This window comes from Flavobacterium soli DSM 19725, from assembly GCF_000422705.1.
Taxonomy (GTDB): Bacteria; Bacteroidota; Bacteroidia; order Flavobacteriales; family Flavobacteriaceae; genus Flavobacterium; species Flavobacterium soli.
The window spans coordinates 346,030-403,700 of record NZ_AUGO01000002.1 but is presented as its reverse complement, the minus strand read 5'-3'; the positions used below and the strand labels follow the sequence as shown (position 1 = coordinate 403,700).

The following is a 57,671-nucleotide window of genomic DNA, read 5'->3' as shown; positions in this document are numbered from 1 at the left end:
CATAAGAGCTAAAAACAAAAGGTTCAGTTTCATACTGTAACCTATTCTTTCACATTTCTATATTTTATTATGTCGAACACAGGACAACCTACAAGTATATTTTCTACTATATTATCAGTCATTAAAAAATCCCTCAAGGGAGAAGAAATCGATTATACAATCGGAAGCATCAGGCTTTCCGTTATTTTATTGGCTATTCCAATGATGTTGGAAATGGCAATGGAATCGGTTTTTGCTTTGGTCGATTTGTATTTTGTTGGCCATTTGGAGAACAGCAGTTTTGCCATCCAAACCGTTGGCTTGACCGAATCGGTTTTGACTATTATTTATTCACTTGCTATTGGAATCAGTATGGCTGCTACAGCAGTTGTGGCCCGAAGAATTGGCGAGAAAGATCCTGTTGCTGCTGCAAAAGCAGGAATGCAGGCCATCTTGATTGCGTTTTCCATAACGTCTGTTATCAGTATTCTTGGTGTCATTTTCGGAACCGAAATATTGCTCTTGATGGGTGCTTCGCCCGAAGCCGCTGAACACGGAACACCTTTTATCCAGATTATGATGGGTGGAAGTATCGTGATTATGTTGTTATTCTTAATCAACGGAATTTTCAGAGGTGCTGGAAATGCCGCCATAGCCATGAAAAGCCTTTGGATTGCTAACTTGGCGAACATCATTTTATGTCCGATTTTAATTAATGGTTTCGGACCAATTCCTGCCTTTGGATTGACGGGTGCTGCAATTGCCACCACTGTCGGAAGGAGTATTGGGGTTTCTTATCAGCTGTATCATTTGTTTAATGGTAAAAATATGCTGAAGATTACACTTGCCTATTTGAAACCAAATTATGAACAAATAAAAGCTTTGGTTAGCATTGCATCTCCAGCCGTCTTGCAGTTTGTAATTGCATCGTGCAGTTGGATTTTCTTGGCACAATTGGTAGCGACAACTGGAGGCGACAATGGTTCGGCTGGATACCAAACGGCAATGCGTTTGATGATGTTTTTCCTTTTACCAGCTTGGGGATTGAGTAATGCAGCGGCTACATTAGTTGGACAAAATTTAGGTGCAAACGAAATACAACGTGCCGAAGATGCAGTTCTGAAAACAGCCAAATATAACGTGATTTACATGGCGTGTGTGATGCTGATTTCGCTATTGGGAGCCGAACTTTTAGTTGCTTTTTTCACGAATGATCCCGAAGTCCAAGTATATGCCGTAAAAGCAGTTCGTGTGATTGCAACAGGCTATATTTTCTACGGAATTGGGATGGTGATGATCAATGCATTTAATGGTGCAGGAGATACTTGGACACCAACTTGGGTAAACCTCATTGGGTTTTGGTTGTTCCAGATTCCGCTTGCTTATTTCCTTGCAAAATATTTAAAAATGGGACCGATGGGTGTTTTTATTGCCATTCCGGTTGCGGAAACGGCTATTACCATTGCGAGTTTTGTATTGTTTAAGAGAGGGAAATGGAAGAAGGTACAGGTTTAAATAAATCAATAAAAAATCGGAAAATTTAATTTCATAAAAAAAACCTGTCCCATTAAAAAGGACAGGTTTTCTCTTTGATAGCAGAAGTTAATTACTTCGCGTTATAAACCGCAATCGCTTCTTTCAAGATTTCAACACTGCGAATTAAATCTTCTTTTTTAAGGACATAGGCAATACGAACTTCGTTCAGACCTACACCTGGAGTAGAATAAAATCCTGCTGCTGGAGCTACCATAACCGTTTCGCCATTCAAGTCATACGACTCCAAAAGCCATTGAGCAAAAGCATCAGCATTGTCAATCGGCAATTGTGCAATACAATAGAAAGCTCCTTTTGGATTGGCTACTTTCACGCCTTCAATTTCATTCAATTCTGCAATTAAAGTATCGCGACGATCTTTGTATTCCGTGATCACTTCGTCAAAATAACTTTGTGGTGTTTCCAATGCAGCTTCACTTGCAATTTGTGCAAATGTTGGCGGACTCAATCTTGCTTGTGCAAATTTCATCGCCGTTGCCATAACTTCTTTATTTTTGGAAACAATGCAACCAATTCTTGCTCCACACATGCTGTATCTTTTTGAAACCGAATCAATCATGATCGCGTTTTCTTCGATTCCAGGAATGTTCATTACAGAATAGTGAACATCACCATCGTAAGTAAACTCACGATACACCTCATCAGCAATTAAAAACAAATCGTGTTTTTTTACCAATTCCGCCAGTTGCATCATTTCTTCCTTAGAATATAAATATCCTGTTGGGTTTCCTGGATTGCAAATTAGGATGGCTTTTGTTTTTGAAGTGATTAATTTTTCGAAATCAGCAATTGGAGGTAATGCAAATCCTGTATCAATCGTAGAGATCACAGGCACCACTTTTACTCCAGAAGCCGTTGAAAAACCATTATAATTAGCATAAAAAGGCTCAGGGATAATAATCTCATCATCAGTATCCATTGTACTTCCCATAGCGAAAAGCAATGCTTCAGACCCACCAGTTGTAATGATAATATCGGCAGTATCAATTGGAAGTCCGTGGTTTTTATAATAAGCTGACAACTTGTTTCTGTAGCTTTCAAATCCAGCAGAATGACTGTATTCTAATACTTTTATATCAACATTTTTAATAGCATTCATTGCCACTTCTGGCGTCTTGATATCCGGTTGCCCGATGTTCAAATGATAGACCTTGTGACCTTTTTTCTTTGCAATTTCTGAATACGGAACCAATTTTCTGATTGGTGATTCCGGCATCTGTTTCCCTTTATTTGAAATTTTTGGCATGATTGAATTTTTAGTGGTGCAAAATTGCAATTTTTTTTATTGAGAGCCAATTCTTTAACTTGATAAATTATCAAATTATTGGTGATTATTTTTTATTTTTATTAAAAATTACGGCAAATGAAACTTTTAACTCAACTATTGTGCTTTTTGCTTTGCAGCCCTCTACTATTTGCTCAAGATGGTTTTGAATTTACCACTTCAAAAAAGAAAGCAACAATACCTTTCAAATTGATTAATAATCTCATCATTGTTCCCATAAAAGTGAACGGTGTTGAACTCAATTTCCTTTTGGACACAGGGGTTGAGGAAACGATTTTATTTAGCTTGGATGAAAAAGAAGAAGTAAAACTTTTTAATGTTCAAAAGATTAAACTTAGAGGTTTGGGAGATGAAGGTTCTACTGAAGGCTTGAGATCTTCAAAAAACATTTTAACCCTTCAAGGTTTAAAATCCACGAATCATGAAATTTTGATTATACTTGATGAAGAATTTAATTTTTCATCAAGTCTTGGGATTCCTGTGAATGGCATCATTGGCTCTCATTTCTTTAGAAAAAATCTAATAGAAATTAATTATTTAAAGAAAAGAATAATCATATATAATGAACCGAAAATCAATAAGGAAAAACTCATTTACAATTATAAACCCTTTACGATTTTCATCGAAAATGCCAAGCCTTATCTTCAAACAGCTGTTATAATTGATACTACTTCCATTGATGCAAAATGCCTAATTGATACTGGGAATAGTGACCCTGTGTGGCTTTTCGAAAATAAATCCAAAAACATTCATGTCCCACAAAAAAACTTTGATGATTTCTTAGGTCGGGGTTTTAATGGTGCTATACACGGCAAAAGGGCGAAAATAGCAAAGTTATCCATGAATGAATTTGAATTTAGAAATCCGATAAGTTCTTTTCCCGACCCGGTTTCGCTTCAGAATGTAAAAATGGTAAAAAACAGAACGGGATCAATAGGTGGTGAATTGTTGAAGCGTTTCAATATCATCTTTGATTATCAGGAAGGAAAAATGCATCTCAAAAAAAATAACCATTTCAATGAACCTTTTACCTACAACACTACAGGAATCAGCATTCATCACATAGGACTACAATGGATTGAAGAACTTGTGACTTTTAGAACTGAATTAAATGTTGGTTCATCTGAAGTTGTTTATGATGAAGGAAAAAGAACATCCGAATTCAGATATAATTTTAAACTGAAGCCACTCTACGAAATCTATAGTATTAGAAAAAACTCCTTGGCTGAAAAAGCGGGTTTACAAGAAGGCGACATCATCATTTCCATCAATAATAAATCGGCCTATCGACTTTCTTTGCAGGAAATGAATGGCTTGTTGAAGGCAGATGCTGGAGAATATATTTCGATTAATATACGTCGAAATAATAAAGAGCTCAACTTCCGTTTCCTGTTAGAGGAATTGCTTTAACATATTGAATATTACACTTGGCAGGCTTTTTTTTTATGTTTACATTTGCCGACACAACTACACAACACAATTTATGAGTTCTGATACCAGTAAAAGATATGCACTTCGTGGTGTTTCTGCTTCAAAAGAAGACGTTCACAACGCCATCAAAAACATCGACAAAGGTTTATTTCCAAAGGCTTTTTGCAAAATTGTTCCCGATTATCTAACCAATGATGAAGATTTTTGCATCATCATGCATGCCGATGGGGCAGGAACTAAATCATCATTGGCCTATATGTATTGGAAAGAAACTGGCGATATTTCGGTTTGGAAAGGAATCTCACAAGATGCCTTGATCATGAATATCGATGATTTGTTATGTGTTGGTGCAACTGATAATATCTTACTTTCTTCAACTATTGGAAGAAATAAAAATTTAATTCCATCCGAAGTTATTTCGGCCATCATCAATGGAACTGAGGAATTAATTAGCGAATTGAAAACCTTTGGTGTAACGATTCATTCTACAGGTGGCGAAACGGCCGATGTGGGTGATGTGGTTCGAACCATCATTGTAGATTCGACCGTTACAGCAAGAATGAAACGTAGTGATGTTGTGGATAACGCGAACATTCAAGGGGGAGATGTGATTGTGGGTCTGGCTTCTTTTGGTCAGGCTACTTATGAAAAAAGCTATAATGGTGGTATGGGAAGTAATGGATTGACCTCTGCACGTCATGATGTTTTCGAAAAATATCTAGCCACAAAATATCCTGAGAGTTTTGATGCTGCTGTTCCCGAAGAGTTGATTTATTCTGGGCAAGTGAAATTGACAGATGCGGTTGAAGGTTCTCCGATTGATGCTGGGAAATTGGTGCTTTCGCCAACCAGAACCTATGCTCCAATTATCAAAAAAATACTAGATAAATATACCCCAAAAGACATTCACGGAATGGTGCATTGTAGTGGTGGTGCACAAACCAAAGTGCTTCATTTTGTTGACAATGTTCACGTGATTAAGGATAATTTATTCCCAATTCCGCCGCTTTTCAAATTGATTCAAGAGCAATCTAAAACGGATTGGAAAGAAATGTACCAAGTGTTCAATTGTGGTCACAGAATGGAATTGTATGTTCCAGAAAACATCGCCCAAGACATCATCGAGCTTTCAAAATCATTCAATGTTGATGCTCAGATTGTAGGACGTGTTGAAACTTCGGATACTAAAAAACTAACGATTAAAAGTGAGTTTGGTGTTTTTGAATATTAATTGCTAAACCTAAAGTTTATGTACGAATTACTTTTTTGGAAATACGAAGACGGCGTTTATTTGAACCATCAGGAAGTATATGAAGCTTTGGATGAAGATCAAGTGGTTGAAGGTTTGGAGAAACTTCCAACAGATGTTATCCTAAACCGAATCAATTCGGTGTTTTCAAAATGGGAACGCGTGGATGAAAACAGTTGGAAAAACAACGATGGTCCGGGTGCTTTTTGCGTAAAGACTACTCCAAATAGCGTGAAAATTGAATGCTACGGAACAGTTGGAACCACAATGGACAAGCTCGTGGACATCATGGACGAATATAAATGTCCGTTGTATGATCCGCAAGTTCCGGAACGTTATGATGAAATGAGCGAGAAGTAACTATTCCTTATTTTTTATTATTGCTAGAAAATGGATGCTATTTTATCTGATGATCTTATCCTTGAAGATGATTTTGTTCTACTTCGTCCATTAGTGGAAAGTGATATCGAAAACTTACTTCATTTTTCCATCAACGAACCTGAACTTTGGTTGTATTCCTTGGTTCGAGCAAACGGAAAAGAAAATCTCGAAAATTATATACAGATTGCCTTGAAGGCAAAAGAGCAAAAAACCGAATTTCCGTTTATTGTCTTTGATAAGATTACAGGGAAATATGCGGGAAGCACTCGTTTTTATGACATCAATTTTCCGTTTAAAACGTTGCAATTGGGTTATACTTGGTATGGAAAAGAATTTCAAGGAACCAAACTGAACAAGCATTGCAAGTTGCTGTTGCTTGAATTTGCCTTCGAAAAATTGCAGATGGAACGCGTTGAATTTCGTGCTGATAACAATAACAAACGAAGCATTGCTGCAATGAAAAGTATCGGTTGCAAAGTGGATGGGATTTTGAGAAGCAATATGCCAACCTTTGAAAGTGAAATTCGACGTGACAGTATTGTTTTGAGTATCTTGAGGAATGAATGGTTTGAAAGCGTAAAAGAAAACTTGAAAGCAAAACTTTAGACGTTCTGGAAAATGTTTCCAAAATGCAATTGGTTTCCCACTAGCCCTGACTGTAGGGAAAATCCTTTTTGTTTTTTCCTTTAAAAAACAAAAAGATTTGGAAGGAAAGGCAGGAACATGGATTCCCTTATGACCGAACCTTTCGCTCCAAAAAAAAAGCCTTCGCATTAACTGCAAAGGCCTTCTTCTAAAAAAACTATTAAACACTTATCTTCCTAAAACCAATTTGTGGGTTTCGGTTGTAGCGTCCGAAACGAGTTCTACTACGTAAACACCTGATGAAAGGTTGCTCAAGTTGAGCTCGCTTGATGAATTGTTTAATGTGAAATTCTGGATTACTTTTCCTGAACCAATTTCGATCAATCTACCGCTTACATTTTCGCCAAAGCCTGAAGCGATTTTGATGTTTACGATTCCGTTTACTGAAGGGTTTGGAAACACGATGCTTCTTTTTGAATTGCTAAAAACGACATCGTCTATTCCTAAACTTGACTGTGCTTCGAAAGCTCCGATGTCTCTAATTCCTCCAAAAACCATAGCTCCTGTTTGATCTTCAAACATATCTGTTGGGTCTCCAGCATTAAAGGCCGGACTGTTTTGTAGTAAAGCCAATGTAAAAGTTTCACCACCATTACCGGCCAATGGGCCTAACATTGGATCAATTGGAGTAGCTACTGTTCCTTCTAAATCGGTTGCTGTTGCTGGGAAAACATTTGCTCCATCTTGTCCGATCAAGTTGTATCCGTTTGAAACATAATTTCCTGTTGCATTGGAAAGATCAGCACCTGTTGCCGCCATATTTTGGGCTACGATTGTGTTTTTTAGAGATGGTGAAGTGGCACTGTTATTTGCAATTCCACCGCCATTTGCAGTAGCCATATTATTGGCAATTGTAACTGCATTTAGCATCAGCATATCGTTGTTGTAAAGTCCGCCACCGTTATTTGCAGATGTGTTTCCAGAGAAAGTAGAAAGCATCACGTTTACAGTTCCGGTTTTTACATGCAAACCACCACCGTTTCCTAGAGCTCCGTCTGAAACGTTATCAAAAACGGTTGAATTATTCAAGTTCAGAGTACCACCGTTGTTGAAAATTCCTCCACCACCGTGAACAGCATCTGGACCACTGGCTGTATTATTATTGATGGTTACATTTGTTATTGTCATTGTGCTTCCTGTTTGATTCCAAAGTCCGCCACCTTCGCGTCTTGCATCGTTACCCGAAACAACCCCGCCCGAAATCATGGTTGTGGTTACTCCAGAAATATGTAAAGCTGCACCGTTTCCTGGGTTTGGCATTCCTGAACCTCCATCCACATCGTTATTGGTCATGTCGGAATTGTCGATAGTCAAAGTTCCGTTTACCACCTCGATTGCTCCACCAGCACGGTTTGCTGAATTGCCGTCAAGGGTAGTATCCGTTACTGTAACTGTTCCCGCCATACTGAATATTCCACCACCACTACCGCTTGTTCCGGTAGCTAAATTATTGGTTATCATAGCATCAGTAACGATTAATGTTCCTGATGTATTGAAGATTCCACCACCACCATCATCGGCTGCTGCACCTGAGGCTGTATTGTCATCAATTGTAGTTCCGATAACGGTCATTGTTCCTGAACCATTCCATAAACCACCACCTTCTAGTGAAGCCGTATTGTTATTTACTGTTCCGCCAGTTATGGTAGCACTTCCTGCCCCTGTAATGTGCAAGCCACCACCGTTTCCTGGAGGTCCTGTAACGCTATTATTATCAAGATTGACATTGTTTAAAATAATTGTGCTAGTCAATGAATTATCTTCAATTCCACCACCAGCTCTAATGGCTGTGTTTCCTGTGATAGCAGTATCCGTTATAGAAAGTTGCGAACCCACATCGTTTAGAATTCCACCTCCAGAACCAGCAGTTCCGTTTGCTATATTATTAGAAATTATAGCGTCAGTAATTACTAGGGTTCCCCCGTTTAGGTTGTAGATTCCCCCACCACCTTGATCAGCTCCAGGACCCGAAGCAGTATTTCCGTCGATGGTTGTTCCGTCGATTGTCATAGTTCCTGAACCATTCCATAGACCTCCACCTTCGGCTCCAGCCATATTATCGTTTACAGTTCCGCCGTTGATAGTTATCGTTCCAGGACCTGTCATGTGCAATCCTCCTCCATTTCCTGGAGCATTGAAAACAGTATTTCCGTCAAGGGTAACATTTGTTAGTGTAATAAAGTTGGTTCCTTCAAAGGCATTTCCTTCAATTCCACCACCTGCTCTGTTTGCAGTGTTTCCTGTAATCACCGTGTTCTCGATCATTAAAGTTGATCCTACATCATTCAAGATTCCACCTCCGGAACCAGCAGTTCCGTTTGCAATATTGTTAGAAATAGTAGCATCCATTATCATTAGAGTACCACCATTCAAATTATAAATTCCACCGCCACCTTGATCTGCAGCAACTCCAGATGCAGTATTTCCATCTATTGTTGTTCCGTCGATTGTCATAGTTCCGGTTCCATTCCATAGACCTCCACCTTCGGCTCCAGCCATATTATCATTTACAGTTCCACCATCGATAGTGATCGTTCCAGGACCTGTCATGTGCAAACCACCACCATTTCCTGGAGCATTGAAAACAGTATTTCCGTCAAGCGTAACATTGATCAAAGTGATAAAATTGGTTCCTGCCAATGCATTTCCTTCAATTCCACCACCAGCTCTATTGGCCGTATTTCCTGTAATTACTGTGTTCTCGATCATTAAAGTCGAACCTACATCGTTCAAGATACCACCTCCAGAACCAGCAGTTCCGTTTGCAATATTGTTAGAAATAGTAGCATCCATTATCATCAAAGTACCACCATTCAAATTATAAATTCCACCACCACCTTGATCTGCTAGAACACCCGAAGCGGTATTTCCGTCGATTGTAGTTCCGTCAATGGTCATGGTTCCTGTTCCATTCCATAGACCTCCACCTTCGGCTCCAGCCATATTATCGTTTACAGTTCCGCCATTGATAGTGATTGTTCCGGGACCTGTCATGTGCAAACCACCCCCATTTCCTGGTGAATTGAAAACGGTATTTCCGTCAAGCGTAACATTGGTCAAAGTGATAAAATTGGTTCCTGCAGTAGCATTTCCTTCAATTCCACCACCAGCTCTATTGGCTGTATTACCTGTAATTACTGTATTTTCGATTATTAAAGTTGATCCTACATCGTTCAAGATTCCACCACCAGAACCAGCCGTTCCGTTGGCAACGTTATCTGTTATGGTAGCATTATCGATGTTTACTGTACCACCATTTAGGTTGTAGATTCCCCCACCACCATTATCAGCAGCAACACCCGAAGCAGTATTTCCGTCGATGGTTGTTCCATCAATAGTCATGGTTCCTGTTCCGTTCCAAAGACCTCCACCTTCGGCAGCAGCCATATTCATGTTGACCATACCGCCAGTGATTATGGCAGTTCCATTTCCTGTAATATGCAGTCCACCACCATTTCCTGGAGCTGCCGTTGCTGGTGCAACACCTGCATTGTTCATCATCAAGTTCACGTTTGTAAGTGTCGTTGTCGTTCCTGCCACACTCTCGATTCCGCCTCCAGCACGATTGGCTGTATTGCCGGAAATCGTAGTATTGAGAGCTACCAAAGTTGCTCCAGTACCTACGAAGATAGCTCCACCACTACCACTCAATCCGTTGGCTGTACTGTTAGAAAGTGTCGCATTATTGATAATCAAATCAGCACCTACCACTTGTATCGCACCACCGTTATCAGCCAAACCATTTGTTAGCACCAAGTCATTAATGATAACATCTCCATTAGTGATATCAAAAATCCTACTGGCGTTGTTAGCGTTAATCGTGGTGTTTAGAATTCCGTTTCCGGTAAGGGTTAGCGATTTGTCAATCGTGATTTGTCCTGATACCAAGACAATGTTCATGACCCCTGGGGCAAAAGTAATGACACCACCCGGAAGTGCTGCCGTAATTTGACTTCTGAGCGTGCCTGGAGTTCCGTCGTCGGCACTGCTGGTTACAATTTGTGCATGGGAAACTACTGTTCCTAAGAACAACATCACCACGCCGATAAATCTTTGAAGCGTAATTTTGTTTTTCATAATTTTTATTTTATTGGTTAAATGAATGGTTTAGATATGTTTACGGCAAATACAGAAAGTTGGTTTTAGCAACATGTGTTAAATAAATCATAATAGAAAATAAATCCTTCTAAAAGATAGCTGCTCAAGGGCTGGACAGATAGATCGTATTGGTGATTTTATAAAAGAACTATCGTTTTAGTCATCAAACATAAATTACTAGACATCAAATAGAAACTAGTTAGATATGAAACAGAAGTTATTGGATATGAAATAGAAGTTACTAGACATGAAATAGAAGTTATTGGATATGAAATAGAAGTTACCAGGCATGAAACAGAAGTTACCAGACATAAAACCAACAGTCCGAGTGTTCAGACAGATAAAAGTGTTCTCAAATGAACATTTCATCTATATAGATTAAAAATGCGTTGCAAAGCAGAACTTCTCTAAAAGAAACTTCGGAAAAGTTTAACTTTGCCGAAAAGAAATTCAACCATGAAAATAAACCTCAAAAACGGAATCGATAAATTGCTTTTTGGAATGAAGCAAAAAGATGTTGTGGCCTTATATGGCAATCCCAACAAGGAATACAAAGACGAAGACGACAACACGATCCTTTTGTATGACAACCAGAAACTGCGTCTTACTTTCTATGCCGAAGAAGATTTTAAACTGGGTTATATTGTTGGTTCGGGTGCTGATCTGGAAGTATTTGGTTTCTCTATCATCGGACGAAAAATTGCGGATGTCAAGAAGGATCTGGCCACCAAAGGCTTGACCAAATGGACCGAAGAAGCTTTTGATACTTATGAAAATTTCTTTAATGAGGCCTATTGGATTATCCTGCAATCAGAATTTGGTGAAGTTGTAAAGGTTGAAGTTGGAGCTATTATAAATGATGAAGACGAATTTGATTGGAAGTTTAAGAAGTAAAATTCAATAGAAAATATTGTCTCGGTACATCCACTCTGACACAAATATTTTTAAAAGATTTTAGACACAAATTCCACTAATTTTCACGAATGAATTTGTGAAAATTAGTGGAATTTGTGTCTTTTTTATCGTAATGAAAAATTTACAATGGTTTCCTATGAACTAAAGTTGTGTCAATTTTGTAGGTCTCTCAACAGTTTTTTTCTTTTTATTTAATCGCAAAACTAACACTAAGTTTAAACACAAAATTATCCTTAGTTTCAGCATGTGCATATTCACCATAGCGATAAAAAACGCCTCCTCCAAGACCTAGATATCCAATATCCATATAATTCGTTTTGAGGAGATTGTCGAGTTGCAAACCGGTTTCCATAAACACTTTATTCTTTGTCTTATAGCCAATGAGTTGGTTGCTAGTTTGGTTGTCATTGGAGAGGTTGCCCCATCCAAAATTGTTATGCAAAATCACACTCGGCTGGAATTTTCCAGATTTGAACAACAATCCGCCGAAATTATGCGTCAGGAATAAATTGGCATATCGATCGGATAGAAATTCATAGGGTTGCATAGTTTGGAAATAATTCGGAATCAAATACGGATAATCCTTGTCATAGCTTCCTTCTCCGGTAAACAACAAACCATACGGCAACGGATTGTCGATCATTCCGGCTTCAATCCTGTATTTTGTCGCACCAAAATTCTTCGTGAAAAATGATTGCTCGATTCGGGCTTCTATCTTATTATAATCAAAATCACTGTCCATCACCTCTTTCAATCCTCTTGTATAAGAAACCGAAAGTATCGGATAGGTCGTTCCCGCCGAAATCAGTTGGTTGAACGAACTTACAATCCTTTCCTTGAAGGCAAAACGCAAATCGATTCGGAGGTTAGTGTCCTTATAATTGGTAAAAATTTGTTCGTTTTGATTAAATTCATATACATATTTTGGCGTGGTTTCGCTTTGCGTAAATGTAGCTTTCCATTTCAAATAGCGGAACGATCGGGCTTCGACAGCAAAGCTTCCCTGCTTGACATTATCCATCAAATAAGCCTGAAAATTCCTGAAATTGAGCATGTTTTGAACCGAATAATTCAGCCCGTAATTTCCCGCTTCAACAAGATTGTTTTGATATTTTCCGCCAATCTTAAATTCATGTTTTTTCGACAAGGTATAGATCGCTTCGCCTCCATATTTCCAGTCGTAATCGCGTGTTCCATATCCGAAAAAACCACCTAGTGTGAGGTTTTCAAAAAGTTTTTCATTTGTATAAACACCTAGACCAAGCCGATATCCCTCATATTTATTATAGACAATGGTTTTTGCCAAATCCAGATCGAAAACACCAATTCCTATTTTGAACTGCGTCAATTTCTCCATCGTCGTCAGTATCTTGTCGAATTTATGTTCCTTTCCGATGCTATCCACCACGCGATAGGTAACTTTTTCACTCTCCGAAAGTTTTTCGATGCGGTAGTTTTCCCAAAAAAGGCTGTCTTGTTTGGTCGCCATCTTGTCGATTCGAACGGCTTCGATGGCAAACTCTTTTTTGCGAAGCGGAATATTCAACTGCACTTCGCTAATATAACTTCGTCCATCCACAACCATTCCTAATTCGGTGAAAACCAAAGCATAATTCAACTGTTCTGGAAACCAATATTGATTGTCAACAAATGTATATTGCTGCTGGATTTTAATGTCAATTTTCCCCTTTTCGAACGGTGTTGCAATCACGTTTTGAACTGCATATTTATTGCTGTTGATGTAGAGCGAACCTTTCAATCCTTCAATGTTTTTATTTTTTTGAGGTTCAAACGAAATGATATAAATGGTGTCGTTTTTTTGAAAAAGGGTATCTTCTAAAGTAAACTGATATTTTTTCAGACTACCGTTACTAATCGGATTTAAATACTGAATATCAAATAGTTTTATATTATTCCGATAAAATGAAAAAGGTTGCAAATCGGTTGCCAAGGAGGCAAAAGATGGGTTTTGAAAACCCGAAACTTTGGTTCCAATCACTACTTCTTCGCTATTATCAGGAGCCATAAATTTTCGTTCGGAAACCGATTCCATCATAAAAAGCGGACTGTCTTTGAGCAAGTTGCCTTTCATTTTCTTGTTTATGCTATCGTTTTTTGTCGTACCATCGGTTTTCATATCATATACTACCTTGTTATAGGAAGTATATTTAAAAGTCGGAATGTTCTCCGGATTGTTCTTTTCCTTGTTGGCAATTACTTTCCTGATGATAGCATTTGCAGGATTCTCGCCAGCTTTTACAACAACCTCTGCTAGATTATCGGCGGAAGCTTTCAAATAAACCGTGATATTCTTATCATTTCCGATCTGGAGGTTTTGGGTTTCATAACCTACATAGGTGCAAACCAAATTATTCAATTTTTCATTGGACGAAAAACTAAACTTTCCATCAATATCAGTAGAAACATATAATTTTTGGTTGTTATTGAAAATTATATTGGCGAACGCCAAAGGCTCTTTTGTGGTACTATCGAGCACTTTTCCAGTAATATTTTGTGAATAGCAATTGGAGACAAAAAAAATAGAAAACAGTAGAAATTGCAATAAGTTCTTCATTGTTAGGGTTTTGTTTTTTGGTACACAAATATAAAAGAAAAATTAAACTGAATTTTTGCTACAGTATTTTCAAACGTTAAAATAATCATAACGTAATTCTATAAAATTATTATAAAATCATATAAAGAATTGAGTATGAAGTATGGGTAATTTAGTCAAAGATTAAAAACCCTAAAATCTAACGCTATGAAAACTTTGTCCCTTATATTATCGATCGCTGTATTTTTTATTGCAGGCTACTTTTTTGTTGTTGATTTTACTGCTTCAACCGAGATGAATTACCTCATTTACATGAGCTTGTTAGTGATCTTGATGCTAATTTGCATTGTAGGTGTGATGATTAATTTGCCTTTGATATTGAGACAAAGACGCCAGATGAAGGTGCTGATTTATAACAGCTATTCTAAAAAAAGAATTCAAAACAGAGAGTTCGATCGACAGTTCGGAATTTCGTAAACCAACCCATACTAAACCAACCTTGACTAAAAAAGCGACTCGATTATTTGAGTCGTTTTTTTTATGCTGATTTGTGTAGTTTGCTTACATTTACTGTTATAAAATCAGCCACAATGAACGACACGATTATCATCACTATTATTTTTATCATCGCCTTATCGATGGGCATCTTTCTTGGAAAATTAATTTTTTCGGCACGTTTTCAATCGGAGAAAATTGGTTTGGAAGAGAAATTAATTGGTTTAACCACACAACATAATATCCTTAAGGAACAATTTGTATCGGAAAAGATTTCGGCCGAAAAGCAACTGCTTCAACTCACACAAGAAAAAGAAAACATCCGAACCGAAAAAGATGCACTTGCTATTCAATTATCTAAAAAGGAAGTTGATTTCGAAAATCTTTGGGAACGAAATGCCGAACAAAAACAGGAAGTAGAAAAGCTTCAGGAGAAATTTACGAAGGAATTTGAAAATTTGGCCAACCGAATATTAGAAGAAAAAACCAGCAAGTTTACCGAACAAAACAGGGAGAACTTGAAAAATATCCTTTCGCCTTTACAAGACAAAATCCATCTTTTTGAGAAAAAGGTCGAAGATACTCACAAGGAAAGCATTGATTATCATGCCGCTTTGCGTCAACAAATTCTAGGATTACGCGAAATGAATGAACAAATGAGCAAAGAAACCATCAACTTGACAAAAGCCTTGAAAGGCGACAGCAAGATGCAAGGAAACTGGGGCGAGCTTGTTTTGGAGCGTGTTTTGGAAAAATCAGGACTCGAAAAAGGACGAGAATATGACGTGCAGCAAAGTTTCACCAATGCTGATGGGCAACGTGTTTTACCCGATGTTGTAGTGAATCTTCCTGATGGAAAAAAGATGATTATCGACTCGAAAGTTTCGCTCACAGCTTATGAAAAATACATCAATGAAGAAAGTGATATCTTGAAAATGACTTATTTGAAAGAACACGTCAATTCGATAAAACGCCACGTAGAACAGCTAGGAGAAAAAAATTATCATGACTTGTATCAGATAGAAAGTCCTGACTTTGTGTTGCTTTTCATCCCAATTGAACCTGCTTTTGCAAGTGCCTTAAACGAAGACACAACCTTGTATAATAAAGCTTTTGAGAAAAATGTGGTGATTGTTACCCCATCAACTTTGTTGGCAACTTTGAGAACCATCGACAGCATGTGGGCCAACCAGAAGCAACAGGAAAACGCCTATGAAATTGCCCGACAAGCGGGAGCTTTATATGACAAATTTGAAGGTTTTGTGGTTGATTTGGTTAAAATCGGCAAGAAAATGGATGAGGCAAAATCAGAATACGGGAATGCCATGAACAAGCTTGTGGAAGGAAAAGGAAATTTGGTTACCAGCGTCGAAAAACTCAAGAAAATGGGTGCGAAAGCTAAAAAAGCATTACCCGAAAATATCCTAAAAAGAGCTTCGGACGAAGAAATCGAACTTTAAAATACAACTATGAAAAAATTTATTCTGATTACCGTTTCCCTCTTGATTGCGGGCTTCGTTTCCTACTTTTTGTTTGTCTACTATGCTACTTATAGCGAAGGTGTTCGAGCTGGCGAGTTGATTAAAGTGAGTAAAAAAGGTGTAATGTTCAAAACCTGGGAAGGCGAAATGAGTCAGGGAATTGCAGGAGCTCAAATTTTTTCATTTTCAGTCTTAGACAGTGATAAAAAGGTTATCGAGGATTTGAAACAACTCCAAGGTCAATATGTAAAAGTCACTTACATTGAGCGTTACCGTACCTTTGCATGGTGGGGCGACAGTCATTATTTTGTAACTTCGGTTACAAAAGAAAAAGCACCTTTTAATTTTAGATAAAACCTATGGAATTTAAAACCGTCAAAGATTCAAAAATCACGCTATCGGAACTGATGCTTCCATCACATTCCAACTTCAGTGGAAAAATTCACGGAGGTTATATCCTCTCCTTAATGGATCAGATTGCCTTTGCAAGTGCTTCAAAATATTCGGGTTTTTATTGCGTCACGGCTTCAGTTGATACGGTAGATTTTTTGAACCCGATAGAAATTGGAGAACTGGTTACCCTAAAAGCAAGTGTTAACTATGTAGGTAGAAGCTCGATGATTGTAGGAATACGGGTTGATTCGGAAAATATTCAAACTGGAAAAGTCAAACACTGTAATTCATCTTATTTTACAATGGTTGCAAAAGATAATGAAGGGAAAACCGCAGCTGTTCCTGGACTTATTCTTTCTAACTATGAAGAAGTGAGACGTTTTTATAATTGTATCAAACATATCTCTTTAAAGAAACACAAAAACCATCACGAAGAAATTTTTGATTACAAATCAGAAGCCGCTCTCAAAGCCCTTGAATCCTATAATATCCAGCTTGACATAAAATAAACTCATCGCTTTTAACAACTATTATTTCACAAATAAATAAGTATTTTTTTAATTGACTAAAGATATTCTCATAATTTTGTCAATAGTATTAAATATTTATTATTTTTGAATGTTCTTATATTTTTGTTAAATGAAACATTTTTACCCCTATTTTATTGTTAGTTTACTAGTAATACTGAGTATCATTGCTTGTTCGGACGACAACCAAAAGAAAGACGACGATTACGAACCAATCCCGCCAACCTCTCCGGTTGTATTAGATTTATCACAGGTTCCTTATCAAAAGTTATCCGATTATAAGCTTTTTGAAGGCGACATGAAAAACCAAGATCCTTCATTGGGAGTTTTGCCTTATGAACCAATAAGTCAGCTTTTTACTGATTATGCTCATAAGAAAAGATTTGTTTGGATGCCCGAAAATGCCAAAGCAACCTACAATGGCGATGGCAAAATTCTTAACTTTCCTACAGGAACGGTTTTGGTGAAAACTTTTTACTACGATAATGTTCTACCTTCCAATACAACCCGAGTACTCGAAACCCGATTATTGATCAAAAAAGCCGATGGCTGGATTTTTGGCGAATACGTCTGGAATGATGAACAAACCGAAGCCACTCTTTTAACAACCGGTGAATATATTGACCTTGAATGGATGGAAGGCAACGTTCAAAAAAGCACTACCTATAGAATTCCTTCTAATACTGAATGCTTTACATGCCATAAATCAGGACTTGACATTATTCCTATTGGTACAAAACCACAAAATCTTAACAGCACCTATACTTTTGACGATGGCGCTAAAAATCAATTGGCAAAATGGGTAGAAATGGGCTATCTGGACAGTAATTACCCTACAGATATCACGACAGTAGTCAATTGGAAAGACGAAGGTTTAGATATTGGATTGCGAGTTCGCTCCTATCTGGATATTAATTGTGCACACTGCCATCAAGAAGGAAGCTATTGTGATTATCGACCAATGCGATTTGCCTTTAGTGAATCAGCAGATCCTGCAAATTTAGGTATCTGTATCACTCCAGATCAGGATTTAGGAAACGGACTAACGCAAATTGTTTTTCCGGGAAGACCCTTACGATCGGTTTTAGATTTCAGAATCAACTCAACTGACGAAGCTACAAGAATGCCTCTACTAGGAAGAACACTTGTCCATGAAGAAGCAGCTACAATGATCAACCAATGGATTACAGCACTTGAAGGCTGTGACTAATTTATAAACCCCAAAATATCCTATAATATGAAAGAAAAATTACTCTTATTTTTAGTATTCCTAACCAATTTGGTCGTTTACGGTCAAAATACTTGTGATACGGCTTTACCCGTTCAAGCAGGAATTACAGTTATTGATGCCATCAACGGTAGCCAAGCTCCATCGCCATTTTGTGTTACCGGTGGAACAGTTGCTACAGCCGGAGAATGGTATGTATATTCTCCTATTGGCAATCATACCGTTACCGTAACTACAGATCTTAACATCAATATTGGCGATGATCCTCGTGTTCATATCTACAAAGGAGACTGTACGAATCTGGTTTGTGTAGCAGGAGATGATGATAGTGGAACTCTTGGAAATCCGGATGCCCTATGCGTCGTTACTTTTGATGCATTAGCTGGAAACGACTACTTTATCGCATTCGATAACAAATGGGATGCAAGCGGAATTACATTTAAACTTATCGAAAACGAATATATTCCGCAACCAGTGGCTATCGTTTCATTCACGCAACAGACCGTTGGTTTAACGGGGAGTTACCGTGACTGTGTTGTAGACATGAATGGAGATTATCTGGATGATATCGTTTCAGTTAGTAATGGTCAAGTACAGATGTTGTTGCAAACGGAAACGGGATCGTTCCAATCCGTGACGCGTCCAACTCCTACAACTAATTTCCTTCCTTCATGGAGTATTGCAGCTGGCGACATCAACAAGGATGGTTATAATGATTTAGTCTATGGAAATGGTCAAGGTGTTGCCTTTATGAGACAAAATAGCACTCAAACAGGATTTGAACTAATGACTTCTCCCGAATATGTCTTTTCACAGAGAACCAATTTTATCGATATTGATAATGACGGAAATCTAGATGCTTTTGTGTGCCATGATGTAGCTCCAAATGTACGTTATATCAATGATGGGACAGGAAATCTTATTTTCGCTCAAGGCGGAATGGGAGATTATCCATCAGGAGGTAACTATGGCTCTATTTTCGTTGACTATGACAATGATGGGGATATGGACTTGTTTATTGCAAAATGCGGAAGCGGACCTATTGACGAGTTGCATCAAAACAATGGTGATGGTACTTTTACAGATGTTAGTATTGCTGCTGGAATGGCAGAACCTTCTCAATCCTGGTCTTCAGCTTGGGCAGATTATGATAATGACGGCGACATGGATGCCATGATTGGAGCAAGTTCTAACACTAGTGGTGGTCACAAACTAAGACTAAATAATGGTGACGGTACTTTTACTGATGTTACTGCAGGTTCCGGACTTGACGTTTTTCTCAGTACAAATATTGAAAACGTAGCCCATGATTTTGATAATGACGGTTTTGTAGATCTTTTCATGGGTGGCAATACCATCATGATCAACAATGGCAACATGACCTTTACACCTAACCCGGTTAATACTTCAGTTGGTTCAATTGGAGACCTTAACAATGATGGTTTTCTAGATGTCCAGTACAATAATAACATCTTTCTCAATACAGGAAACGACAACAATTGGCTAAAAGTACATCTGGAAGGAGTTGATAGCAACCGCAACGGTATTGGGGCAAGAATTGAACTTTATGGGACTTGGGGCAAACAAATCCGTGAGGTGAGAAGTGGAGATGGATTTAGACACATGAGTTCACTTAATACTCACTTCGGGATTGGTACAGCCGAAACTATAACAAAACTTGTAGTAAAATGGCCTTCAGGAATTGTAGATGAAATCCTAAACCCAAACATTAACGAAAGTATTCTTGTGGTAGAAAGCAGCACTCTTGGTGTAGCTTCAACTAAAAATAACGCCTTCATTTTATATCCAAATCCTGCAAGCGAAGTGCTGAACATTCAAAACAATTCATTTGAAATTGAAGCTGCAATGATTTATGACATTACTGGAAGAAAAGTTGTATCAACAAAAAACAATGTTCAATCGCTTGATGTTCATGCATTATCAGCTGGAACTTACGTAGTAATACTAAGAGATACTGATGGAAAAACGCATACACAGAAGTTTATCAAAAAATAATTCTATTTGCATTTTATCTGCATAAAAAAAGAGTCCGAATTGGACTCTTTTTTTATGCTTGACAGTAAAACTATTTAGAAAACTCTTGACAAATTAAATCCAAAGAACACATCGCCTTTGCCCCAATCTCCAGTTGTTTGTCCTAAATATCCTGCTTCATGAATACCTTGTGAACTCGTAAAATGCATTTGAAAAACGTGACCACCTGTTTCTAAATCCACCCCAATTGACAACGGATTCTTATAAATAGAACTACTATCTCTATTCAAGTGTGCTGCATAGTCCATATTGATTGACCAACGGTTGGCAATTTTATAACGTCCCCCAAAACCAATTGCATATTGGCTGTTGTCTTGCAAATCATTCTCCACAAAATTTTCATGGAAAAAAGTTGGTGCTAACTGCAACGACAATTTATCAGAGAATTTTCTTGAAACCAATAGCTGTGTTACATAAGTCAGCCTACTTTCAAAAGTCATTTTTGGGTAATTACTTTCCTTCAAGGTGTTGTTAATTGCGACACTATTGAAACCAACAACAGTAAACGGAAAGCCATCTTTTATTTGGTTCTGCAACCTGTACTTAGCCGAGAAATCGTATGCCAATTCGCTTCGGGCTCCACTAATGGTTAACCAATCCTTTAGACCATAAAGAAACTTTATTTGCGTATTGGCATTGTCCAAACCATAAAAACCTTCAAAACCATCCTTTACCGATCCGAAACGGTGGGCTACGATAAAATAAAGATCGCCCTTGGCCGCTAATTTTGTTGACTCCAGGTTCACAATCTTCAATGCCTTGAAAGCTGATTCAACTTTTTCATTCGTTACAGTAGTATCGATGGAAGCCAACAAATCATCTTGAGCAAAGGTCATTAGAGGAAACAGGAAAAAAAAGAGTAATTTGCTTTTCATAAAAAATATAGTTTTAATTGTTTTTTGAAATGTACGTATTTATAAAGTCTTTGGTTTATTTGACTAAAGTTACTTGATCCATTTTAAACTCTTCGAGTAAATCGTCATACCCTACAAACCTTCCTTTGATAGTAACTTCATCTTTCACTTTTATTTGTGGCAAGATCGAATCAGCAAATACAGCCGAAAGTTTTTCATCTACCACAATTGTACTTGAAGATAAATCTATCTGGGTGATTTTACCGTATATATGGATAGTCTTATCGGCATATTTTGCGTTTGCAAGGCTGTCATTTTCACTAAATGCTTGTGACAAATCATTTACAGTTATTTCAAAATCAGCAGCTTCGCTTGCAATGTCGCGATGACCTTTATAAGCGTAAAAGTATCCACCAATCAAAACAGCTACAACGAGCAGGACGAAAATCAATAGTTTCTTTTTCATTTTTTAGTAGTATTTTGGCACAAATGTAATTAAATATTTTTTCTATGCTTAATATCTTAACTTTATTATCTAATTTTGACAAAATTTAATATCGAATATGAATCTTAAAAATACCCTATTTTTAGCAACGTTAACCCTATTTTTTTTAAGTTGCTCCAATGACAGCACAGATGATCTAACAGAAGTAATCCCTGTGGATCAAACCGTAAAATTTAGTGATGTCAAGTCTATCATGGATAATAATTGCAACAATTGTCATGGAAACCCAACCACCAATGGTGCTCCTATATCACTCGTTACCTACGATAATGTCAAGACAGCAATAGAACAACATGGCTTGATTGAAAGAATGTCTATCGAGAATGGTGGCGACGGTTTAATGCCACAAGGTGGACCTCGATTGCCACAAGCCACAATTGATGTAGTCATCAAGTGGCAAACTGATGGATTCCAACAATAATAACACTACAACAATCATGAAAAAAACCCTATTATTTTGTCTGCTCCTTTGCACAACTATTCTAGTTGCACAAGAAAAAATGGTAACCAAAACAGGAAAAGTTACCTTTGAAGCCTCTGTCCCTTCGTTTGAAGAAGTAAAAGCCAAGAATGAAGGCGTAACGTTTGTTCTCAACCCAAAGACAGGTGAGGTTGCAAGCCTAGCACTTATGAAAGGCTTCCGTTTCAAGATTGCCTTGATGGAAGAACATTTCAACGAAAACTATATTGAAAGTGATAAGTATCCAAAAGCTACGTTCAAAGGAAAAATAGAAAACTTTGACGTAAAAACGCTTTCGGCTACAGCCAAAGAATATACCATTAAAGGAAAATTAGAACTGCATGGCAAAGCCAAAGACGTAGTTGCGATTGCAAAAATCAGAAAAACAGACGCCGGTATAGAGATTTTGTCTACCTTTACCGTTAATGCAAGTGATTTTGACATCAAGATTCCTTCCGTCGTAAAAAACAAGGTGTCTAATACCATCAACATTACTTCTGAGTTTACTGTAAAATAATCACGTTTGTGTAACAGTTACCGAATTACCTTTTTTGCCCCATATATACTGCCTTTCATGGATTTTTAAATCTGCGGAAGGCAGTGTTGTTTTTATATCCTTCCTTAATCTGTCATAATTACCCCCTGCTATTGTCGTTTTTGCACTCATAAAAAAACAATTATTTCCCCTAAATTTGTAATGCAACTAACTTCCAATTCAATGCATTAAAGTAAAAACCACCATAGGCATATAACTTTATATTGGAAGTATTATCACAACAGCAACCCATTTAAAAAACTCTGGCATGACATTGATTTCACTATCCCGATTATTGAAAATTTCTGCAGACCAACATATAGCAACAAGCAATACATTAAAAATAAAAGAAAACTTTATGAAAAAGATTACCGTGAATACTATTGTAAAGGCACCCATTGATAAGGTATGGCAATTATGGACTCAACCTGAACATATCATGCAATGGAACAATGCCTCTGATGATTGGCACACGCCATTTGCAGAGAATGATTTACAAACAGGAGGAAAATTCAAATCAACAATGGCTGCCAGAGATGGTAGTATGCAATTTGACTTTGAAGGAATCTATACCAATGTACAACCCCACTCTAAAATCGAATATAAAATGGCTGATGGTCGAGAAGTTATAATTACCTTCGAGGAATTAGACCATCATGTGACAGTAACTGAATCATTTGATCCCGAAAGTATGAATCCGCTGGAAATGCAACAAGCAGGATGGCAGGCGATACTAGACAATTTTAAAAAACATGTTGAAAAGCAACTCACTTAATACATCAATACTATGGAACCAATTATAATCAGTTTTACTTTTGACACTCCGATAGAAACTGTTTGGAAAGCCTTATCGGAAGAAGACCAACTCAAGAAATGGTATTTTCCTGTCGAAAATTATCAATTCGAGATAGGAAAAGAATTTACCTTCTATGAAAGTGCCGAAACCAAAACCTATCTCCACAAGGCACGTTTTCTAAACATTATAGACCACAAGTTGATCGAGTATACATGGGAACATCCGTCACACTCAAAAGGTACTTCTATAGTGAGATGGGAATTGCAAGAAGACGGCGACAAGACAAAAGTGACCCTCACCCATACCGGCACCGAAAGCTTTATTGATGCTGGCCCTGCCTTTACAAAAGCTAATTATGAGATGGGTTGGAATGCCATTGTTGGCACGATGCTTCGCAATCATCTCTATAATATTGCAAGGCTCGAATACACGATCGAAATTGATGCACCTCCAGCAAAAGTATGGGAAAAACTGTGGGGAAAAGAATCCTATAAGGAATGGACAAATCCCTTTTGTGCCGGATCCTATTATGAAGGTGATGTCAAGCAAGGCAATCGCGTGCATTTCCTGACTCCTTCGGGCGAGGGAATGTTTTCTGATATTTTCTATCTAAAGGAACCTGAAATCACTGTCATCAAACACATCGGAATACTGCATGATTTTAAAGAGCTACCCTTGGATGAAAAAAGCAAAAAATGGTCAGGATGTTTTGAAACCTATAAACTGACCGAAAAAGAGGGCAAGACACTCTTCAAGGCCGAAGTTGATTCGCTAGAGCAATATATTAATCACATGAATACTACTTTTCCGCTTGCTCTAAAGGAACTCAAAAGAATATCCGAAAATTAATCAATCAAAATCAAATAAAATGGCACAAGTACATCCTTATCTAACATTTGACGGTAACTGCGAAGCTGCATTTACGTTTTATAAATCAATATTTGGTGGCGAATTCCCCTATATTGGTAAATATGCCGAAATGCCTCCTACCGAGGGGTTTGAAATACCTGAAAGCGAAGCCCAAAAAATCATGCACGTATCATTGAAACTTGGTGCGGGAACAATGCTAATGGGCTGTGATAGTTCTTCTGCCTTTGGACAGCAACCTGTTCAAGGCTCCAACTTCTCGGTCTATATTACTGCTGAAACAAAAGAAGAAGCCGATAGAATATTCAACGGTCTTTCGGCTGGCGGAACAGTAACCATGCCCTTAGCAGATACCTTCTGGGGGTCCTATTTTGGTATGTTTACCGATAAATTTGGCATTCTCTGGATGATTGGCTACGACGAATGCGAACAATAAAACCCAAACCGAAAGCATAAAAGGATATAAAGAAGCAAGGCTATATAAATGCCATTCCACAACTATCCTTCCTGTTTGATTTGGAATAAAAAATTTTAGATTCCGCTTTAAAAGCTATCCGTTTTTAAAGCGGAATTATTTATAAATAGCCTTTCTTAATCCTATTTTTTATACTTTAGAGGTTATTTTAACAACCTTATACCTCGTAATTTATGGAAAAGAAAACCATTATACTTGAACAAGGAGAAGGCCGATCCTATAACATGGGAGCGATGCAAGCTATTTTCTTGGCAGATGAACAAGAAACCGATGCACAATATAGTGTTTCGCAATGGTGGCTAGATCCCAATAGCGAAGGACCGGGAGCTCATTTGCATGAAGACAACGACGAAGTTTTTTATGTCCTTGAAGGCACTATGTCGTTTCTTGCAGGAGAAAAATGGGTTGATGCCAAGAAAGGTACCTTCTTGCGAATTCCGTCCAAAACATTGCACGACTTTGCCAACCGAACATCTGAGCGTGCAGGAGTCCTCAATTTCTATATACCGGGTGGTTTTGAACGCAACATGCCCTCCATTGTAAAATGGTTTGAAGAACAGGAAGGATAATAGCCACCCAATACTTATACAACACCAAAAAAAAGATACAACGTGAAGCAGCTTCAACTCAATACCCCCAGACTGCTCATTCGAAACCTTCGGACAGAAGATCTCAATGATTTTCATTATTATCGGTCGAATCCTGAGGTTATAAAATACCAAGGTTCGGATGTCATGAATCTAGAACAGGCTGCTGGATTCATCGAGCGGATGAAAGACAAATCCTTTGGCACACCTGGCGAATGGGTTCAATATGCAATTATCGATAAGGCAACCAAAAGACTTGTTGGCGATTGTGGGATTCATATACACTTGCAAGATAGGAGGATTGGCGAAATAGGAATGACCATTTCACACGATCATCAGCAAAAGGGATTTGCAAAAGAAGCTTTTACAGCACTACTCACCTATCTTTTTGAAACAGAAAATTTGCACCGTGTGGTAGAAACGGTTGATGCCGAAAATAATGCTTCCATACAATTGCTTAAAAGTATGGGCTTTCGTCAAGAAGGACATTTCATTGAAAATATTTTCTTTAAAGGCAAATGGGGAAGCGAATACCAATATGCCATGCTACATACAGAATGGAATACTAGAAAACCCTAACATCGCAACACCTTGAAATCTATTTTACATCTCACTTTTATGAAACAAATACAAACCTTATACACCTGTTTTTATAAACATTTTAGTATTTTCGTGTCAATAACACATCTATTCTACTTCTATTAAAGCAAAGAACATGAGCAAACTAAAAAAATCAATATCACCAGAAGAATCAACAGCCTTGTTGGAACTATTGCAAACACGCTTTGAAAAACATCCCGAACGTCATGCAGGTATCAAGTGGCAAGATGTTGCTACCAGACTGGCTTCACATCCCGAAAAACTATGGTCCCTAAAGCAAATGGAACAAACGGGTGGCGAACCAGATGTTGTCGGTATCGAAGAACCATCAGGGGCGTTTGTTTTTTATGACTGTGCTCCCGAAAGTCCTGCAGGAAGAAGAAGTTATTGCTATGACCGTGAAGCACTGGATGCTCGAAAAGCCAACAAGCCTGCCAACAATGTTGTGGATGTAGCATTAGAAATGGGAATTGAACTACTAACAGAAGAAGAATACAGAAAATTGCAAGAATTAGGAAGTTTTGATACCAAAACCTCCAGTTGGATCAAAACGCCAGCTGCTATTAGAAAATTAGGAGGCGCTCTTTTTTGTGACCGTCGGTACAACCATGTTTTCCTTTATCATAATGGAGCCGATTCCTATTATGCAGCAAGGGCTTTTCGTGGTGTTCTAAAAATTTAAAACCTTTCATAACCCTCTAAAACTACTATTCATTTTCCTTCGTATATCATACTATAACTAAAGAATGTTTAAATTTTAACACTCTTGTAAGCTATTATCGATGTGACACTTAACTGATAAATTATTTATCTTTAACCCCGATAATTTCAAAAAAAACTTTTTTTCTATTTAATACTTGATTGATTTATGTCGGAAGAAGCGATAATGATAAGCACCATCTCGATGAAGATTGATGCTTTAGAAGTGGTTTTAAGTGCTCATCAATTGGAACAGTACCGAAAAGCATTGCTCATTAAAAGAGAGAACTTTATTACCATCTGGGCAAAATACCTCACACCCGAAAGGCTTGAAGAGGCATTAGTGAGTTTTGAAATATAAAGCACTACTAGTACCGGTGTGCTACTTTACAGAAAATTAGTAGCTACAGGAAATCCCATACTCTATTTTTTCAATTGAAAACAACAAGAATTAGCACATACACCCAACGATCATGCACCAAGACATCCAGTCCTATCACGAACGCCAACTGCCACAAGATGCAGCAATTTGCAACGCATTGCATTCCCTCATTACCGAAAATTTGCAAAACGCCGAAAGCAAAGTATGGCATGCCCACCCGGTGTGGTTTCTGGACGGTAACCCTATTGTGGGGTATAGCAAACTGAAAGACAGCGTTAGATTGCTGTTTTGGAGTGGCGAAAGTTTTGAAGAAGAGGGTTTGCAGAACATCGGGAGTTTTAAAAGTGCCGAAGTTCGTTATACCTCGCTAGATCAAGTGGATCCAGAAAATTTAAAACGCTGGTTGGAAAAAGCAGTTGCTATTCAATGGGATTATAAAAACATCGTGAAACGTAAAGGCGTTTTAATACGATTAAAATAAAACACTCTTATGAATTGTCAGGCTACAATTTATTTTGAAACTTAGGAAGATCAATACAAAATACCGTTCCTTCACCTTCTTTACTTTCCACCCGAATTGCCCCTTTGTTTTGTTCCACCATATCTTTACAAAGCACCAAACCAAGCTGATGCCCTTTTTCTCCAGTGTTATTGGTTGTAGTGGTATGTTCCAATGAAAAAAGCTTCGCTAGATCTTTTTCGTTTATGCCAGGTCCTGTATCACGTATACAAATTACCAACAGATCATCTTTGGCTTCGGCTTTTATTGAAATAAGATCATTTGCATTACAAAACTTTACAGCATTAGAAAGCAAATTACGCAATACTAAATTAATCATATTCGGATCGGCAAAAGCAGTAATGGGTGTGAGTATAGTGTTCTCTACCCTCAAATTTTTAATTCTGATTTGAGAATCCAGTAGCCGAATATTTGCATCAACCAATTCCTTCACGTCAAAAGATTCAGGTTTTACGATGATTCCCTCCAACTGATTTTTAGACCACTCCAAAAGATTATCGAGAAAAACAGCAGTGTTGAAGATGGTGTGTTCTAACCGAGATAAAAGCTCGTTAAGCTCGTGCTCGTTGAGCTGCCCTTGGCGGTACAGGCCAAATAGCATCTTCAAGGTACTCAGCGGACTTCGCAAATCATGGGAAACAATCGAGAAGAACTTGTTTTTGACATTGTTGAGTTGCTCCAGCTCTGCGTTTTTGGCTACAGCTTCTTTGTTTAGAATCTCCAGCTCTTTGTTGATGCTTGCAATCTCATCTTTTTGCTCCTGCAATAAATGATTGATAGCCTTCTTGTCATTGTTTCGCTTGTAATACAATGCCAGGAGGATCACAACAAATAATAACATAATCGAAGTGATGAAGATAGCTTTTACATAACTGGTGTTTTTCTTGGTGATCTTCGTGTTGTTTTCTAAAAGATGATCATTCTCGGAACGAACACGGTCGAAGTCGGTTAAAACCACATTTTTAGTAGTCTTTTCCAAAGCAATGCTGTCGTTAATGGCGATGAAATCGGTTTGATATTCTAATGCTTTTTCAAAATTCCGTTGTGCTTTATTAAGTGCTACTAACACCTCCAATGACTGCGTTTTTATCGCCCCAGATTTAGATATCTTACTGTCATTATAGGCTTCCATTACGCAAGCTTCGGCTTTCTGATATTCTTTCAAACTCAGATAAGCATCTGCCATAGATATCAGGACGGCATCTTTGTGGTATTCGTTTTGAACCTCCCTATTGATCTTTAATGCAATTTCAAATTGAGACAATGCTTTTTTATAATTCTTATCAATTACATCCATTTGTCCTAATCCCCATCTTGCCAAAGCTATTTCTGCAGGAATATTGAATTCATCTGCCATCTTGAGGCTCCTTTGATAATAATCTTTAGCCTTTTCATATTGTTTCAAGGCCTTATATGTGCCACCTAATGTAAAGAGACAATGAGCAATTCCAGTATTATCTTTTGCTTCGGTATATTTTTGAAGGGCGAGTTTAAAGTAGCTTTCTGCAAATTTATATTGTCCAATATCAAAATATAGTGCTCCAAGATTTACATAACATTGGTTGATACCTTTCTTGTGCTTCACTTGCTTGAACATTTCGAGAGCTTGTAATATGTTCTTGATTGCACCTTCCTTGTTGTCAAGTCGGTCATAAGCATAACCAATATTAGAAAGGGCTCGAGCAATACCAGCTTTGTAATTGATTTTTTCCGAAACCGCCAACCCCTTATCAAAATAGAAAAGAGCACTATCCAAATTGTTTCGCATGCCATGAGAAGTTCCCATGTCCATATAGCCATGAGCCACTAGAGTATCGACACCCATTTCTGTGGCAAGTAGCCTATATTTATTAGCATATTGATACTTCTTCTCAGGGTCAACAGAAGTGTAAGCGGTGGAGAGTCGTTTTAGAACTCTCAAACGGGTCGTATCGGGAGCATCTGGTGTAAGTTCTTGAAGCAATGTCGCTATCTTGTTATCTTGTGCGTGTGCAAACATGGTGCAAAACAGCAGAATTACATACAGAATGTGGTGGTTTGTAGCTGTCTTTTGCAACATTTAGGGGATGTTTAGATTAGGGTAATTTCTGAACAATCGGGGAAAATTTATTCTATTGCTAAAATACTAAAAAAATACTTCTAAAAAACCATTAAGCTTCCCTAAATGGCAATTCTACTATAAATAAAGTACCTTTTCCTAACTCGCTTTCTACTACTATTGTTCCTTTATTTAGCTCGATCATATCCTTGCAGAGGACAAGCCCAATTTGATGTCCCTTGTCGCCACCAGCACTTGTGGTGATCGTATGTTCTAAATGGAAGAGTTTTTGCAAGTCATTTTCGCTAATTCCGGGTCCTGTATCTTTTATCTTGAGGATCATTTTATCGCCGGTATTTTGAGCTTCAACTGTGATGTGATCACCTGGACTACAAAATTTTACAGCATTGGAAATCAAGTTCCGAATCACCACATTAATCATGTTAACATCGGCATAAGCCATAACATTTTTCGCTACAAAATGCTGTACTTTCAACTCTTTTAATCGAATAGCAGTTTCCATCAAGTGGATATTTTCATCAACCAAACCTTTCACTTCAAAGACAGACGGATTGACCACTATCCCCTCCAACTGACTTTTAGACCACTCCAACAAGTTATCAAGAAATTCCGAAGTAGAGTAAATAGTATTTTCGAGCTTTGCTAATAATTCATTGAGCTCATCTTCTGTTAGTTGTCCTTCTCTATAAAGCCCGAATAACATTTTTAGCGTGGCGAGCGGACTTCTCAAATCATGCGAAACGATAGAGAAAAATTTATTCTTGACATTATTAAGTTGCTCCAGTTCATTGTTTTGAATTGCAGTAACTTCCATTTGGGTCGTTAGTTCTTCATTGAGCATCTCAAGCTCCATGTTGATGGCTGCAATCTCATCGCGTTGTCTTTCAAGCAAGATATTGGTTGCTTTTTTTTCTCTATTCCGTTTATAATAAAGAAGCAACAGGATGATGACAAAAATCAAAATGATTGAGGTAATCACAATGGTCTTTTCATAACTGATATTTTTGGTAGCTATGATTTTATTGTCCTTTACAAGTCCCTCGTTTTCCGAACTCACCCGACTGAATTCCGTCAAAACAACATGCTTGAGTTTTTCTTCCGACTGAATACTATCTGTCAAGTCAATAAAATTCTTCTGATATTCAAACGCTTCCTTATAATTGCCTTTAGCCTCTTCAATTTGCATATACAACCACACTGCCTTAGATCGCATACTCAGGGATTCCATTTGCAAACTGTTTTGATAGGCCCTTTTTGCATATTCCTTTGCTTTTTTATATTCCTTCAATCCGAGATAGGCTCTTGCAAAGGAAATAAGGACGGCACTTTCGTGAAAAATATTTTTTATTTCGATGTCAATCTTCAGGGCAGTTTCCAGATGAGGTAATGCTTTTGCAAATTGCCCTTCTTTGATATCGATTCTGGCAAGCCCCCAAGTTGAAAGGGCAATACCATTCAAATCGCCAATTCTTTTTCGGATTGCTAGACTTTCATTCATATATTTCCTTGCTTGATCCATTCGTCCAAGTTCAAGACTTCCGCCACCAAGAGAATATAATGCAGCTGCAATTCCGGGTTCATTGCCAATTTTCCTATTGCTTTCAAGCGCCAGAAGTTCATACGTTTGTGAAACTTCATACTCGCCAAGGTCATGATAAATCCCTCCAATGTTGATATAACATTGGTTGATACCTTTTGGATAATCTATTTTTTTATACAGTCGTAAAGCTTCCTTGTACTTATCAATTGCTTCAGTATCGTTATCCATCTTTTCATAAACATACCCCATACTTGCCAGAGCCCGAGCCATACCGCGTTCGTATCGTATCGTTTTGGCAGATTCATATCCTTTCGAAAAATAAAAAAGTGCCGTATCCATCACGGTTTTGATAGCATAGGTTCCTCCCATATCAATGTAGGCTTCTACCACGAGAGTATCTACTTCCAGCTTTTCGGCTATAGCCTTATATTGAACTGCATAATAGTACTTCTTGTCCTGATCTACCGAACCATAAGCAGTGGTGAGCTGTTGATAAATCCTTAAACGGGTCGTATCATGTAGATTAGGCTTGAGTTCTTTTAGAAGTTTTTCTACTTTTGTAGTTTGTGCCATTGCAGTCATACCGCATAGCACTGCAAAAACGAAACTAAATCGTTGAATTAGTTTTTCATACCAGATTAGTGTTGGCATTCTACTGGGGGTTAAGATTAGACTTGGAACAGACGAAACCGGATACCTTCTCTGCTGGTTAAAGATACTAAACTTTTGCAATCTATATTAGTTTGACATGCTAAGAAATAATAAAGAAACATCGGCCGATATTTTTTTATAAAATTCACACAACCTCACTCTACTTATTCAAATTTACTATCTTTATAAAAAAACAGCAAAACTATGGATTTTACAAAAAAAATGCTTCGTGATGACGCCTTGCAGGGGAAAACAATAGTAGTTACAGGCGGTGGAAGCGGTCTTGGAAAAGCAATGACCAAATATTTCTTAGAACTTGGTGCAAATGTAGCCATCACCTCACGTGATTTAGAAAAGCTCAAAAAAACAGCAAGCGAACTAGAAACAGAAACTGGAGGTAAATGTTTGCCGCTACAATGTGATGTACGCCATTATGATCAAGTCGAAAATATGCTGCAGGAAACCTTAAAAGTCTTCGGGAAAGTAGATGCCTTATTAAATAATGCAGCCGGAAACTTTATTTCTCCAACCGAAAGATTATCCGCTAATGCTTTTGATACCATAATCGATATTGTCCTGAAAGGTTCTAAAAACTGCACCTTGGCATTTGGAAAACACTGGATTGACAGCAAGCAACAAACTTCTACTATTCTAAATATCGTTACTACTTATGCATGGACAGGATCTGCCTATGTGGTTCCAAGTGCAACTGCAAAAGCAGGCGTTTTGGCCATGACTAGAAGCTTAGCGGTTGAATGGGCAAAATATGGAATCCGTTCCAATGCAATTGCACCAGGACCTTTCCCAACAAAAGGAGCTTGGGACAGATTACTTCCTGGAGATTTAGCTGAGAAATTTGATATGGCGAAAAAGGTGCCGCTAAAAAGAGTTGGTGATCATCAAGAATTGGCAAATTTAGCAGCTTATTTGGTTTCCGATTTCTCTGCTTATGTGAATGGTGAAGTCATTACAATCGATGGTGGCGAGTGGCTGAAAGGTGCCGGACAATTTAATTTATTGGAAGCCATTCCTGAGGAAATGTGGGACATGCTAGAAGCGATGATCAAGGCAAAAAAACAGTCGTAAACAACACAGAATCCATGTGTTAACAAAACCATCAATCACTTCACAAAACTTAAACAAACTGTTAACAAAATAGATTTTCAAAACCCATAAATAATTGTATTTTTACGGTTCAAAATTTCAGAAATTAAATGGGCAAAATTATTGCTATTGCAAATCAAAAAGGCGGTGTAGGAAAGACTACAACTTCGGTGAATCTGGCTGCATCCCTTGGTGTATTGGAAAAAAAAGTATTACTTATTGATGCTGATCCTCAAGCGAATGCAAGTTCAGGCTTAGGGATTGATATCGAAAGTATCGAAATAGGAACGTATCAAATTGTCGAACACAGTCACAAACCGGAAGAAGCTATTATTTCTTGTTCGGCTCCAAATGTGGATGTAATTCCAGCTCATATTGATCTTGTTGCCATCGAAATCGAATTGGTTGACAAGGAAAATAGGGAATATATGCTGAAACAAGCATTGGAAAGCGTGAAAAATAAATATGATTATATCCTTATAGATTGTGCTCCATCTTTGGGATTATTGACCTTAAATGCCTTGACAGCAGCTGATTCCGTTATTATTCCAATTCAATGTGAATATTTTGCATTGGAAGGTTTAGGAAAATTATTAAATACGATAAAAAGTGTTCAAAAAATCCACAATCCTGAATTAGACATCGAAGGTTTACTCTTAACAATGTTTGATTCAAGACTTCGTCTTTCGAATCAAGTTGTGGAAGAAGTTCAAAAGCATTTCAACGATATGGTTTTCAAAACAATTATCCAACGAAATGTAAAATTGAGTGAAGCACCAAGTTTTGGCGAAAGCATCATCAATTTTGACGCAACAAGCAAAGGAGCATCCAATTATTTGAGCTTGGCTCAGGAAATTATAAAGAAAAACAGCTAGCATACAATATGACAAAGGCGGTAAAAAAACAAGCATTAGGAAGAGGTTTATCTGCATTATTAAAAGATCCTGAAAACGATATCAAATCGGTTGAGGACAAAAATGCTGATAAAGTTGTAGGCAATATTATTGAGCTTGAGATTGATGCTATCGAAATAAATCCATTTCAGCCAAGAAGTAATTTCAACGAGGAATCGCTTCAAGAATTGGCCACTTCTATTCGTGAATTAGGTGTAATCCAGCCTATTACCGTTAGAAAAATGGAGTTCAACAAATTCCAGCTGATTTCGGGAGAAAGAAGGCTTCGTGCTTCTAAAATCGCAGGATTGACGGTTGTTCCAGCTTATATCAGAATTGCAAACGACAACGAATCGCTTGTCATGGCTTTGGTAGAAAATATCCAACGTCATGATTTAGACCCAATTGAAGTTGCCTTATCGTATCAAAGATTAATTGATGAAATTCAATTGACACAAGAACAAATGAGCGAACGTGTTGGGAAAAAACGTTCAACAATTGCCAATTATCTTCGTCTATTAAAATTAGACCCAATTATCCAAACCGGAATTCGTGACGGATTTATCTCAATGGGTCATGGTCGTGCCATTATCAACATTGAAGATCTTGATGCTCAAACGGATATCTATCAGAAAATAGTAAGTCAAAATTTATCGGTTAGAGAAACTGAAACCTTGGTAAAAAACTATCAAGAAAGTTTGAAACCAAAAGCAGCCACAAAAGCAAAAACTTCTTCATTTGATATCAATGAAGAAGAAAAGAAAGCCATTACAGGTTATTTTGGTGCAAAAGTAGATGTGAAAGTTGCTGGAAATGGTAAAGGAAAAATCACGATTCCATTTCATTCTGAAGAGGATTTCAAAAGAATTATCAAACTAATAAAAGGTTAGTGAAAAACTATATTTCTATACTGTTCTTGCTGTTTATGACAGGTAACATTTCGGTTTTTGCTCAGGTAAAAAAAGAAGAGTTGCTCGTTTTGGCAGATACCGTAAAAGGTACTCCAATTAATCCGCTTGCACCTGCAAGAGCTGCTTTTTTATCAGCAATTGTTCCTGGTTTAGGTCAAGCCTACAACAAGAAATATTGGAAAATTCCCATCGTTTATGGAGCGATTGGAACAAGTCTTTACTTTTATATCGACAACAATAACAAATACCACCGTTATCGTGATGCCTACAAGATGCGACTTGCAGGCTTAGATGATGAATTCAAGGGGCAATATACTGACGCTACTTTGATAAATGCACAACGAACTTTTCAAAGAAATAGAGATTTATCACTTTTGATAAGTCTTGGGCTTTATGCTCTAAACATCGTTGACGCCAACGTCGATGCACATTTGATGCAATTTAACGTGAACGACAATTTGACTTTTAGACCGGACATTTACCCTAATGAAATTAACTACAAACAAAATATTGGGGTCACATTAAACTACAGTTTTTAAAAATATATTGGATGAAGATTGCACTTTTAGGTTACGGAAGAATGGGAAAAGTTATCGAAAGGATAGCACTAGAAAGAGGACACGAAATTGTACTGAGAAAAGGCAGTTCTGATACTTTTGAAGACCTTCACAAAGCCGATGTTGCGATTGATTTTAGTATCCCAGATGCTGCCGTTTCTAATATTTCAACATGCCTTGAACAAGGAATTCCTGTTATTTCAGGAACTACTGGTTGGCTTGAAAATTATCATGAAATGGTGAAACTATGTGAACAACAAAATGGTGCTTTTATTTATGGTTCCAATTTTAGCCTTGGTGTAAATATTTTCTTCGAATTGAACGATTATCTGGCCAAGATAATGTCTAAATTCAACCAATATAAAGTGGAAATGGAGGAAATCCATCACACTCAAAAGTTAGACGCTCCAAGCGGAACTGCCATTACCCTAGCCAACAGGATCATCGAGAATTCTGATTATTCGAGTTGGGCTTTGGAAAATGCAAAGAATGACGAGCTCTTGATCAATGTGAAGAGAATTGAAAATATTCCAGGAACACACTCTGTTTTTTATAACTCCGAAGTCGATACAATTGAAATCAAACATACCGCTCATAATCGTGATGGATTTGCTTTAGGATCCGTAATTGCAGCCGAGTGGATTATTGGAAAAAAGGGCGTTTTCACAATGAAAGATGTTTTAGAACTGAATTAACCTTAAACAAATTGTAACTTTTTACGATTATCAACTACTTATTGTTTAGTCCAAAATAAAAATTACCTTTAAAATCATCAAACAAATACAAGATATATGACACTCTATCAATGGTTTATATTTTTTCTGATTATTCAAATCGTTCATTTCATTGGAACGTGGAAATTATACGAAAAAGCAGGAAGAAAATCTTGGGAAGCAGCAATACCAGTTTATAACGCCATCGTTTTGATGAAAATCATCAACCGCCCAAGTTGGTGGACGATTTTGCTTTTTATCCCAATCATCAATCTGATTATGTTTCCTGTTGTTTGGGTAGAAACCATTAGAAGTTTTGGAAAGAACACCACAAAAGATACACTTTTAGTCCTCTTTACACTTGGACTATATATTTATTATATTAATTATTTTGAAAATGTAACCCATATAAAAGACAGAAGTTTAGTTTCGCCAACCAAAACTGGAGATACGATCAGTTCGTTTCTTTTTGCAATTATTGTAGCGACTTTGGTACATACTTATGTGATGCAACCGTTTACAATTCCATCCTCTTCTTTGGAGAAAACCCTTTTAATTGGTGATTTTTTGTTTGTTAGTAAATTTCATTATGGAGCCAGAACACCGATGACAACAGTAGCAGCACCAATGGTTCATGATACAATTCCCTTCGTAAATATAAAATCATATTTGTATGATGACAATGAAGAAACAGCAAAATCTTCTTTGAGAAACAAGTTGCAATTACCTTACTTCAGATTTCCAGGATTTGAAAAAATAGAAAAAAACGACATTGTGGTTTTCAACTGGCCTGCAGATACTTTATACAATATGTATAAACCTGCTGACAGACGATATTCTAAGCCAGTTGACAAACGTACTAATTATGTAAAGAGATGTGTTGGAACTCCGGGCGATAGCTTATCTGTAAGAAATGGGATTGTCTTTATTGATGGACAAGAACTAATTTTATCAGATAGAGCTAAGCCACAATATTCCTATGATGCTAAAACAGATGGGACAGAATTAGACCGAACCTATTTGCTAAAAGAATTAAATATAACTGAGGGATTTGGATATATTAAAGCTGATAGCGTTAGATTCTTTGCCATTTCAGATGAAAATGTGGCAAGATTAAAAAATAATCCATCAATTAAATCGATCAAGAGAAACGTTTCGCAAGAAGATGATCCGAGTATTTTTCCTTTTACAAAAAAATGGAATCTTGATAATTTAGGCCCAATTTATATCCCCCAAGCTGGGAAAACTGTAGCTCTAAACAAAGAAACGCTTCCTTTCTACAAGAAAATCATATCCGAATATGAAGCAAATGATTTGAAAGTTAATGGTGATGAAATTCGAATAAATGGACAAATAGCAAAATCGTATACATTTAAGCAGGATTATTATTATATGATGGGAGACAATCGCCATAATTCTCTAGATTCAAGATTTTGGGGATTTGTCCCTGCCGATCATATCGTTGGAAAACCTGTTTTTATCTGGATGAGTTTGGATCAAAATATTGGTTGGAATAAAGCAATCGATAAAATACGTTGGGATAGAATGTTCACTACTGTTGGTGGAGATGGCGAACCCTATTCCTACTTCAAATTTTTCATTATGGCATTAGCTGCCTATTTAGGAATCAGTTTTTATATGAAAAAGAAAAGAGCAAAAAATTAAAGAATTAAACTATAAAACTTGTAAAAGTCATAATGTCAGTCAGGCTTTATGACTTTTCTCTTTTAAAAAATTTCCGATGAACATCCTTCTACATCCAACATACTTCCCTTCTATCAGTCAATTTGCAGCAATGGCTCAAGCCAAAACGGTTACTTTTGAAATGGAAGATAATTTCCAAAAGCAGACCAATAGAAACAGGATGTATATTTACAGTCCGAATGGTATTCAGCTATTGAATATTCCCGTAAAACATTCGGCCGAGAACAGTCATCAAAAGACAAAAGACATCAAGATTGAAACCGCTTTCGACTGGCAGAAACAACATTTCAAATCGCTGGAAGCCGCTTATAGAAGCTCACCTTTCTTCGAATATTTCGAAGATGATATCATGCCCATTTTCGAAAAAAAGCATACTTTTTTGATGGATTTAAATCTAGAAACCATCGAAATCGTTTCCAAGTGTTTGGGAATAAAATTGTCCTATAACAAAACAGAAGAATATTTTAGAGAAGTCGATTTTTCTGATTTCAGGAATTTGGCAAATGGTAAAAAAGACTCTTATAAATTCGAAGAATATCCTCAAGTTTTTGAAGAAAAGCATGGTTACATAAACAATTTGAGCATCTTGGATTTGCTGTTCAATGAGGGACGATATGCTTTAGATTATTTGAAAAAACAAAAATTATAGCTTTTCTTCAATCATCGAAAGTCTTGCCATTACAGGGAAGTGATCAGAATCTACAATTTCGATGAAATTTTTAAAGCTTTTAACTTGCATTGTCTTGTCGGCAAAAATATAATCAATTCGGGCAGGATAATACTTGAAATCATACGTTTTTCCAAAGCCACTTCCGGCCTCTTCAAAGCTGTCTTGCAAATCACCTCTGATAATTCTGTAGACATACGAAAAAGCACTATTGTTCATATCACCACAAATAATAATCGGATATTTACAATTCTTTTTATGGTCCATTATCATTTCGGCTTGAAGCTGTTGCTCCTTGAAAGCCGTACTCATTCGCTTTAAAATGCGTTGTGATTTTTGCTGGTTCATCCCATTAATATCATCACTGATTTCGTTTACATCCGGAGTGATTTTGATGGATTGCAAATGAATACTATACACTCTAATCGTGTCTTTCCCTTTCTTGATATCGGCAAAAATGACATTGTTGTGCGATTTCGGCAAAACGATCTCTCCTGTTTCAATTATTTTAAATTTAGACAAAATCGCCTGTCCCGTTTTAATTTTATTACCTCTGGAAATAATGTGTCGGTATTTGTAACGTTGATAATCAAAATCCTCCGCATTTGAAAACTCTTGAATACACACTATATCGGGATTATTTTCCTTTAGAAAATCAGAAATTTCTACAGGAACAGTTTCTTTTTCCGACCATTCAAATTTATTAAACAGACGAACATTATAACTGAGAACCGTAAAATCTGAAGTTTCCTCTGGAAGATTTCTTTCTGAAAATTTATAAAATTTATTGATGAAAGTAATTCCTAACAATAATACCAAAGCAGACAAGAGCACTTGACGCTTGAATTGAATTCCCCAATAAATAAAATAAATCACATTCAAGATCAACATCATCGGCAAGAATAAGGTCAAAACAGACAAAAAAGGAAATATTTTTGGAGCTAGAAAAGGCAAAACATAGGCAACGAATGTCAATACAGCGAGAACTATATTAAAAAAAAACATTGTTTTATTAAACCATGAAAGGTTTTTCATTTTGCCAATTAATTTTAGAAGCCGAAAGCTACGAATTATTTTCCAGCCTTGAACAAAAATTCCTTTTCTTCCTTGGTTAGACTGTCATATCCTGATTGACTAATCTTGTCTAGGATTTCATCAATTTGTTGTTGGGTTTTGTCTTTAGTAACCACTCTTGAAACTGTTGGCTTCGTTGGTTCTGGCTTATAATTTTTATGCACTTTCTTGAATGGAGTTGCTTTTTTAGGCTTGAATAAATTCACAAAAAAATCAATTACACTTGAAACTATCTTGCTTAAGTCTGTACCGTTTTGCAAAAGCTTAATATAAAGGAAACCAAAAAAAGCTCCGGCAAGATGGCTGATATGACCTCCTGTATTTTCTATGCCAATATACATTAAATCGAGTAGCAAAATCACTCCCGTAATGTGCCAAAGTTTCACATTCCCAATCAGTGGGATTCTCACATCCATTAAGGGCTGATAGGTTGTTGCTGCAACAAGGATTGCCATTATTGCCGCAGAAGCTCCAACTATAACAGAAGTTGAACCGAGTAAAAAAGAACTTAGGGTATATATAATTCCTGAAAATATTGCTCCTAAAAAATAAAGTCCTATATATTGCTTTTGCGTAAAAAAAATGAGAAAGAGCCGTGAGGAGAAATGCAAAATCATCATGTTGAAAAACAAATGCAGTATTCCAGAATGCAAGAATGCATAGGTAAGTAATGTCCAAGGAAAAATAATCCATTCACTCGGAACTGACGAAAGTGCAAGCCAATGTGGATAACTAAAGATTCCTAGTTTAAACTGATAGAAAAAGATTAATGAAACTAGAAAAACACCTACATTCCAATAGATCAATTTATTGGCTATTCCGCCAATTCTATATTGCATTTTTAAATCTTCTATTATGCTCATATACTTTTAAAAATTTAATTCCAGCGGTTTTTATTGAACTGATTTTTCTTCCAATACCACATCATTAAAAATCCTACCAATGCACCACCAATATGTGCGAAATGGGCAACACCAGTTTCTACTCCGAAAACTGAACTTCCAAATAAACCTAAAACTAAATCCACAACTAAAATTCCTGAAACGAAGTACTTAGCTTTTATAGGGATAGGTATAAACATCAGTCCCAATACAGCATTTGGAAACATGAATGCAAATGCTACTAACAATCCGTAAACTGCTCCAGAAGCCCCCATTGTTCTACCCAAATAAGTAGTCATAAAATTATTAAACTCCGAAGCCGAAAGTAATTCCTCCCATTGTGTATTGTATTTACCTTCTGCTAGAATGCTTAAGATTTCAGCTTTAGAAAAACCGTTTTCTGTCAGAATACTAATTCCTTGATGAAATTGATAAAAATCGATTGCTGTATTAAGCAAAGCAGCTCCTAATCCACAGGAAATATAAAAAAACAAAAACTTCATTCCTCCCCATCTGTTTTCTAGAGCACTTCCAAAAGAAAAAAGTGCAAACATATTGAATAGAATATGTGTAAAATTATGGGACGAATCTGGCAAATATATTGGAGCATGCATAAACATGTGTGTCAAAGGTTGCCAAGCTTGAAATTTATCATTCTCAAAAAAGTATAGGGAAAACAACTCATAAGCTTTATCTCCAACAACTTGTGAGCCAATAAAAAATATTATATTAATGATCAATAATTGCTTGACCATTGGCGTGATGTTCATCATATCGAGAATTTTTTATCTAAATCTTCCACACGCATCGTGATGAAAGTAGGTTTTTGAAAAGGTGAAACGTTTGGATCTTTGCATGCAAAAAGTCCGTTGACCAAGTTTTCTTGTTCTTTTTCGGTTAAATAAGTTCCGGTTTTTACAGCCAAGCTCTTTGCCATCGATTTTGCAATACTGTCGTTCTGGCTAAAGCTATTTTCTGGAATTCCTTCCTGCAAATCGCTCAACAATTGTTCCAACACCAATGAAACCTCGCTTTCGGTAACATTGACAGGAATTCCTGAGATTACAATATGGTCTTCGGCGGTAGCTTCAAAAACAAAACCAGTGTTGACCAATGCAATTTTTAATTCGGAGATTAATTCCAATTCATTTTTAGAAAAAAATAAATTCAAAGGAAACAACAACTGCTGACTTGCAGCTTGGTGAATCGTCATATTGGTCAGGAATTGTTCATATAAAACACGCTGATGGGCACGTTGCTGATCCACAATCACCATTCCTGATTTTATAGGGTTTACAATATACTTTTTATGAATTTGATAGGTTTTATTAACTACTTTTTCGACTTCACTATCGTCAAATAAAGAAGCCGTTACCTCTTCACTTTCAAAATGAATTTCGGTATTTTCGACAAGTGTTTCCGTATCGTTTTTCAAACCTATGTATAAACTTTCCCAACTTGCTGTTTCACTTCTTTTGGTTCGGAAATTATCAGCTGGATAGCTCTGTTTGACTGGTTTCTCTTGCGAAAAAGGATTATAATTCCCATCAACCTGAATAGTGGGAACGGATGCGTCCAAATCTTTATAATGATAAGGCGTATCCAAATTGGCATCCCGATCGAAATCCAAAACTGGTGCGACATTAAATTGTCCCAAACTGTGTTTTATGGACGATCTTAAAATAGCATACAAAGCATGCTCGTCATCAAATTTAATTTCTGTCTTGGTTGGATGAATATTGATATCGATGGTATGAGGTGGAACATCGAGGTATAAAAAATAACTCGGTTGACAACCATCTTTCAACAAACCTTCATAGGCAGCCATAATAGCGTGGTGCAAATAACCACTTTTGATGTAACGGTTGTTGACAAAGAAAAACTGTTCGCCCCTACTCTTCTTAGCAAATTCAGGCTTCGAAACAAAACCTTGAATCGAAACAATCTCCGTCATTTCTTGAACAGGAACCAGTTTTTCATTGGTTTTTCCCGAAAAAATATTGACGATTCGTTGCCTTGAGTTTGATGGCGGAAGATTAAAAAGTTCACTTCCGTTATGATAAAATGTAAAATATATATTTGGATGAGCCAAGGCCACGCGTTGGAATTCATCCACAATATGACGGTGTTCTACAACATCTGATTTGAGGAAATTTCGCCTTGCGGGAATATTAAAAAATAAATTTTTCACTGCAAATGAAGTTCCTTTTGGCAAAACAGCCAATTCCTGCGAAACAAATTTACTTCCTTCAATAATAATGTGATGACCTAATTCTTCCTGATCCTGCTTGGTTTTCATTTCCACATGGGCGATTGCTGCAATTGAGGCTAATGCTTCCCCACGAAAACCTTTTGTATGCAATGAAAATAAATCTTCCGCTTGACGGATTTTTGAAGTCGCGTGTCTTTCAAAGCATAAACGGGCATCGGTGACACTCATTCCAACGCCATTATCAATGACTTGAACAAGCGATTTCCCGGCATCTTTTATAATCAGTTTGATATCGGTTGCTTTTGCATCGACAGCATTTTCAAGAAGTTCTTTTACTACCGAAGCAGGTCGTTGCACGACTTCTCCTGCTGCAATTTGATTGGCTACGTGATCCGGAAGTAATTGAATTATGCTTGACATTAAAAAAAGATTTCAGATTTAGGGTTGGATATGATTTGAAAAATGAGTTACAAATTTAACGAATTTAAATCAGGTTTTCGGGTGTTGAAAATCATAATAAAAACAAAAAACCTGTAATTTTAGCAGATTACAGGTTTCAATATTATTTTGCAAAAATAGCGTGTTATTCTTCTAACCTTTGACGTGTTTCATCAATTAGAATTTGATGTTCGTTCAATAATTTCTGATTGTGAAACTGATAATTAAAACTAGCTTGCTGACGCAAATAAGCCATTTTTATAGCCGCAATTCCGGCTTCGGTTCCTTTATTACCATGAACACCACCACTTCTTTCGATGGATTGCTGTTCTGTATTATCAGTCAAGACACAAAAGATTACGGGAATATCCGAAAGCACATTCAAATCCTTGATTCCTTGCGTCACACCTTCGCATACAAAATCGAAATGTTTAGTTTCGCCTTTGATGACACTGCCAATCGTGATCACCACGTCTGGCTTTTGGGTTTCAATCATTTTTTTTGCTCCATAAACTAATTCGAAGCTTCCGGGAACATTCCATCGGATGATATTCTCCTGCAAAGCTCCACAGTCTAAAAGAGCTGCAATTGCTCCAGAGAAGAGTCCTTCAGTAATGTGATCGTTCCATTCTGAAACAACAATCCCAAACCGAAAATCTTTCGCGCTTGGGATTGTATTTCTATCGTAATTTGATAAATTTTTATTTGCAGTTGCCATTTTAATTTTAGATTTATGATTCTAAATTTACAAAGATAAATCTTAATATAAAACTAAAATTATTGAGACAAACCGATCAAAGCATCAATTCCTTGTGCTTCTTGAGCAGTTTCGAAGTTATCTTTAATATCCGTAAAATATTTCAAAGCTTCTTCTTTATTACCTAAAGCTAATGAAGTTTTACCAGCTTTCAACAAGAAACGTGGCGTTGTAAAATCATTTTTGTTTGATTCAGCTGCTTTTTTGTAAAAATCCAAAGCTTCTTTTTGGTGTCCTTTTTGAGAATGAGCATCTCCAATTCCACCAATTGCCAACGCTTTTAACATCGCATCTTCAGAATTAAATTTCTCTAAATAAGTGATTGCGTTATCATATTTACCAGTATGCAAATATGCCATACCTGCATAATAATTTGCTAAATTTCCTGCATTTGTACCTGAAAATTCATCAGCAATTTTCACAAATCCCCATTTTCCTTCAGAACCATTCAATGCCAAAGTATATAATGAATCACTTGCTGTTCCGTTTGCAGCCAAATCAAAATTCTTTTGCGCAACAAACATTTGATCCGCAGCGTCAACTTCTTTTGGTTCAACAACAAATTTGGTATAAAATAAATATCCGATTGCAGCGATTGCTACAACCCCAACCACACCAAGGATGATTTTTTGGTTTCTAGCGATCCAATCTTCCGTTTTAGAAGCAGTTTCATCAAGCGAATTAAAAACCTCTGCAGTTGTACTGTCGCTTACATCAACATTTACATCTTCAATAAAATCTCCATCAACTTTATCTTCTTTTGCCTTAGGTACTTTATATCCTCTTTTATTATATGTTGCCATCTATTTTAATTTAGTGAGGTGCAAAAATAAAATTTTTATTCATATTTAAAAGATGTTTTTGTGGTTATTTTTCAATAATTTGCACGCGGTAAAAAAACATTTCTCCAGCAACACTTTTTTGAAACAAATTTCTCAACAACAGCAGGCGTTTTCAGATGTATTTAAAAAAAATATCCCTCTTTAATTATAAAAATTTTTCCGAAGCAAATTTCGATTTTGATACCAAAATTAACTGTTTTGTGGGCAAAAATGGCGTTGGAAAAACCAATGTCCTTGATGCCATCTATCATTTGTCGTATGGGAAGAGTTATTTCAATCCGCTTGCAGTTCAGAACATTAAGCACGGAGAGGAGTTTTTTGTAATTGATGGTGAATTTGAAAAAAGTGAACGTGTGGAACAAATTGTTTGCAGTTTGAAAAAAGGACAGAAGAAAATCCTGAAACGCAACAGCAAGCAATATGAGAAATTTTCGGATCATATCGGTTTTATTCCATTAGTCATTATCTCACCTGCCGATCGCGATTTGATTGTGGAAGGAAGCGAAACTCGAAGAAAATTCATGGACAGCGTGATTTCGCAATTGGACTCAAATTATTTGCAACAGCTCATCCAATATCAAAAAATCATTAGCCAACGAAATGCCTTGTTGAAATATTTTGCATTGAATCATGTTTTTGAAACGGACACATTAAACATTTACAACGAGCAATTAAATAGTTTAGGTCAGTCGATTTTTGAAAAAAGAAAAAGTTTTATTGCTGATTTTATTCCGATTTTCAACAAGCACCATCAAACCATAACAGATTCAAAAGAAACAGTTCAGTTGGTTTACGAAAGCAATTTGCACGAAAAGGATTTATTGACTCTTTTACAAGAAAACATCAATAAGGATAGAATCCTACACTACACAAGTGTCGGAATCCATAAAGATGATTTATCTTTTGAAATCGACCATTATTCCATCAAGAAATTTGGTTCTCAAGGTCAACAAAAGTCTTTTTTGATTGCCTTGAAATTGGCCCAATTTGAATTTGTAAAAAAGCAAAGTGGCGAAAATCCAATCCTTCTTTTCGATGATATCTTTGACAAATTGGACGAAAGTCGGGTTGAAAAAATCGTTGAAATGGTCAACAATGAAACGTTTGGACAATTGTTTATTTCGGATACCCATCCAGAACGAACTGAAGCGATTATAAAATCAACACATCAGAGTTACAAAATGTTCAATTTGTAATTTTATTAAGACTTCCGAGAGAGCATCCAATCCGAATATTACTTACTTTAGCTGTTCTAAAAAAACTCAAATGAAATTGCATAAAATAATCCCTTTTTTACTGTGTTTGCTTTTTATTTCCTGCAACGGACAATCAAAAAAAGAAGTCAAAACTGTGAAGCCTGAAGAATTTTCTCAAAAGATAAAATCTACTTCCCAACCACAAATTTTAGATGTGAGAACTCCAAAAGAATTTAGCTACCAACATCTCGAAAATGCGGTAAACATCAATTGGAACGGTAATGATTTTGATAAAAAAGTAGCCGAATTAGACAAATCTAAACCCGTTTTTGTCTATTGCTTGAGTGGTGGAAGAAGCAGTAAGGCATCCGGAAAATTAGTTGAAATGGGGTTTACGGATGTATATGAAATGGACGGCGGAATCGTAAAATGGAATGCTTCCGGACTTGCCCAAAAAAACAACAAAACCATCGGAATGACTATTGCGGAATATGAAAAACTGATCGTTTCCGACAAGAAAATCTTAATCAATTTCTATGCAGATTGGTGTGCTCCTTGTGTAAAAATGAAGCCCTACATCACCAAAATGCAAAAGGATTTGAAAGATGTAACGATCATCCGCTTGGATGCCGATGCAAACAAAACCCTTCTTACGGAATTAAAAATAGAAGAACTCCCTACCTTATTATTATATGAAAACAAGGAGGTAAAATGGAAACATTCAGGTTTTATAAGCGAGGAAGATTTAACTAAAAAATTATAAAAATGCTCTCGAACGAATCATTACAATTTCTGGAAGATTTAAAGGCCAACAACAACCGTGATTGGTTTTTAGACAATAAAAAACGTTATGAAATTTTCAAAAAGGACTATCACCAGCTGGTTTCGGACTTTTTGGATGCTATGAAACCTCTTGATCCTTCATTGGAATTATTGGAAGTCAAAAACTGTACTTTCAGGATTAACCGTGACATACGTTTTTCTAAAGACAAATCACCTTATAAAGCACATCTCGGTATTTGGATGTCGGCTGGAGCGAAAGGTGCAAATCGTTCTGGCTATTATGTTCACATTGAAAACGGCGGAAGCTTTATTGCCGGAGGATTCTATTCGCCAGAAGCAGATGAATTGAAAAAAGTTCGAAAGGAAATTGCTTTCTTTTATGATGATTTGGAAGAAATTCTAAACGAAAAGAACTTCAAAAAAGAGTTCGGAAGTTTAGACCGAAATGAAACCAACAGCTTAAAAAATGCTCCGAAGGATTACGAAAAAGACCATCCTGCAATTGAACACCTGAAACTGAAAAGCTTCACAGCTTCGCAAAAATTTGACATCAAGGAAGTTTCGCAAAAAGATTTCGTTCCTAAAATGGCTAAAAAATTAATCGCCTTGAAACCTTTGAATGATTTTATCAACAGAGCCTTGACTTCTGAATAAAAAATTCATCCCGAAAAGATTAAATTCGCTTACTTTTGAAGCGTTAATTATTGACTTACATCTTATGGAAATCATCGAGAATTTCTCTTTAAAAAAATACAATACTTTTGGAATTGAAGCCAAAGCAAAAGAATTTACAGCCGTTCATTCGGTTGAAGAATTGAAAACTGTTTTAGCCAAAAATCAATCGAAAAAGAAATTTATACTTGGTGGCGGAAGCAATATGCTTCTCACTCAAGACATAGATGCTTTGGTCATCCATATCGATTTAAAAGGAAAAAAGATAATCCGTGAGGATGATGATTTCGTTTGGGTAGAAAGTCAAGCGGGTGAAAACTGGCATGAATTTGTACTTTATACGATCAATCAAAATTTTGGCGGACTCGAAAATATGTCGCTGATTCCTGGAAATGTAGGAACAACACCGGTGCAAAACATTGGCGCTTATGGAACCGAAATTAAGGACACTTTTGTTTCTTGTGATGCTATTAAGATCGACAATCAAGAAACCAGAACTTTCATCAAGGACGAATGTAATTTCGGATACAGGGAAAGCATCTTCAAGAATGAAGTAAAAGACCAATATATCATTACATCTGTGGTTTTTAAACTCACAAAACGCAACCATAAAATCAATACGTCTTATGGAGATATTACCGCTGAATTGGCAAAACAAGGTGTTACAACACCAACTTTAAAAGACGTTAGCAATGCTGTAATTGCCATCCGTCAAAGTAAATTACCCGATCCAAAAGAACTGGGAAACAGCGGAAGTTTTTTTAAAAACCCTATCATTTCAAAAACCGATTTTGAGAAAGTGCAACAGAAATTTCCAGATATTCGTTTCTTCGAAGTTTCAGAAACTGAAGTAAAAGTTCCTGCTGGATGGCTTATTGAGCAAGCCGGTTTCAAGGGAAAACGTTTTGGCGATGCCGGAATCCATAAAAACCAAGCGTTAGTGTTGGTGAATTATGGCAATGCAACGGGGGCGGAAATTTTGCAGGTTTCAAAAAATATTCAAGACACGATTTTTAATACTTTTGGTATTCATATTGAAGCAGAAGTGAATGTGATTTAGCAATTATGAATAACCTTTTGATTAATAAAACGGAGATGGAACAAAAAGGATTTTGTATCTTCAATAGTATTTATTCTTCGGATGAAATCCAATCAATTGTAAATCTTATTGACACACTAAATACTTCAAAACCTACTTTTAGAAAATCTGAAGATCTTTTTGCTATCAGACAATTCATAAAGGAATTACCAGAAATCAAAGAGCTTGTCTTCAATAAAAATTTACAATCAGTTATCAACACCATTGCTGGAAACGATTATTTTATTGTAAAATCCATTTATTTTGACAAGCCCGAAAAGTCAAATTGGTTTGTTGCCTATCATCAAGACCTGACCATTTCTGTCGATAAAAAAGTAGAAACAGAAGGTTTTAATTTCTGGACTTCAAAACACAACCAATTTGCAGTTCAACCACCTCTATCATTATTAGAAAATATTTTTACGATTCGTATCCATTTGGATAATACCGATGAAGAAAACGGGGCATTGAAAATTATTGAAGGTTCACATCTAAAACAAATATACAGACCTGAAACTATTGATTGGAAAACCGAAAAAGAAACCTTTTGCAATGTAGAAAAAGGCGGAATTATGCTGATGAAACCTTTGTTGCTTCACGGTTCGAACAGAACGATCAATCAGAAAAGAAGACGTGTAATTCATATTGAGTTCTCTAACATCATCTTACCAGAAGAAACAAATTGGGCGGAATACGACAACTACACTAAAAACTAATTTATGTACATTCCAGAACACTACAAAAATGAAAACCTTGAAGAAATTAAGGATTTCATCCAAAAAAATAGCTTTGGCATTTTAATCAATCAAACGGAAGGAAAATTATTTGCAACTCACATTCCGCTTGAGCTTGATAAGAACGAAAACGGAAAAGATATTTTAGTAGGACATATTTCTAAAGAAAATCCACAATGGAAAGGCTTTGAATCTTCTGATAAGGTTTTAGCCATTTTCTCTGGACCCCACAGTTATATTTCTTCTTCTTGGTATGATTTTGAAGGTGTTCCTACTTGGAATTACATTGCCGTTCACATTTACGGAACCGTAAAAATCATTGAAGGCGAAGCGCTTTTATCTTCCTTGAAAAAACTCGTAGACAAATATGAAGTGAATTCTGAAAATCCAGTAAGAGTTGAAAATCTTTCCAAGAAAACGATGATGATGACCCGAGGAATTGTTGCCTTTGAAATCGAGATTGATGAAATTCAAGCCAAGCATAAATTATCCCAAAATCGAGACCAGAAAAACTATGAAAACATCATAGTCGAGCTTGAAAAAACAGGAAACCAAGATGCAAAATCAATAGCTGAAGAAATGAAAAAATGTCCGAGATAAAATCCATAAATTTCATCACACAATTTTTCTTTAGAAAGGATTGATTTGATTACTTTTGCACACATTTTAAAAAGAAAACGAAATCATGTTGCTACCCTTACTTTTTTACGTTTTTATTGGCATTGTTTTCATCCAATTCCTTTACTACATCGTAGTTTTTGGGAAATTTGCTTTTGCAAAACCTAAGAAAAACAACCTCAAACGCATCCCTGTTTCGGTAATCGTTTGTGCAAAAAATGAAGAAGAAAACGTAGCAAAGTTCATCCCGATTCTCGCTACTCAAAACTATCCTGATTTCGAAATTATCTTGATTGATGACGCTTCGAGCGATAGCACACTCGATCTTTTTGAAGCTTTTGAAAAAGAATATTCTAATATCCGATTGGTAAAAGTAGCCAATAACGAAGCGTTCTGGGGCAACAAGAAATTTGCCCTAACTCTTGGCATCAAAGCCGCATCAAAAGAATATCTTTTATTTACCGATGCCGATTGTTATCCGACCTCTGAAAATTGGATTGCCGAAATGAGTTCCAACTTCACAATGCAAAAAACCATTATTTTGGGTTATGGAGCCTATGAAAAAATACCGAAATCCTTCCTAAATAAAATCATCCGTTTTGAAACGTTACTGACTGCCGTTCAATATTTTTCTTGGGCAAAAATCGGAATGCCGTATATGGGTGTCGGCCGAAATATGGCCTACAAAAAAGAAGAATTCTTCAACGTAAATGGTTTTATCGACCACATGAAAATCCGTTCTGGCGACGATGACCTATTCGTAAACCAAGCCGCTACGAAGAAAAACATCACGACTTGCTTTACTCCCGATAGTTTTACCTATTCTAAACCAAAAACTTCTTTCAAAGATTGGTTTACCCAAAAACGACGTCATGTAGCAACAGCCAATTTCTACAAGCCGTTTGACAGGGTTCAATTAGGTCTTTTTTATTGTTCCCAATTGCTATTCGTTTTGTTGCCAATCGTATTATTGATATTTCAATTTCAATGGATAATCGTACTTTCCTTAATCGGTTTTAGATATATTTTCGCTTGGACTGTTTTAGGACTTTCGGCAGGAAAATTAAAAGAAAAAGATGCGATTTATTGGTTTCCAATCATCGAAATAATCCTTATATTCACACAATTAAACGTATTCATCACCAATATTTTTTCAAAACCCGTACATTGGAAATAAAAAAGAAAATAGAAAAGGCAAAAAATGGCGACCAAGTTGCCTTCACTTCCCTATTGGATTTTTATTGGAACGAAGTCTACGGTTTTATGCTCAAACGCACAGAAAACGAAACTGATGCCGAAGACATCACCATCGAAACTTTTGCCAAAGCATTCGATAAAATCGCCACTTACAACCCTGAATTTCAATTCAATACTTGGCTGATTGCTATTGCAAAAAATGTTCATATTGATCTTTTACGCAAGAAAAAATCATCCCTCTTCATAGAAATTACAGATGAAGAAGACCAACAGGCTTATAACGTTGCCGACACCACTCCTTCTGCCGAAGACGAACTCATAACCGAGCAAAATTTATCACAACTGCTACAATACATCAAGGAATTAAAACCTCATTATCAAGAAGTTATCCAACTCCGTTATTTCCAGGAACTAAGCTATCAGGAAATCGCCGACAAGATCGAAGAACCACTAAATAACGTGAAAATCAAAATCCTTCGTGCCAAAAAACTACTGGCCGAAATCATCAAAAACAAGCGTTAATATTTTGAGTAGCAATCCTGCAAGGTTTTAAAAACCTTGTAGGTATAAATTGCCTCCCTATTTTTAGGAGCGAAACGCTCGGGCAAAAATAAAACCATTTTCCTGCCTTTCCTTCCAAATCTTTTATTTTTTTAAAGAAAAAAAATAAAAGGATTTTCCCTCTAGTCAGGGCTAAAAAGCCAATCATAATCGGCCAAACCTTGAGTTCAAACTCTAAACTTCCATCTCCTAACCCCACTCTTTCTTTCTTATTCAAAAAAAATTTATAAAATTATTGGCAATATCATACTATTTTTCTTAATACTTGCGTTAATAAAAAAGAAGACACTTCAGAACAAAAAATACCAGAACGAGATTAAAAAAACAATAGCCATAAATAATACTTCGCCTATGCATCAGTAATACTTAACCTTAACAAAAATCATAAATTATGTCTAATGTAAGTATTTTCGAAACCCGATGGATTGACCTTGTTTTTGAAGGCAAAAACAAAGAATATGGCGCATATCAATTGCGTCAAGAGAATCCAAAAACAACCGTAAAGGCTTTGTTAATAGCAAGTACACTCTTCATTTTGCTCTTTACAATTCCGATGATCTTTAACGCTTTTGGCGAAAAACAAATTACTGATTCCGGACCGCTAGTAACGCCGTTAATTATTTCAGATTTAGTTTTTCCGCCCAAAAATGAACCTGAAAAAACAGACGCTTTACCTCCAGCAAAAAAAGAAGAGCCTAAAAAGGAAATCACAAAAGAAAACCTTGACAAACCAGTAGTTACAGAAAAAGAAAATGCCAAAACCGATATCGCCACAAATGAAGAAGCCAAAACAAATCCAAGTGAAGGCTCTCCAGAAGGAACTGGAACAACACCTAGTACTGGAGAAAGTGGTAACGGAATTTCTGGAACATCAACAGGAACTACAGGTGGCGGTGGCGAAGGAGAAGCCCCAAAAGGCCCTTATGTAACCGCTAATCTTGACAAAATGCCAGCCTATCCAGGTGGAATTGAAAACTTCTATAAATATGTTGCCAAGAATTTCAGAACTCCAGAAATGGATAATGAAAGAACAATAAAAGTGTACGTTTCTTTCGTAATCGAAAAAGACGGTACCATGACCGACATCAGAGTTCCTAGAAACCCAGGTTATGGTTTGGATAAAGAAGCCATTCGCGTTTTAAAATCCTTGAAAATAAAATGGGACCCAGGAATGATTGGTGGAAAACCGGTGAGAACTGCCTATAATCTTCCAATAAATGTTCAAATGAGGTAGTAAAAACATTGACCTAAACTGAAAAACCGCTGAAGGAATTATTTCTTTGGCGGTTTTTTTATAATGGAAAATTAATCCCTAAAAACATTAAGAAAACTTTAAACCTCCCACCCCAAAATCTAAAATCAGAAATCAACAATCTAAAATCATTATTCCTTATCTTTGTGCCTTGAAAATTTTGATTATGGAAACTGTTTTAGAATCGAATGTATTGCCAACCGGAAAGCCAAAATGGTTGAAGGTTAAATTACCAATCGGACAAAAATATACCGAGCTTCGTGGTTTGGTAGACAAATATAAGCTCAACACCATCTGTACTTCAGGAAGTTGCCCAAATATGGGTGAATGCTGGGGTGAAGGAACGGCTACGTTTATGATTTTGGGTAATGTTTGTACGCGTTCGTGTGGTTTTTGTGGTGTAAAAACGGGAAGACCTGAAACAGTGGATTGGGATGAGCCAGAAAAAGTAGCACGTTCCATTAAGATCATGAACATCAAGCACGCGGTGGTAACAAGTGTTGATCGTGACGATTTGAAAGACATGGGTTCTATCATTTGGTTAGAAACCGTTCGTGCCATCAGAAGAATGAATCCTAATACAACTTTGGAAACCTTAATCCCCGATTTTCAAGGAAATACAAGAAATTTAGACCGAATTGTAGAAGCTAACCCAGAGGTAGTTTCACACAATATGGAAACTGTTCGTCGTTTGACACGTGAAGTGAGAATCCAAGCGAAATACGACAAGAGTTTGGAAGTTTTACGCTACTTAAAAGAAAAAGGAGTGAACAGAACCAAATCAGGAATTATGCTTGGTTTAGGGGAAACCGAAGAAGAAGTAATTCAGACGTTGCACGATTTGCGTGATGCAAATGTAGATGTGGTAACGATTGGCCAATACTTGCAACCGAGTAAAAAACACCTTCCGGTAAAAGAATATATCACGCCAGATCAGTTTGCTAAATATGAAAAAATTGGTTTGGAATTAGGATTCCGCCACGTTGAAAGTGGTGCTTTGGTAAGATCTTCTTATAAAGCTCAGAAACATATTCTTTAATTAATTTTAGATTGCAGATTTTAGATTTTAGATTTAAAAACTGTTGCCAAATAAATGACTAAAACAAGAATCGCCATTAATGGTTTTGGAAGAATCGGACGAAATTTGTTCCGTCTTTTGCTGAATCATCCTACTATTGAAGTCGTTGCCATCAACGATATTGCCGATAACAGAACGATGTCGCATTTGATAAAATATGACAGTATTCACGGGGTTTTGCCTTATGAATGTTCGTTTGACGAAAATAATATCATTCTTGATGGAAAACCTTATTTATTTTTCCACGAAAAAAATATTTCCAACCTCAACTGGGAAACTGCAAACGTAGATATCGTAGTAGAATCTACCGGAAAATACAAAACCTTTGACGAAATCAATGCCCATATTTTGGCTGGAGCCAAAAAGGTAATCTTATCGGCTCCTGCAGAAGTTGACAGTATTAAAACCATTGTTTTAGGTGTAAACGAACACATCTTGGATGGTTCGGAAAAAATTGTTTCAAACGCAAGTTGCACCACCAACAATGCCGCACCAATGATCAAGGTCATCAGCGAACTTTGCGGAATAGAGCAGGCCTATATCACTACAGTTCATTCTTTTACAACCGATCAAAGTCTGCACGATCAACCTCATAAAGATTTAAGAAGAGCTCGTGGAGCAAGCCAATCTATTGTTCCAACTACAACCGGTGCTGCAAAAGCCTTAACCAAAATTTTCCCTGAATTTGAGGGTAAAATTGGAGGAAGCGGCATCCGTGTTCCCGTTCCAGACGGCTCTTTGACGGATATAACGTGTTATGTAAAAAGAGAAGTGACCATCGAAGAAATCAATGCAAGATTCAAGGAAGCTGCCGAAAATGAACTGAAAGGCATTTTGGCTTACACCGAAGACCCGATTGTTTCGGTAGATATTATTGGGAATAGAAATTCTTGTCTTTTCGATGCTCAATTGACATCCGTTATCGACAAGATGGTGAAAGTAGTAGGCTGGTATGACAATGAAATTGGGTATTCTTCGAGAATAATCGATTTGATTCAGCTTATTAAAAAGTAGGAGCGAATCGCTTGGTTTGTGTTTGGAATCCATATTCCTGCTTTCCACAATATCTTTTGTTCTGAACCCCAGAACAAAAGGATATTTGCTCCAATCAGGGCTATAAGTAAATCTATTTTTCCTCTTTATACTTTTTTCAAACCATTAAGAAATTAAGCAAATTAAGACTTAATGAAATTTAATTTCTTAATGGTTTAAAATCTAATACTGCAAAATCAATTCTTTAATTAAATTCCGAACATGCGGTTCTGCATTTCGAGCAGCTTCTAGAACTTCCGCGTGAGTAATCGTTTCGATACTTTCTTCATTTCCCATATCGGTAATAACCGAAATCCCGAAAGTTTCCAAATCCATGTGTCGTGCCACAATTACTTCTGGAACAGTTGACATTCCGACACAATCAGCACCAAGAATTTTTACCATTTTATATTCTGCCAAGGTTTCAAACGTTGGACCTTGCAAGCCCAGATAAATTCCGTCTTGCACTTGAATATTCAAATCTTTGGCGATTTCTTTTGCCTTGAGTATCATCTTTTTCGAAAACGGTTCGCTCATATTCACAAAACGTGGTCCAAAACGTTCATCATTTTTTCCTCTCAAAGGATGTTCGGGCATCATATTGATGTGGTCTTTCAAAATCACGATTGACCCTACTTTATAATTCGGATTTACACCACCCGAAGCGTTGGAAACAATGAGTTTTTTAACTCCAATATATTTCATGACGCGAACCGGAAATGTAACTTCTTTCATATCATAACCTTCATAAAAATGAAAGCGTCCTTGCATGGCTACCACTTTTTTATCGCCAATTGTTCCAAAAACCAAAGCACCTTTATGCCCTTCAACCGTTGATACTGGAAAATTTGGAATTTCATTATAAGGCAACGTAAATTCTACCTTGATATCATCCGTAAAACTTCCTAATCCTGATCCCAGAATCACACCATATTCGGGTGTAAAATTGGTTTTCTCCTTAATATAATTTACGGTTTTCTGTACTTTTTCCCACATCATTGCTTACTGAATTTATTCTCAAAAGTAACACAAATACCTCTAAAAAGGTTAGAATTGTAAATAAAAAAACTACCAAAAAAATGACAAAGAAGTAAATCAACTTTAATTTTAAATTAATTTTCCAACAGCATAAATTTGTAAATGCTTTGTAGATAAAACTTCAAAAAAACATTTTTTTAACAAAAGTTGAAGTTCAAAAATCACCCTTTTCCTTCAAATTTTCCTATATTTGAATTTCTTGGTTCTTTTTGACAAGAACCTATTCCGAACTGGGAGTTTTTCTTTTTCATAAAAACTCCTGTCAAACCATCAATCAATTTGCAATAAAAATTATTGCTTCGAGCCCTTTTTATAAATTCGATTTAGGGCAAATAAACTTTAAATACTTTAAAACATGCATGTATTAGACCTCCTAATATTCATTGTCTACATGATAGCTATGCTTGGTGTTGGCCTCTATTTTTTTAAGAAAAATAAAAACTCAGAAGATTTTTATGTTAGTGGACGAAACATGAGTAAATGGCACATTGGACTTTCGGTTGTTGCCACAGATGTTGGAGGCGGTTTTTCGATCGGCTTGGGTGGCTTAGGTTTTACAATGGGACTTTCGGGTTCATGGATGCTCTTTACAGGATTATTAGGTGCATGGCTAAGTGCGGTATTCCTGATCCCTAAAATCAGCAAGCTTGGCTTTGAAAAGAAATTCTTTACTTTTCCGCAAATATTTGGGCATTTTTATAGTACAAAAGTAGCCTTGATGGCTGGAATTATTTCGGCAATTGGATATATCGGCTTTACAAGTTCACAGGTTTTAGCAGGAGCCAAACTTGCTTCTGCTACAGTTGAAGGACTCGATTTGCAACTGGCATTGATCATTATGGGATGTATTGCCGTACTTTATACTTCCATTGGCGGATTAAAAGCTGTGATATATACGGATACCATTCAATGGGCAATTTTGCTAATTGGTTTGATTTTTATCGGAATTCCAGTAGCCTATACTGCTATTGGAGGATATGGTGGGATTGTAGCAACACTGCCCGAATCACATCTTTCACTAACCAATATTGACGGCTATCAACTTCTAAATTGGGCTGTTACAATAATACCGATTTGGTTCGTGGGTATGACTTTATACCAACGAATTTATGCCAGTAAGAGCGAAAAAGAAGCCAAGAAAGCTTGGTTTATTGCTGGTTTTTTTGAGTGGCCGATAATGGCTTTTATGGGGGTAATTCTGGGAATGTTTGCAAAAGTTGCCGCAATGCAGGGCCTTTTTGCAGGAATAACAGATGTGAATTCAATGGACAGCGAAATGGGGCTTCCGATATTATTGAGTACCGTTCTACCAGTTGGTCTTATGGGATTAATGCTTGCTTCCTATTTTTCGGCAGTTCTTTCAACCGCCGATAGTTGCCTGATGGCGGCTTCTGGAAATATTGTTACCGATATAATTATTGCCTTCCGCAAAAAAGAAATAAGCGATAAGCACATGCTTTGGCTTTCGCAAGTTATCACTTTACTGGTTGGGGGTTTTGCAATTCTTCTGGCTTCGCAAATGCAAAATGTTCTAGAACTTATGCTGTACTCCTATGCTTTTATGGTTTCAGGATTATTTGTTCCCGTTTTAGGTGCTTTATTTTGGAAAAAAAGTAATGCGACTGCGGCATTTTGGAGTATGATAATTGGTGGAGGAACAACCATCAGCTTGATTATGAGCGAAAAAAAAATGCCTTTTGGTTACAATCTTCCTGAAAAATTAGACGAAAATATTTATGGTTTGACGCTTTCGCTGATCGTATTTGTTATCATTTCGATATTCTCTAAAAACAAGCCTCTAGCAACAACCCAAACAGCTTCTTTATGAAAAATGATATAAAAAAAATACTGCAAGAGGTTCGACGTGACTTGCATCAGC

56 protein-coding genes (1 of these 56 running past the window's edge) are annotated in these 57,671 nt (G+C 36.7%); 42 read left to right on the top strand and 14 right to left on the bottom strand.

The genetic code is table 11. From position 1 onward, the window contains the following. Positions 1–69 precede the first annotated feature (69 nt). Positions 70–1,494, top strand: coding sequence for an MATE family efflux transporter (locus tag G508_RS0104925; protein ID WP_026704275.1), 1,425 nt, complete (start codon positions 70–72; stop codon positions 1,492–1,494). 91 nt (positions 1,495–1,585) lie between these two features. Here the strand turns inward: G508_RS0104925 and G508_RS0104920 are convergent, their stop codons facing one another. After that, positions 1,586–2,779: a pyridoxal phosphate-dependent aminotransferase gene (locus G508_RS0104920; protein WP_026704274.1), complete on the bottom strand. Its 1,194-nt coding sequence runs from the start codon at positions 2,777–2,779 to the stop codon at positions 1,586–1,588. 117 nt (positions 2,780–2,896) lie between these two features. Here G508_RS0104920 and G508_RS0104915 point away from each other — a divergent pair, with 117 nt between their 5' ends. The 4 genes from G508_RS0104915 (at position 2,897) to G508_RS0104900 (ending at position 6,485) form a co-directional block, all read left to right on the top strand. Next, entirely contained in the window at positions 2,897–4,228 is a 1,332-nt protein-coding gene (locus G508_RS0104915; RefSeq protein ID WP_026704273.1) for a PDZ domain-containing protein, read from the top strand. Positions 4,229–4,301: 73 nt separating this feature from the next. Continuing rightward, a complete protein-coding gene (locus G508_RS0104910) occupies positions 4,302–5,480 on the top strand; it encodes an AIR synthase related protein (RefSeq protein WP_026704272.1) in 1,179 nt (392 codons plus the stop codon). Between the two features lie 18 nt (positions 5,481–5,498). Further along, positions 5,499–5,858, top strand: a complete 360-nt coding sequence (locus G508_RS0104905; protein WP_026704271.1) for a hypothetical protein — start codon at positions 5,499–5,501, stop codon at positions 5,856–5,858. 30 nt (positions 5,859–5,888) lie between these two features. Further along, entirely contained in the window at positions 5,889–6,485 is a 597-nt protein-coding gene (locus tag G508_RS0104900; protein WP_026704270.1) for a GNAT family N-acetyltransferase, read from the top strand. Positions 6,486–6,692: 207 nt separating this feature from the next. Here G508_RS0104900 and G508_RS0104895 read toward each other — a convergent pair whose 3' ends face one another. Further along, positions 6,693–10,601, bottom strand: a complete 3,909-nt coding sequence (locus tag G508_RS0104895) for a beta strand repeat-containing protein (protein WP_026704269.1) — start codon at positions 10,599–10,601, stop codon at positions 6,693–6,695. A 477-nt stretch (positions 10,602–11,078) separates the two neighbouring features. On the opposite strand from G508_RS0104895, the gene G508_RS0104890 reads away from it, so the two are divergent. After that, positions 11,079–11,516, top strand: coding sequence for a hypothetical protein (locus tag G508_RS0104890; protein ID WP_026704268.1), 438 nt, complete (start codon positions 11,079–11,081; stop codon positions 11,514–11,516). Between the two features lie 208 nt (positions 11,517–11,724). On the opposite strand, the gene G508_RS0104885 is transcribed toward G508_RS0104890, so the two are convergent. Then, positions 11,725–14,112: a DUF5686 and carboxypeptidase-like regulatory domain-containing protein gene (locus tag G508_RS0104885; protein ID WP_026704267.1), complete on the bottom strand. Its 2,388-nt coding sequence runs from the start codon at positions 14,110–14,112 to the stop codon at positions 11,725–11,727. A gap of 186 nt (positions 14,113–14,298) precedes the next feature. Here G508_RS0104885 and G508_RS0104880 point away from each other — a divergent pair, with 186 nt between their 5' ends. The 6 genes from G508_RS0104880 to G508_RS0104855 all read left to right on the top strand — a co-directional run bounded on the left by G508_RS0104880 (position 14,299) and on the right by G508_RS0104855 (position 20,231). Then, positions 14,299–14,568, top strand: a complete 270-nt coding sequence (locus G508_RS0104880) for a hypothetical protein (protein ID WP_026704266.1) — start codon at positions 14,299–14,301, stop codon at positions 14,566–14,568. Between the two features lie 113 nt (positions 14,569–14,681). After that, on the top strand, positions 14,682–16,046 hold the full coding sequence (locus G508_RS0104875; protein WP_026704265.1) for a DNA recombination protein RmuC: 1,365 nt from the start codon (positions 14,682–14,684) through the stop codon (positions 16,044–16,046). Between the two features lie 9 nt (positions 16,047–16,055). Beyond that, the gene (locus tag G508_RS0104870; RefSeq protein WP_026704264.1) at positions 16,056–16,421 is read left to right on the top strand and encodes a hypothetical protein; all 366 of its coding nucleotides are present in this window, start codon (positions 16,056–16,058) and stop codon (positions 16,419–16,421) included. Positions 16,422–16,426: 5 nt separating this feature from the next. Beyond that, positions 16,427–16,969 (top strand): acyl-CoA thioesterase, encoded by a 543-nt coding sequence (locus tag G508_RS0104865; protein ID WP_035694105.1) that lies wholly within the window; start codon positions 16,427–16,429, stop codon positions 16,967–16,969. A gap of 130 nt (positions 16,970–17,099) precedes the next feature. Continuing rightward, complete coding sequence (locus G508_RS0104860; RefSeq protein ID WP_026704262.1) at positions 17,100–18,197, top strand: hypothetical protein; 1,098 nt, start codon at positions 17,100–17,102, stop codon at positions 18,195–18,197. A 27-nt stretch (positions 18,198–18,224) separates the two neighbouring features. Further along, on the top strand, positions 18,225–20,231 hold the full coding sequence (locus G508_RS0104855; RefSeq protein WP_026704261.1) for an FG-GAP-like repeat-containing protein: 2,007 nt from the start codon (positions 18,225–18,227) through the stop codon (positions 20,229–20,231). A 74-nt stretch (positions 20,232–20,305) separates the two neighbouring features. On the opposite strand, the gene G508_RS0104850 is transcribed toward G508_RS0104855, so the two are convergent. Together G508_RS0104850 and G508_RS0104845 are read right to left on the bottom strand one after the other, a co-directional pair. Beyond that, the gene (locus G508_RS0104850; protein ID WP_026704260.1) at positions 20,306–21,145 is read right to left on the bottom strand and encodes a DUF5777 family beta-barrel protein; all 840 of its coding nucleotides are present in this window, start codon (positions 21,143–21,145) and stop codon (positions 20,306–20,308) included. 55 nt (positions 21,146–21,200) lie between these two features. Then, entirely contained in the window at positions 21,201–21,590 is a 390-nt protein-coding gene (locus G508_RS0104845) for an OB-fold protein (protein WP_026704259.1), read from the bottom strand. Between the two features lie 97 nt (positions 21,591–21,687). On the opposite strand from G508_RS0104845, the gene G508_RS0104840 reads away from it, so the two are divergent. From G508_RS0104840 to G508_RS0104785, 10 genes are all read left to right on the top strand, one after another. Next, entirely contained in the window at positions 21,688–22,050 is a 363-nt protein-coding gene (locus G508_RS0104840; protein WP_035694103.1) for a c-type cytochrome, read from the top strand. Positions 22,051–22,066: 16 nt separating this feature from the next. Then, positions 22,067–22,606, top strand: coding sequence for a YceI family protein (locus G508_RS0104835; RefSeq protein ID WP_026704257.1), 540 nt, complete (start codon positions 22,067–22,069; stop codon positions 22,604–22,606). A 376-nt stretch (positions 22,607–22,982) separates the two neighbouring features. Continuing rightward, a complete protein-coding gene (locus G508_RS0104825; protein WP_026704256.1) occupies positions 22,983–23,399 on the top strand; it encodes an SRPBCC family protein in 417 nt (138 codons plus the stop codon). Between the two features lie 12 nt (positions 23,400–23,411). Next, the gene (locus G508_RS19450; protein ID WP_051197457.1) at positions 23,412–24,269 is read left to right on the top strand and encodes an SRPBCC family protein; all 858 of its coding nucleotides are present in this window, start codon (positions 23,412–23,414) and stop codon (positions 24,267–24,269) included. 19 nt (positions 24,270–24,288) lie between these two features. After that, positions 24,289–24,723: a VOC family protein gene (locus G508_RS0104810; protein WP_026704254.1), complete on the top strand. Its 435-nt coding sequence runs from the start codon at positions 24,289–24,291 to the stop codon at positions 24,721–24,723. 212 nt (positions 24,724–24,935) lie between these two features. Next, positions 24,936–25,331: a cupin domain-containing protein gene (locus G508_RS0104805; protein ID WP_026704253.1), complete on the top strand. Its 396-nt coding sequence runs from the start codon at positions 24,936–24,938 to the stop codon at positions 25,329–25,331. A gap of 42 nt (positions 25,332–25,373) precedes the next feature. Continuing rightward, positions 25,374–25,928 carry a GNAT family N-acetyltransferase gene (locus G508_RS0104800; protein WP_026704252.1) on the top strand — a complete coding sequence of 185 codons (555 nt, stop codon included), beginning with the start codon at positions 25,374–25,376 and terminating at the stop codon, positions 25,926–25,928. 136 nt (positions 25,929–26,064) lie between these two features. Beyond that, positions 26,065–26,631, top strand: a complete 567-nt coding sequence (locus G508_RS0104795) for a DUF4256 domain-containing protein (RefSeq protein ID WP_026704251.1) — start codon at positions 26,065–26,067, stop codon at positions 26,629–26,631. A gap of 186 nt (positions 26,632–26,817) precedes the next feature. Next, complete coding sequence (locus G508_RS0104790) at positions 26,818–27,009, top strand: hypothetical protein (protein WP_026704250.1); 192 nt, start codon at positions 26,818–26,820, stop codon at positions 27,007–27,009. A gap of 112 nt (positions 27,010–27,121) precedes the next feature. Beyond that, positions 27,122–27,511 (top strand): DUF1801 domain-containing protein, encoded by a 390-nt coding sequence (locus G508_RS0104785; RefSeq protein ID WP_026704249.1) that lies wholly within the window; start codon positions 27,122–27,124, stop codon positions 27,509–27,511. A gap of 22 nt (positions 27,512–27,533) precedes the next feature. On the opposite strand, the gene G508_RS0104780 is transcribed toward G508_RS0104785, so the two are convergent. Beyond that, positions 27,534–29,609, bottom strand: coding sequence for an ATP-binding protein (locus G508_RS0104780; protein WP_084625912.1), 2,076 nt, complete (start codon positions 29,607–29,609; stop codon positions 27,534–27,536). A 91-nt stretch (positions 29,610–29,700) separates the two neighbouring features. Further along, positions 29,701–31,800: an ATP-binding protein gene (locus G508_RS0104775; protein ID WP_084625911.1), complete on the bottom strand. Its 2,100-nt coding sequence runs from the start codon at positions 31,798–31,800 to the stop codon at positions 29,701–29,703. Positions 31,801–32,004: 204 nt separating this feature from the next. Here G508_RS0104775 and G508_RS0104770 point away from each other — a divergent pair, with 204 nt between their 5' ends. From G508_RS0104770 to G508_RS0104740, 7 genes are all read left to right on the top strand, one after another. Next, on the top strand, positions 32,005–32,886 hold the full coding sequence (locus G508_RS0104770; RefSeq protein ID WP_026704246.1) for an SDR family oxidoreductase: 882 nt from the start codon (positions 32,005–32,007) through the stop codon (positions 32,884–32,886). 128 nt (positions 32,887–33,014) lie between these two features. Continuing rightward, a complete protein-coding gene (locus G508_RS0104765; RefSeq protein WP_026704245.1) occupies positions 33,015–33,779 on the top strand; it encodes a ParA family protein in 765 nt (254 codons plus the stop codon). An 8-nt stretch (positions 33,780–33,787) separates the two neighbouring features. Next, on the top strand, positions 33,788–34,687 hold the full coding sequence (locus G508_RS0104760; RefSeq protein ID WP_026704244.1) for a ParB/RepB/Spo0J family partition protein: 900 nt from the start codon (positions 33,788–33,790) through the stop codon (positions 34,685–34,687). Then, on the top strand, positions 34,687–35,247 hold the full coding sequence (locus G508_RS20355; protein ID WP_245569846.1) for a DUF5683 domain-containing protein: 561 nt from the start codon (positions 34,687–34,689) through the stop codon (positions 35,245–35,247). Before G508_RS0104760 ends, G508_RS20355 begins: the two co-directional genes overlap by 1 nt. A gap of 11 nt (positions 35,248–35,258) precedes the next feature. Beyond that, positions 35,259–35,960, top strand: a complete 702-nt coding sequence (dapB, locus tag G508_RS0104750; RefSeq protein ID WP_026704242.1) for a 4-hydroxy-tetrahydrodipicolinate reductase — start codon at positions 35,259–35,261, stop codon at positions 35,958–35,960. Positions 35,961–36,056: 96 nt separating this feature from the next. Continuing rightward, the gene (gene lepB / locus G508_RS0104745) at positions 36,057–37,643 is read left to right on the top strand and encodes a signal peptidase I (protein WP_026704241.1); all 1,587 of its coding nucleotides are present in this window, start codon (positions 36,057–36,059) and stop codon (positions 37,641–37,643) included. Between the two features lie 76 nt (positions 37,644–37,719). After that, a complete protein-coding gene (locus G508_RS0104740; RefSeq protein ID WP_026704240.1) occupies positions 37,720–38,331 on the top strand; it encodes a WbqC family protein in 612 nt (203 codons plus the stop codon). Here G508_RS0104740 and G508_RS0104735 read toward each other — a convergent pair. From G508_RS0104735 to G508_RS0104710, 6 genes are all read right to left on the bottom strand, one after another. Continuing rightward, positions 38,326–39,384 carry an endonuclease/exonuclease/phosphatase family protein gene (locus G508_RS0104735; RefSeq protein WP_026704239.1) on the bottom strand — a complete coding sequence of 353 codons (1,059 nt, stop codon included), beginning with the start codon at positions 39,382–39,384 and terminating at the stop codon, positions 38,326–38,328. The two genes, G508_RS0104740 and G508_RS0104735, sit on opposite strands and share 6 nt — an antisense overlap. Positions 39,385–39,419: 35 nt before the next feature. Next, entirely contained in the window at positions 39,420–40,286 is an 867-nt protein-coding gene (locus tag G508_RS0104730; RefSeq protein WP_026704238.1) for a rhomboid family intramembrane serine protease, read from the bottom strand. Positions 40,287–40,300: 14 nt separating this feature from the next. Further along, positions 40,301–41,077: a rhomboid family intramembrane serine protease gene (locus tag G508_RS0104725; RefSeq protein WP_026704237.1), complete on the bottom strand. Its 777-nt coding sequence runs from the start codon at positions 41,075–41,077 to the stop codon at positions 40,301–40,303. After that, positions 41,074–42,936, bottom strand: a complete 1,863-nt coding sequence (mutL, locus tag G508_RS0104720) for a DNA mismatch repair endonuclease MutL (protein ID WP_026704236.1) — start codon at positions 42,934–42,936, stop codon at positions 41,074–41,076. The genes G508_RS0104725 and mutL overlap by 4 nt, the downstream gene beginning before the upstream one ends. Before the next feature lie 163 nt (positions 42,937–43,099). Then, on the bottom strand, positions 43,100–43,672 hold the full coding sequence (gene ribH / locus G508_RS0104715) for a 6,7-dimethyl-8-ribityllumazine synthase (protein ID WP_026704235.1): 573 nt from the start codon (positions 43,670–43,672) through the stop codon (positions 43,100–43,102). A gap of 59 nt (positions 43,673–43,731) precedes the next feature. Further along, on the bottom strand, positions 43,732–44,514 hold the full coding sequence (locus tag G508_RS0104710; protein WP_026704234.1) for a tetratricopeptide repeat protein: 783 nt from the start codon (positions 44,512–44,514) through the stop codon (positions 43,732–43,734). 155 nt (positions 44,515–44,669) lie between these two features. Between G508_RS0104710 and recF the strand changes: the two genes are divergently transcribed. The 11 genes from recF to gap all read left to right on the top strand — a co-directional run bounded on the left by recF (position 44,670) and on the right by gap (position 54,736). Beyond that, the gene (recF, locus tag G508_RS0104705) at positions 44,670–45,749 is read left to right on the top strand and encodes a DNA replication/repair protein RecF (RefSeq protein ID WP_026704233.1); all 1,080 of its coding nucleotides are present in this window, start codon (positions 44,670–44,672) and stop codon (positions 45,747–45,749) included. Positions 45,750–45,819: 70 nt separating this feature from the next. Then, a complete protein-coding gene (locus G508_RS0104700; RefSeq protein WP_026704232.1) occupies positions 45,820–46,512 on the top strand; it encodes a thioredoxin domain-containing protein in 693 nt (230 codons plus the stop codon). 2 nt (positions 46,513–46,514) lie between these two features. Further along, entirely contained in the window at positions 46,515–47,186 is a 672-nt protein-coding gene (locus G508_RS0104695; protein ID WP_026704231.1) for a DUF2461 domain-containing protein, read from the top strand. Positions 47,187–47,250: 64 nt separating this feature from the next. Next, positions 47,251–48,264 carry a UDP-N-acetylmuramate dehydrogenase gene (gene murB / locus G508_RS0104690; RefSeq protein WP_026704230.1) on the top strand — a complete coding sequence of 338 codons (1,014 nt, stop codon included), beginning with the start codon at positions 47,251–47,253 and terminating at the stop codon, positions 48,262–48,264. 35 nt (positions 48,265–48,299) lie between these two features. After that, positions 48,300–48,998, top strand: a complete 699-nt coding sequence (locus tag G508_RS0104685; protein ID WP_245569845.1) for a phytanoyl-CoA dioxygenase family protein — start codon at positions 48,300–48,302, stop codon at positions 48,996–48,998. Between the two features lie 3 nt (positions 48,999–49,001). Beyond that, positions 49,002–49,616, top strand: coding sequence for an FMN-binding negative transcriptional regulator (locus G508_RS0104680; protein ID WP_026704228.1), 615 nt, complete (start codon positions 49,002–49,004; stop codon positions 49,614–49,616). Positions 49,617–49,704: 88 nt separating this feature from the next. After that, complete coding sequence (locus G508_RS0104675; RefSeq protein ID WP_026704227.1) at positions 49,705–50,811, top strand: glycosyltransferase; 1,107 nt, start codon at positions 49,705–49,707, stop codon at positions 50,809–50,811. Then, on the top strand, positions 50,802–51,353 hold the full coding sequence (locus G508_RS0104670; RefSeq protein ID WP_026704226.1) for an RNA polymerase sigma factor: 552 nt from the start codon (positions 50,802–50,804) through the stop codon (positions 51,351–51,353). The genes G508_RS0104675 and G508_RS0104670 overlap by 10 nt, the downstream gene beginning before the upstream one ends. 430 nt (positions 51,354–51,783) lie before the next feature. Next, on the top strand, positions 51,784–52,626 hold the full coding sequence (locus G508_RS0104660; protein ID WP_026704224.1) for an energy transducer TonB: 843 nt from the start codon (positions 51,784–51,786) through the stop codon (positions 52,624–52,626). Positions 52,627–52,810: 184 nt separating this feature from the next. Further along, complete coding sequence (gene lipA, locus G508_RS0104655; RefSeq protein WP_026704223.1) at positions 52,811–53,683, top strand: lipoyl synthase; 873 nt, start codon at positions 52,811–52,813, stop codon at positions 53,681–53,683. Positions 53,684–53,737: 54 nt separating this feature from the next. Beyond that, the gene (gene gap / locus G508_RS0104650; protein WP_026704222.1) at positions 53,738–54,736 is read left to right on the top strand and encodes a type I glyceraldehyde-3-phosphate dehydrogenase; all 999 of its coding nucleotides are present in this window, start codon (positions 53,738–53,740) and stop codon (positions 54,734–54,736) included. 201 nt (positions 54,737–54,937) lie between these two features. Here the strand turns inward: gap and G508_RS0104645 are convergent, their stop codons facing one another. After that, complete coding sequence (locus G508_RS0104645; protein WP_026704221.1) at positions 54,938–55,750, bottom strand: purine-nucleoside phosphorylase; 813 nt, start codon at positions 55,748–55,750, stop codon at positions 54,938–54,940. A 397-nt stretch (positions 55,751–56,147) separates the two neighbouring features. Between G508_RS0104645 and G508_RS0104635 the strand changes: the two genes are divergently transcribed. Next, positions 56,148–57,620, top strand: coding sequence for a sodium:solute symporter family protein (locus tag G508_RS0104635; protein WP_026704220.1), 1,473 nt, complete (start codon positions 56,148–56,150; stop codon positions 57,618–57,620). Continuing rightward, positions 57,617–57,671, top strand: partial view of an amidohydrolase gene (locus tag G508_RS0104630; protein ID WP_026704219.1) — the start only. Its footprint extends 1,091 nt past the window's final position; only the first 55 of its 1,146 coding nucleotides appear in the window; it begins with the start codon at positions 57,617–57,619; its stop codon lies off the right edge, out of view. The genes G508_RS0104635 and G508_RS0104630 overlap by 4 nt, the downstream gene beginning before the upstream one ends.

Coding starts and splice junctions, on each gene's coding strand:
- lepB (WP_026704241.1), top strand. CDS start 36,057: ATGACACTCTATCAATGGTTTATATTTTTTCTGATTATTCAAATCGTT.
- G508_RS0104740 (WP_026704240.1), top strand. CDS start 37,720: ATGAACATCCTTCTACATCCAACATACTTCCCTTCTATCAGTCAATTT.
- G508_RS0104890 (WP_026704268.1), top strand. CDS start 11,079: ATGAAAATAAACCTCAAAAACGGAATCGATAAATTGCTTTTTGGAATG.
- G508_RS0104835 (WP_026704257.1), top strand. CDS start 22,067: ATGAAAAAAACCCTATTATTTTGTCTGCTCCTTTGCACAACTATTCTA.
- G508_RS0104870 (WP_026704264.1), top strand. CDS start 16,056: ATGAAAAAATTTATTCTGATTACCGTTTCCCTCTTGATTGCGGGCTTC.
- G508_RS0104875 (WP_026704265.1), top strand. CDS start 14,682: ATGAACGACACGATTATCATCACTATTATTTTTATCATCGCCTTATCG.
- G508_RS0104730 (WP_026704238.1), bottom strand. CDS start 40,286: ATGAGCATAATAGAAGATTTAAAAATGCAATATAGAATTGGCGGAATA.
- G508_RS0104825 (WP_026704256.1), top strand. CDS start 22,983: ATGAAAAAGATTACCGTGAATACTATTGTAAAGGCACCCATTGATAAG.
- mutL (WP_026704236.1), bottom strand. CDS start 42,936: ATGTCAAGCATAATTCAATTACTTCCGGATCACGTAGCCAATCAAATT.
- G508_RS0104685 (WP_245569845.1), top strand. CDS start 48,300: ATGGAACAAAAAGGATTTTGTATCTTCAATAGTATTTATTCTTCGGAT.
- recF (WP_026704233.1), top strand. CDS start 44,670: ATGTATTTAAAAAAAATATCCCTCTTTAATTATAAAAATTTTTCCGAA.
- G508_RS0104920 (WP_026704274.1), bottom strand. CDS start 2,779: ATGCCAAAAATTTCAAATAAAGGGAAACAGATGCCGGAATCACCAATC.
- G508_RS0104845 (WP_026704259.1), bottom strand. CDS start 21,590: ATGAAAAAGAAACTATTGATTTTCGTCCTGCTCGTTGTAGCTGTTTTG.
- G508_RS0104785 (WP_026704249.1), top strand. CDS start 27,122: ATGCACCAAGACATCCAGTCCTATCACGAACGCCAACTGCCACAAGAT.
- G508_RS0104695 (WP_026704231.1), top strand. CDS start 46,515: ATGCTCTCGAACGAATCATTACAATTTCTGGAAGATTTAAAGGCCAAC.
- G508_RS0104700 (WP_026704232.1), top strand. CDS start 45,820: ATGAAATTGCATAAAATAATCCCTTTTTTACTGTGTTTGCTTTTTATT.
- G508_RS0104735 (WP_026704239.1), bottom strand. CDS start 39,384: ATGAAAAACCTTTCATGGTTTAATAAAACAATGTTTTTTTTTAATATA.
- G508_RS0104925 (WP_026704275.1), top strand. CDS start 70: ATGTCGAACACAGGACAACCTACAAGTATATTTTCTACTATATTATCA.
- G508_RS0104860 (WP_026704262.1), top strand. CDS start 17,100: ATGAAACATTTTTACCCCTATTTTATTGTTAGTTTACTAGTAATACTG.
- G508_RS0104645 (WP_026704221.1), bottom strand. CDS start 55,750: ATGTGGGAAAAAGTACAGAAAACCGTAAATTATATTAAGGAGAAAACC.
- G508_RS0104635 (WP_026704220.1), top strand. CDS start 56,148: ATGCATGTATTAGACCTCCTAATATTCATTGTCTACATGATAGCTATG.
- G508_RS0104915 (WP_026704273.1), top strand. CDS start 2,897: ATGAAACTTTTAACTCAACTATTGTGCTTTTTGCTTTGCAGCCCTCTA.
- G508_RS0104810 (WP_026704254.1), top strand. CDS start 24,289: ATGGCACAAGTACATCCTTATCTAACATTTGACGGTAACTGCGAAGCT.
- gap (WP_026704222.1), top strand. CDS start 53,738: ATGACTAAAACAAGAATCGCCATTAATGGTTTTGGAAGAATCGGACGA.
- G508_RS0104855 (WP_026704261.1), top strand. CDS start 18,225: ATGAAAGAAAAATTACTCTTATTTTTAGTATTCCTAACCAATTTGGTC.
- G508_RS0104680 (WP_026704228.1), top strand. CDS start 49,002: ATGTACATTCCAGAACACTACAAAAATGAAAACCTTGAAGAAATTAAG.
- G508_RS0104905 (WP_026704271.1), top strand. CDS start 5,499: ATGTACGAATTACTTTTTTGGAAATACGAAGACGGCGTTTATTTGAAC.
- G508_RS0104780 (WP_084625912.1), bottom strand. CDS start 29,609: ATGTTGCAAAAGACAGCTACAAACCACCACATTCTGTATGTAATTCTG.
- G508_RS19450 (WP_051197457.1), top strand. CDS start 23,412: ATGGAACCAATTATAATCAGTTTTACTTTTGACACTCCGATAGAAACT.
- dapB (WP_026704242.1), top strand. CDS start 35,259: ATGAAGATTGCACTTTTAGGTTACGGAAGAATGGGAAAAGTTATCGAA.
- ribH (WP_026704235.1), bottom strand. CDS start 43,672: ATGGCAACTGCAAATAAAAATTTATCAAATTACGATAGAAATACAATC.
- G508_RS0104900 (WP_026704270.1), top strand. CDS start 5,889: ATGGATGCTATTTTATCTGATGATCTTATCCTTGAAGATGATTTTGTT.
- G508_RS0104770 (WP_026704246.1), top strand. CDS start 32,005: ATGGATTTTACAAAAAAAATGCTTCGTGATGACGCCTTGCAGGGGAAA.
- G508_RS0104765 (WP_026704245.1), top strand. CDS start 33,015: ATGGGCAAAATTATTGCTATTGCAAATCAAAAAGGCGGTGTAGGAAAG.
- G508_RS0104865 (WP_035694105.1), top strand. CDS start 16,427: ATGGAATTTAAAACCGTCAAAGATTCAAAAATCACGCTATCGGAACTG.
- G508_RS0104895 (WP_026704269.1), bottom strand. CDS start 10,601: ATGAAAAACAAAATTACGCTTCAAAGATTTATCGGCGTGGTGATGTTG.
- G508_RS0104840 (WP_035694103.1), top strand. CDS start 21,688: ATGAATCTTAAAAATACCCTATTTTTAGCAACGTTAACCCTATTTTTT.
- G508_RS0104725 (WP_026704237.1), bottom strand. CDS start 41,077: ATGATGAACATCACGCCAATGGTCAAGCAATTATTGATCATTAATATA.
- G508_RS0104775 (WP_084625911.1), bottom strand. CDS start 31,800: ATGCCAACACTAATCTGGTATGAAAAACTAATTCAACGATTTAGTTTC.
- G508_RS0104710 (WP_026704234.1), bottom strand. CDS start 44,514: ATGGCAACATATAATAAAAGAGGATATAAAGTACCTAAGGCAAAAGAA.
- G508_RS0104910 (WP_026704272.1), top strand. CDS start 4,302: ATGAGTTCTGATACCAGTAAAAGATATGCACTTCGTGGTGTTTCTGCT.
- G508_RS0104885 (WP_026704267.1), bottom strand. CDS start 14,112: ATGAAGAACTTATTGCAATTTCTACTGTTTTCTATTTTTTTTGTCTCC.
- lipA (WP_026704223.1), top strand. CDS start 52,811: ATGGAAACTGTTTTAGAATCGAATGTATTGCCAACCGGAAAGCCAAAA.
- G508_RS0104660 (WP_026704224.1), top strand. CDS start 51,784: ATGTCTAATGTAAGTATTTTCGAAACCCGATGGATTGACCTTGTTTTT.
- G508_RS0104790 (WP_026704250.1), top strand. CDS start 26,818: ATGTCGGAAGAAGCGATAATGATAAGCACCATCTCGATGAAGATTGAT.
- G508_RS0104880 (WP_026704266.1), top strand. CDS start 14,299: ATGAAAACTTTGTCCCTTATATTATCGATCGCTGTATTTTTTATTGCA.
- G508_RS0104805 (WP_026704253.1), top strand. CDS start 24,936: ATGGAAAAGAAAACCATTATACTTGAACAAGGAGAAGGCCGATCCTAT.
- murB (WP_026704230.1), top strand. CDS start 47,251: ATGGAAATCATCGAGAATTTCTCTTTAAAAAAATACAATACTTTTGGA.
- G508_RS0104850 (WP_026704260.1), bottom strand. CDS start 21,145: ATGAAAAGCAAATTACTCTTTTTTTTCCTGTTTCCTCTAATGACCTTT.
- G508_RS0104760 (WP_026704244.1), top strand. CDS start 33,788: ATGACAAAGGCGGTAAAAAAACAAGCATTAGGAAGAGGTTTATCTGCA.
- G508_RS0104795 (WP_026704251.1), top strand. CDS start 26,065: ATGAGCAAACTAAAAAAATCAATATCACCAGAAGAATCAACAGCCTTG.